The organism is Pseudomonas sp. zfem001, assembly GCF_032621725.1.
Taxonomy (GTDB): Bacteria; Pseudomonadota; Gammaproteobacteria; order Pseudomonadales; family Pseudomonadaceae; genus Aquipseudomonas; species Aquipseudomonas sediminis.
The window spans coordinates 54,474-111,763 of the sequence record NZ_JAVYJI010000005.1 but is presented as its reverse complement, the minus strand read 5'-3'; the positions used below and the strand labels follow the sequence as shown (position 1 = coordinate 111,763).

At 64.1% G+C, this 57,290-nt stretch carries 53 protein-coding genes, 1 pseudogene and 2 riboswitches (2 of these 56 cut by a window edge); of the genes and pseudogenes, 24 read left to right on the top strand and 30 right to left on the bottom strand.

What is annotated here, in order from left to right; all coding sequences use genetic code 11:
- The 5 genes from RTH74_RS16895 to RTH74_RS16875 form a co-directional block, all read left to right on the top strand.
- On the top strand, positions 1–1,727 hold the 3' portion of the coding sequence (locus RTH74_RS16895; protein WP_316915408.1) for a hybrid sensor histidine kinase/response regulator. It extends 538 nt beyond the left edge of the window; the window shows 1,727 of its 2,265 coding nt (coding positions 539–2,265); its start codon lies off the left edge, out of view; its stop codon occupies positions 1,725–1,727.
- A complete protein-coding gene (locus tag RTH74_RS16890; protein WP_316915407.1) occupies positions 1,724–2,728 on the top strand; it encodes a chemotaxis response regulator protein-glutamate methylesterase in 1,005 nt (334 codons plus the stop codon). Before RTH74_RS16895 ends, RTH74_RS16890 begins: the two co-directional genes overlap by 4 nt.
- Before the next feature lie 61 nt (positions 2,729–2,789).
- The gene (locus tag RTH74_RS16885; RefSeq protein WP_316915406.1) at positions 2,790–3,812 is read left to right on the top strand and encodes a PleD family two-component system response regulator; all 1,023 of its coding nucleotides are present in this window, start codon (positions 2,790–2,792) and stop codon (positions 3,810–3,812) included.
- A 209-nt stretch (positions 3,813–4,021) separates the two neighbouring features.
- Positions 4,022–4,462, top strand: coding sequence for a type II 3-dehydroquinate dehydratase (aroQ, locus tag RTH74_RS16880; protein WP_179543930.1), 441 nt, complete (start codon positions 4,022–4,024; stop codon positions 4,460–4,462).
- A 4-nt stretch (positions 4,463–4,466) separates the two neighbouring features.
- Positions 4,467–5,321 (top strand): shikimate dehydrogenase, encoded by an 855-nt coding sequence (locus RTH74_RS16875; RefSeq protein WP_316915405.1) that lies wholly within the window; start codon positions 4,467–4,469, stop codon positions 5,319–5,321.
- Positions 5,322–5,382: 61 nt separating this feature from the next.
- Here RTH74_RS16875 and RTH74_RS16870 read toward each other — a convergent pair whose 3' ends face one another.
- The 6 genes from RTH74_RS16870 to RTH74_RS16845 form a co-directional block, all read right to left on the bottom strand.
- Entirely contained in the window at positions 5,383–6,054 is a 672-nt protein-coding gene (locus RTH74_RS16870; RefSeq protein WP_099526330.1) for a TetR/AcrR family transcriptional regulator, read from the bottom strand.
- Positions 6,055–6,152: 98 nt separating this feature from the next.
- Positions 6,153–8,060 (bottom strand): 3-dehydroshikimate dehydratase QuiC, encoded by a 1,908-nt coding sequence (gene quiC / locus RTH74_RS16865; protein WP_316915404.1) that lies wholly within the window; start codon positions 8,058–8,060, stop codon positions 6,153–6,155.
- 188 nt (positions 8,061–8,248) lie between these two features.
- Positions 8,249–9,136, bottom strand: coding sequence for a DMT family transporter (locus RTH74_RS16860; protein WP_316915403.1), 888 nt, complete (start codon positions 9,134–9,136; stop codon positions 8,249–8,251).
- Between the two features lie 127 nt (positions 9,137–9,263).
- Positions 9,264–10,079 (bottom strand): sugar phosphate isomerase/epimerase, encoded by an 816-nt coding sequence (locus RTH74_RS16855; RefSeq protein ID WP_316915402.1) that lies wholly within the window; start codon positions 10,077–10,079, stop codon positions 9,264–9,266.
- Positions 10,080–10,235: 156 nt separating this feature from the next.
- Positions 10,236–11,285, bottom strand: coding sequence for a Gfo/Idh/MocA family oxidoreductase (locus tag RTH74_RS16850; protein ID WP_316915401.1), 1,050 nt, complete (start codon positions 11,283–11,285; stop codon positions 10,236–10,238).
- Between the two features lie 280 nt (positions 11,286–11,565).
- Entirely contained in the window at positions 11,566–12,342 is a 777-nt protein-coding gene (locus tag RTH74_RS16845; protein WP_316915400.1) for an IclR family transcriptional regulator, read from the bottom strand.
- Between the two features lie 554 nt (positions 12,343–12,896).
- Here RTH74_RS16845 and RTH74_RS16840 point away from each other — a divergent pair.
- From RTH74_RS16840 to RTH74_RS16830, 3 genes are all read left to right on the top strand, one after another.
- Entirely contained in the window at positions 12,897–13,367 is a 471-nt protein-coding gene (locus RTH74_RS16840) for a tripartite tricarboxylate transporter TctB family protein (protein WP_316915399.1), read from the top strand.
- A 13-nt stretch (positions 13,368–13,380) separates the two neighbouring features.
- Positions 13,381–14,895, top strand: coding sequence for a tripartite tricarboxylate transporter permease (locus tag RTH74_RS16835; RefSeq protein ID WP_074856959.1), 1,515 nt, complete (start codon positions 13,381–13,383; stop codon positions 14,893–14,895).
- Positions 14,896–14,962: 67 nt separating this feature from the next.
- The gene (locus RTH74_RS16830; RefSeq protein WP_013717226.1) at positions 14,963–15,964 is read left to right on the top strand and encodes a tripartite tricarboxylate transporter substrate binding protein; all 1,002 of its coding nucleotides are present in this window, start codon (positions 14,963–14,965) and stop codon (positions 15,962–15,964) included.
- A gap of 53 nt (positions 15,965–16,017) precedes the next feature.
- Here RTH74_RS16830 and RTH74_RS16825 read toward each other — a convergent pair whose 3' ends face one another.
- Positions 16,018–16,863, bottom strand: coding sequence for a helix-turn-helix domain-containing protein (locus RTH74_RS16825; protein ID WP_316915398.1), 846 nt, complete (start codon positions 16,861–16,863; stop codon positions 16,018–16,020).
- 131 nt (positions 16,864–16,994) lie between these two features.
- On the opposite strand from RTH74_RS16825, the gene pobA reads away from it, so the two are divergent.
- The 8 genes and pseudogenes from pobA to RTH74_RS16790 all read left to right on the top strand — a co-directional run bounded on the left by pobA (position 16,995) and on the right by RTH74_RS16790 (position 26,725).
- Positions 16,995–18,185, top strand: a complete 1,191-nt coding sequence (gene pobA, locus RTH74_RS16820; RefSeq protein ID WP_296229855.1) for a 4-hydroxybenzoate 3-monooxygenase — start codon at positions 16,995–16,997, stop codon at positions 18,183–18,185.
- 206 nt (positions 18,186–18,391) lie between these two features.
- On the top strand, positions 18,392–19,444 hold the full coding sequence (locus RTH74_RS16815) for a TRAP transporter substrate-binding protein (RefSeq protein WP_099526321.1): 1,053 nt from the start codon (positions 18,392–18,394) through the stop codon (positions 19,442–19,444).
- A 58-nt stretch (positions 19,445–19,502) separates the two neighbouring features.
- On the top strand, positions 19,503–20,033 hold the full coding sequence (locus RTH74_RS16810; RefSeq protein ID WP_296229857.1) for a TRAP transporter small permease: 531 nt from the start codon (positions 19,503–19,505) through the stop codon (positions 20,031–20,033).
- Positions 20,030–21,352: a TRAP transporter large permease gene (locus RTH74_RS16805; protein WP_316915397.1), complete on the top strand. Its 1,323-nt coding sequence runs from the start codon at positions 20,030–20,032 to the stop codon at positions 21,350–21,352. The genes RTH74_RS16810 and RTH74_RS16805 overlap by 4 nt, the downstream gene beginning before the upstream one ends.
- 129 nt (positions 21,353–21,481) lie before the next feature.
- Positions 21,482–22,756: an OprD family porin gene (locus tag RTH74_RS16800; RefSeq protein ID WP_104729325.1), complete on the top strand. Its 1,275-nt coding sequence runs from the start codon at positions 21,482–21,484 to the stop codon at positions 22,754–22,756.
- A gap of 107 nt (positions 22,757–22,863) precedes the next feature.
- Positions 22,864–23,943 (top strand): annotated as a pseudogene (locus tag RTH74_RS24265) (methyl-accepting chemotaxis protein); the annotation flags it as partial.
- Positions 23,935–24,798: a methyl-accepting chemotaxis protein gene (locus RTH74_RS24260; protein ID WP_372857331.1), complete on the top strand. Its 864-nt coding sequence runs from the start codon at positions 23,935–23,937 to the stop codon at positions 24,796–24,798. The pseudogene RTH74_RS24265 and the gene RTH74_RS24260, both read left to right, overlap by 9 nt.
- Before the next feature lie 232 nt (positions 24,799–25,030).
- Complete coding sequence (locus tag RTH74_RS16790; protein WP_316915395.1) at positions 25,031–26,725, top strand: FAD-dependent oxidoreductase; 1,695 nt, start codon at positions 25,031–25,033, stop codon at positions 26,723–26,725.
- A gap of 81 nt (positions 26,726–26,806) precedes the next feature.
- Here the strand turns inward: RTH74_RS16790 and pcaC are convergent, their stop codons facing one another.
- From pcaC to pcaQ, 12 genes are all read right to left on the bottom strand, one after another.
- Positions 26,807–27,202 (bottom strand): 4-carboxymuconolactone decarboxylase, encoded by a 396-nt coding sequence (gene pcaC, locus RTH74_RS16785; protein WP_316915394.1) that lies wholly within the window; start codon positions 27,200–27,202, stop codon positions 26,807–26,809.
- A 27-nt stretch (positions 27,203–27,229) separates the two neighbouring features.
- Positions 27,230–28,018: a 3-oxoadipate enol-lactonase gene (gene pcaD, locus RTH74_RS16780; protein ID WP_316915393.1), complete on the bottom strand. Its 789-nt coding sequence runs from the start codon at positions 28,016–28,018 to the stop codon at positions 27,230–27,232.
- 9 nt (positions 28,019–28,027) lie between these two features.
- On the bottom strand, positions 28,028–29,380 hold the full coding sequence (locus RTH74_RS16775) for a 3-carboxy-cis,cis-muconate cycloisomerase (protein ID WP_420713169.1): 1,353 nt from the start codon (positions 29,378–29,380) through the stop codon (positions 28,028–28,030).
- 137 nt (positions 29,381–29,517) lie between these two features.
- The gene (gene pcaF, locus RTH74_RS16770) at positions 29,518–30,723 is read right to left on the bottom strand and encodes a 3-oxoadipyl-CoA thiolase (RefSeq protein ID WP_316915392.1); all 1,206 of its coding nucleotides are present in this window, start codon (positions 30,721–30,723) and stop codon (positions 29,518–29,520) included.
- A complete protein-coding gene (locus tag RTH74_RS16765) occupies positions 30,720–31,502 on the bottom strand; it encodes a CoA-transferase subunit beta (RefSeq protein WP_316915391.1) in 783 nt (260 codons plus the stop codon). Before RTH74_RS16765 ends, pcaF begins: the two co-directional genes overlap by 4 nt.
- Positions 31,502–32,353, bottom strand: coding sequence for a CoA transferase subunit A (locus tag RTH74_RS16760; RefSeq protein ID WP_316915390.1), 852 nt, complete (start codon positions 32,351–32,353; stop codon positions 31,502–31,504). Before RTH74_RS16760 ends, RTH74_RS16765 begins: the two co-directional genes overlap by 1 nt.
- 131 nt (positions 32,354–32,484) lie before the next feature.
- A complete protein-coding gene (locus RTH74_RS16755; protein WP_099526311.1) occupies positions 32,485–33,330 on the bottom strand; it encodes an IclR family transcriptional regulator in 846 nt (281 codons plus the stop codon).
- 238 nt (positions 33,331–33,568) lie between these two features.
- Positions 33,569–34,516, bottom strand: coding sequence for an AEC family transporter (locus RTH74_RS16750; protein WP_099526310.1), 948 nt, complete (start codon positions 34,514–34,516; stop codon positions 33,569–33,571).
- Complete coding sequence (gene zapE, locus RTH74_RS16745; protein WP_316915599.1) at positions 34,510–35,553, bottom strand: cell division protein ZapE; 1,044 nt, start codon at positions 35,551–35,553, stop codon at positions 34,510–34,512. Before zapE ends, RTH74_RS16750 begins: the two co-directional genes overlap by 7 nt.
- A 4-nt stretch (positions 35,554–35,557) precedes the next feature.
- On the bottom strand, positions 35,558–36,166 hold the full coding sequence (pcaG, locus tag RTH74_RS16740; protein ID WP_316915389.1) for a protocatechuate 3,4-dioxygenase subunit alpha: 609 nt from the start codon (positions 36,164–36,166) through the stop codon (positions 35,558–35,560).
- Positions 36,167–36,178: 12 nt separating this feature from the next.
- Complete coding sequence (gene pcaH, locus RTH74_RS16735) at positions 36,179–36,898, bottom strand: protocatechuate 3,4-dioxygenase subunit beta (protein WP_106733434.1); 720 nt, start codon at positions 36,896–36,898, stop codon at positions 36,179–36,181.
- A 127-nt stretch (positions 36,899–37,025) separates the two neighbouring features.
- The gene (pcaQ, locus tag RTH74_RS16730) at positions 37,026–37,958 is read right to left on the bottom strand and encodes a pca operon transcription factor PcaQ (RefSeq protein ID WP_316915388.1); all 933 of its coding nucleotides are present in this window, start codon (positions 37,956–37,958) and stop codon (positions 37,026–37,028) included.
- 144 nt (positions 37,959–38,102) lie between these two features.
- Here pcaQ and RTH74_RS16725 point away from each other — a divergent pair, with 144 nt between their 5' ends.
- From RTH74_RS16725 to RTH74_RS16690, 8 genes are all read left to right on the top strand, one after another.
- Positions 38,103–38,876 carry a sulfite exporter TauE/SafE family protein gene (locus RTH74_RS16725; RefSeq protein ID WP_316915387.1) on the top strand — a complete coding sequence of 258 codons (774 nt, stop codon included), beginning with the start codon at positions 38,103–38,105 and terminating at the stop codon, positions 38,874–38,876.
- 162 nt (positions 38,877–39,038) lie between these two features.
- Entirely contained in the window at positions 39,039–39,281 is a 243-nt protein-coding gene (locus tag RTH74_RS16720; RefSeq protein ID WP_003463176.1) for an exodeoxyribonuclease VII small subunit, read from the top strand.
- Positions 39,278–40,165 (top strand): (2E,6E)-farnesyl diphosphate synthase, encoded by an 888-nt coding sequence (gene ispA / locus RTH74_RS16715; protein WP_064494999.1) that lies wholly within the window; start codon positions 39,278–39,280, stop codon positions 40,163–40,165. Before RTH74_RS16720 ends, ispA begins: the two co-directional genes overlap by 4 nt.
- A gap of 7 nt (positions 40,166–40,172) precedes the next feature.
- The gene (locus tag RTH74_RS16710) at positions 40,173–40,481 is read left to right on the top strand and encodes a DUF2388 domain-containing protein (protein WP_316915386.1); all 309 of its coding nucleotides are present in this window, start codon (positions 40,173–40,175) and stop codon (positions 40,479–40,481) included.
- Positions 40,482–40,672: 191 nt separating this feature from the next.
- Positions 40,673–43,945, top strand: a complete 3,273-nt coding sequence (locus RTH74_RS16705; protein WP_316915385.1) for a carboxyl transferase domain-containing protein — start codon at positions 40,673–40,675, stop codon at positions 43,943–43,945.
- 10 nt (positions 43,946–43,955) lie between these two features.
- On the top strand, positions 43,956–44,906 hold the full coding sequence (locus RTH74_RS16700; protein WP_316915384.1) for an alpha/beta hydrolase: 951 nt from the start codon (positions 43,956–43,958) through the stop codon (positions 44,904–44,906).
- Positions 44,907–44,988: 82 nt separating this feature from the next.
- The gene (gene dxs / locus RTH74_RS16695; protein ID WP_316915383.1) at positions 44,989–46,884 is read left to right on the top strand and encodes a 1-deoxy-D-xylulose-5-phosphate synthase; all 1,896 of its coding nucleotides are present in this window, start codon (positions 44,989–44,991) and stop codon (positions 46,882–46,884) included.
- Positions 46,885–46,956: 72 nt separating this feature from the next.
- A riboswitch (cobalamin riboswitch) is annotated at positions 46,957–47,163 on the top strand.
- A gap of 86 nt (positions 47,164–47,249) precedes the next feature.
- Positions 47,250–49,136: a TonB-dependent receptor domain-containing protein gene (locus RTH74_RS16690; RefSeq protein ID WP_316915382.1), complete on the top strand. Its 1,887-nt coding sequence runs from the start codon at positions 47,250–47,252 to the stop codon at positions 49,134–49,136.
- A 57-nt stretch (positions 49,137–49,193) separates the two neighbouring features.
- Here RTH74_RS16690 and RTH74_RS16685 read toward each other — a convergent pair whose 3' ends face one another.
- The 11 genes from RTH74_RS16685 to RTH74_RS16635 form a co-directional block, all read right to left on the bottom strand.
- Positions 49,194–49,988, bottom strand: coding sequence for a cobalamin-binding protein (locus RTH74_RS16685; protein WP_316915381.1), 795 nt, complete (start codon positions 49,986–49,988; stop codon positions 49,194–49,196).
- Complete coding sequence (locus RTH74_RS16680) at positions 49,988–50,401, bottom strand: MFS transporter (protein WP_316915380.1); 414 nt, start codon at positions 50,399–50,401, stop codon at positions 49,988–49,990. Before RTH74_RS16680 ends, RTH74_RS16685 begins: the two co-directional genes overlap by 1 nt.
- On the bottom strand, positions 50,398–51,018 hold the full coding sequence (gene ribA / locus RTH74_RS16675; protein WP_316915379.1) for a GTP cyclohydrolase II: 621 nt from the start codon (positions 51,016–51,018) through the stop codon (positions 50,398–50,400). The genes RTH74_RS16680 and ribA overlap by 4 nt, the downstream gene beginning before the upstream one ends.
- A 111-nt stretch (positions 51,019–51,129) precedes the next feature.
- Entirely contained in the window at positions 51,130–51,774 is a 645-nt protein-coding gene (locus tag RTH74_RS16670; RefSeq protein ID WP_099526296.1) for a TIGR02281 family clan AA aspartic protease, read from the bottom strand.
- An 18-nt stretch (positions 51,775–51,792) separates the two neighbouring features.
- Positions 51,793–52,527 carry an ABC transporter substrate-binding protein gene (locus RTH74_RS16665; protein WP_316915378.1) on the bottom strand — a complete coding sequence of 245 codons (735 nt, stop codon included), beginning with the start codon at positions 52,525–52,527 and terminating at the stop codon, positions 51,793–51,795.
- Positions 52,528–52,536: 9 nt separating this feature from the next.
- A complete protein-coding gene (locus RTH74_RS16660) occupies positions 52,537–53,064 on the bottom strand; it encodes a phosphatidylglycerophosphatase A (protein ID WP_064495007.1) in 528 nt (175 codons plus the stop codon).
- Positions 53,065–53,079: 15 nt separating this feature from the next.
- On the bottom strand, positions 53,080–54,033 hold the full coding sequence (gene thiL, locus RTH74_RS16655; RefSeq protein ID WP_316915598.1) for a thiamine-phosphate kinase: 954 nt from the start codon (positions 54,031–54,033) through the stop codon (positions 53,080–53,082).
- 150 nt (positions 54,034–54,183) lie between these two features.
- Positions 54,184–54,663 carry a transcription antitermination factor NusB gene (gene nusB, locus RTH74_RS16650; RefSeq protein ID WP_003463208.1) on the bottom strand — a complete coding sequence of 160 codons (480 nt, stop codon included), beginning with the start codon at positions 54,661–54,663 and terminating at the stop codon, positions 54,184–54,186.
- Entirely contained in the window at positions 54,660–55,136 is a 477-nt protein-coding gene (gene ribE, locus RTH74_RS16645) for a 6,7-dimethyl-8-ribityllumazine synthase (protein WP_064495009.1), read from the bottom strand. The genes nusB and ribE overlap by 4 nt, the downstream gene beginning before the upstream one ends.
- Positions 55,137–55,352: 216 nt before the next feature.
- Positions 55,353–56,432, bottom strand: a complete 1,080-nt coding sequence (gene ribBA, locus RTH74_RS16640) for a bifunctional 3,4-dihydroxy-2-butanone-4-phosphate synthase/GTP cyclohydrolase II (protein ID WP_064495010.1) — start codon at positions 56,430–56,432, stop codon at positions 55,353–55,355.
- Between the two features lie 12 nt (positions 56,433–56,444).
- Positions 56,445–57,107, bottom strand: a complete 663-nt coding sequence (locus RTH74_RS16635; RefSeq protein WP_017675583.1) for a riboflavin synthase — start codon at positions 57,105–57,107, stop codon at positions 56,445–56,447.
- Positions 57,108–57,233: 126 nt separating this feature from the next.
- Positions 57,234–57,290, bottom strand: a riboswitch (FMN riboswitch); it runs 98 nt beyond the window's last position.

The following is a 57,290-nucleotide window of genomic DNA, read 5'->3' as shown; positions in this document are numbered from 1 at the left end:
TGTCGGCCGAACGCTTCGATCACCTGATCGACCTCTCCGGTAAATCGCTGGTGGAATTCCAGCGCACCAAGCCGCTGAACGATTCGCTGCATCGCCTCAAGCGCCAGCAGGAGTCGGCACGACGTACCCTGGAGAGCCTGCGCGAGCACCTGCTCGGCACGGACCTGGACGCCTCCGCCCAGGCGCTGTTCGCCGAGAGCCGCAACCTGCTGATCGAATGCCAACAACAGCTGCAAGCCCATCAGGAACTGTTCGACGACTTCGTCTGGTACGGCGGGCAACGCACGCAGCAACTCTACGACCTGGCCCTGGCTTCGCGCATGCGCCCCTTCGCCGACGTGCTCACCGGGCAGACACGCATGCTGCGTGACCTGGGCCGCTCGCTGGGGAAGCAGGTGCGCCTGGAAATCGAGGGAGAAAACACCCAGGTCGACCGCGACGTACTGGAGCGCCTGGAAGCCCCCCTGACGCACCTGCTGCGCAACGCTGTCGATCACGGCATCGAGCCGCCGGCGCTACGCGCTCGCAAGGGCAAGCCGGAAGAAGGTGTGGTGCAACTACGCGCGCGTCATCACGCCGGCATGCTGGTGCTGGAGGTCAGCGACGACGGCGCCGGCATCGACCTCGAGCGCGTTGCCCAGGCGGTGGTCAAACGCCGTTTCGCCACCGCCGAGCAGGTCGAGCAGATGACCGAGGAAGAGCTGCTGGCCTTCCTCTTCCTGCCCGGTTTCAGCATGAGCCAGCAGGTCACCGAAGTCTCCGGTCGCGGTGTCGGCCTCGACGTGGTGCAACACGAGATTCGCCGCATGCGCGGCAACGTGCGGCTGCTGCAGAACCCTGATCAGGGCTGTCTGTTCCACCTCGAACTGCCATTGACGCTCTCGGTGGTGCGCGCCCTGGTAGTGACCATCGGCGGCGAGGCCTATGCCTTCCCACTGGCGCAGATCGAACGCATGCTGCGCCTGCCACGCAGCGCCATCGTCCAGCTCGAGGGGCGCCAGCACTTCTGGCTGGAGGACGAGCACGTCGGCCTGATCTCCGCCGCACAGCTGCTGCAATGCAATGAGAAACAGGGCGATGATGACAGCATCCCCATCGTGCTGATTCGCGACCGCGAGCAATACCACGGTCTGGCGGTCGAAGCCTTCCTCGGCGAGTTCACCCTGGTGCTGATGCCCCTCGATGGACGCCTGGGCAAGGTGCGCGACGTCGCGGCCGGCGCACTGCTGCACGACGGCACCCCGGTGCTGATCCTCGACGTCGACGACCTGCTCAACTCGGTGAGTAAATTGCTTGGCACCGGTCACCTGGAGCGTGTCGACCATGCCAGCCATGCGCGCCAGGCTGTCAGCAAGCGCGTGCTGGTGGTAGATGACTCACTCACCGTGCGCGAACTGGAGCGCAAACTGCTGCTCAGCCGCGGTTATCAGGTATCGGTCGCCGTCGACGGCATGGATGGCTGGAACGCCCTGCGTGCCGAGACCTTCGACCTGCTGATCACCGATATCGACATGCCGCGCATGGACGGTATCGAGCTGGTCACCCTGGTGCGCCAGGACCCACGCCTGCGCTCGCTGCCGGTGATGGTGGTGTCGTACAAGGATCGCGAGGAAGATCGCCGCCGCGGCCTGGAGGCCGGCGCCGATTATTACCTGGCCAAGGCCAGCTTCCATGACGAAGCACTACTGGACGCCGTACAAACCCTGATCGGTGAGGCCCGCGAATGAGGATCGCCATTGCCAACGACATGCCCCTGGCGGTAGAAGCCCTACGCCGTGCGCTGGCGGCAGAACCCGAGTACCAATTGATCTGGGTCGCCAGCAACGGCGAGGAAGCGGTCAGCCGCTGCCGCGACGACCTGCCCGACCTGCTGCTGATGGACATGCTCATGCCCGGCATGGACGGCGTGGAGGCAACCCGGCGGATCATGCACGACACACCCTGCGCCATTCTCATCGTCACCTCGGATGTCGAGCGCAACATGTCGCGGGTGTTCGACGCCATGGGCGCCGGTGCGCTGGATGTGGTTGCCGCGCCGTCGCTTGGCCCACAACAGGTGCTCGATGCCGCGACCGTGCGGCGCAAGATCCACAACATCGCCTGGATGATCGGCCACAAGACCTCACGTTCGGTCAAACCGACGCCCGTGCGCAACGCCGACAACCGCGGCAAGCGCCTGGTAGCCATCGGTGCATCGGCGGGGGGTCCGGCTTCTCTGGTGGAGCTGCTGCGGCAGATCCCGGCGGATTTTCCGGCCAGCATCGTGCTGGTGCAGCATGTCGATGAAGTCTTCGCGGCCGGCATGGCCCAGTGGCTTGGCAGCGAGTCACACATACCCGTGCGCCTGGCTCAGGAGGGAGAGGTGTTGCAACCGGCGACCGTGCTACTGGCCGGCACCAACAACCACCTGTACCTGGCGCCGGAGGGGCGCCTGGTCTATCGACGTGAACCTGCCGATCAGGTCTACCGGCCCTCTATCGATGTATTCTTCGAAAGTGTGGCCACCTACTGGCGAGGTGAGGCTATCGGCGTGCTGCTGACGGGCATGGGCCGCGATGGTGCCAGGGGCCTGAAGCTGATGCGTGAACGCGGCTTTCATACCATCGCCCAGGACCAGGCCAGCAGCGCCGTCTACGGCATGCCCAAGGCCGCCGTGGCACTGGGTGCCGCAGCAGAAGTGCTAGCCCTGGACAGAATTCCCACGCGCCTGATCGAGCGCCTGGGCTAAAAACGCCAACCGCGGCCAAAGCAGCCGCGTAACCTACGAAAACAAAGGCGGAGACGCGCTTATGCAACGGCCTCAAGGTAACTCCAACCATCATCACGGTTTGCCCGACTATTCGATGATGGTGCTGCTTGTCGACGACCAGGCCATGATCGGCGAAGCCGTGCGACGCGCCCTGAGTGAAGAGAGCGATATCGACTTCCACTTCTGCTCCGACCCGCACCAGGCGCTGAGCGTGGCTCAGCAGATCAAGCCGACGGTGATCCTGCAGGACCTGATCATGCCCGGTGTCGACGGCCTCGAGCTACTCGCCCAATACCGCGCGGCGCCCGGCCTGCGCGATGTGCCGATCATCGTGCTGTCGACCAAGAAAGACCCCAAGGTCAAGAGCGCCGCCTTCACCGCCGGTGCCAACGATTATCTGGTCAAGCTGCCGGATGTGATCGAACTGCTCGCGCGCATTCGCTACCACTCGCGTTCCTACCTGACCATGCTGCAGCGCGACGAAGCCTACCGTGCCCTGCGCGAAAGCCAGCAGCAGTTGCTCGACACCAATCTGGTGCTGCAGCGCCTGATCAAGTCCGACGGCCTCACCGGCCTGGCCAACCGCCGTTACTTCGACGAATACCTGGAGATCGAGTGGAGCCGCGCCCTGCGCGATCAGAGCGAACTGTCGCTGCTGATGATCGACGTCGACTACTTCAAGGCCTACAACGACCAGCACGGCCACGTCGCTGGCGATGAAGTATTGCGCCGCGTTGGTGAGTCGCTGCGCGGCAGCTGCACACGCGCCACCGACCTGGCGGCTCGCTACGGTGGCGAGGAATTCGCGGTGATCATGCCCGGCACTGCAGCCGGCGGTGCGCGCCTGCAGGCAGAAAAGATCCGCCGCGCAGTGGAAGCGATGAATATCCCTCACGATATACCCAAGCCCGGCTCGCCAATCAGCGTGAGCATCGGGATTGGCACCGTCAGGCCCTCCCCCGAGCGTGACCCACTGAGCCTGGTGATCAAAGCCGATGAAGGCCTGTACCTGGCCAAGCACAGCGGCCGCAATCAGGTGGCGCAGGCAGGCGAAAACCACTGAGCTCGCTCGACGGGCGGTAATCGCCCACTTTCCTGGCCCTCTTCGGCTCTGCCGAGATTCCTCGTAACCCGCGCATCTACTGATGCCTGCCGCCCCATCCAGGGGCAGCAGGCATTTTTTGCGTGCCCGTTTGGCCGTCACTGAATTGACTGAATTAACCAGTTAGTACATTTTTCTCGTAGTCACGTCACAACAACAAGAGACACCCCATGACGCCCTGCATTCTTGTACTCAATGGCCCCAATCTGAACCTGCTTGGAACCCGCGAACCGGCCACCTATGGCCATGAAACCCTCGCTGACATTTCCCAGCTTTGCGCCGATACCGCCGCCGAACACGGTTTGAAGATCGAGTTTCGCCAGACCAACCACGAGGGCGAGCTGCTCGACTGGATTCATGCCGCACGTGGGCGCTGCGCCGGCATTCTGATCAATCCGGCAGCCTGGACCCATACCTCGGTGGCGATTCGCGATGCGCTGGTGGCCAGCGAACTGCCGGTGATCGAAGTGCACCTGTCCAACGTGCACAAGCGCGAGCCGTTCCGCCATCACTCGTTCGTCTCGCCGATCGCCGTCGGTGTCATCTGTGGGCTCGGCAGCCAGGGTTATCGGCTCGGCCTGCAGTACTTCGCTCAATCGCTCAAGGGGTAAGGTCATGTCTAGCGTCAACAGCGGCATTCTCGCCGGTCTCATCGGCAAAGGTATTCAGGCCTCCCGCACGCCAGCCATGCACGAGCGCGAAGGCGATGCACAGGGGTTGCGCTACCTCTATCGTTTGATCGACCTCGACCAATTGGGCCTCGACCTCGATGCGCTGCCTAGCCTGCTCGATGCGGCGCAGCACATGGGCTTTACCGGCCTCAACATCACCTTCCCGGCCAAGCAGGCGATCATCCCACTGCTCGACGAGCTATCGAGCGAGGCGCGTGGCATTGGCGCGGTGAACACCGTGGTGCTCAAGGACGGCAAGCGTGTCGGCCACAACACCGACTGTCTGGGCTTCGCCGAAGGCTTGCGCCGTGGCCTGCCCAACGTGGCCCGCCGTCGCGTAGTACAGATGGGCGCGGGCGGCGCAGGTGCAGCCGTGGCTCATGCCCTGCTCGCCGAAGGCGTCGAACGCCTGTGCATTTTCGAGGTGGAGCCAGGCCGCGCCCAGGCTCTGGCGGACAACCTCAACGCTCACTTTGGCAGCGAGCGCGCCATCGCAGGTAACGACCTGGCAGGCGAAGTCGCGGCTGCCGATGGCCTGGTCAATACCACGCCTGTGGGCATGGCCAAGCTACCAGGCACACCGCTGCCGGTGGAGCTGCTGCACGCCGAGTTGTGGGTCGCCGAGATCATCTACTTCCCGCTGGAAACCGAACTGCTGCGCCACGCCCGCGCCCTGGGCTGCCGCACGCTGGATGGCGGCACCATGGCGGTGTTCCAGGCGGTCAAGGCGTTCGAACTGTTCAGCGGCCGCCCGGCCGATGCCGAACGCATGCAGGCACACTTCGCCAGTTTCAGCTGAGCCCCATGCAAAGAGGCCCTGGTCGCGCACAGCGCGGCCAGGGCCTCTTTTTTGTTCCGTCCTAGCCCTGGATGTAGCGCAGCACCGCCTCGCAGATCATTGCCTTGTGGCGTTGCTTGACCTGTTCGTCAGGCAGATCGATCTGGAAGATCTCGCCAAAGGTATGCCGGTTCGATACACGGTAAAAACAGAACGAGCTCATCAGCAGGTGTACGTCCAACACATCGATGCCTGGGCGGAACACGCCCTCTTCCTCGCCGCGGCGCAGGGTCTTGCCGAGGGTATCGAGCACCACGTTGCTCATTTGGCGAATGACCGGCGACTGCTTGACGTATTCGCCGTAGTGGATGTTCTCGATGCTGACGATGCGCACGAAGTCGACGTTGCGGTCATGGTGATCGAAGGTGAATTCCACCAGCCGACGAATCGCCAGGACCGGTGGCAGGGACGCCAGGTCGAGGCGGCTCTCGGTACCGCGGATGTCGCCGTAGAGTTTGACCAGCACCTCGAGGTAGAGCTGCTCCTTGCTGCCGAAGTAGTAGTAGATCATCCGCTTGGAAGTGGCGGTGCGCTCGGCGATGGCATCCACCCGCGCCCCGGATAGCCCCTGCTGGACGAACTCCGTGATGGCAGCCTGGAGGATGCTCTCACGGGTTTTCTCAGGGTTGTTCTTACGTACCTTGCGCACCACCTCGGTCGGTGGCGGGGTCAGGTTGGCAACGGCTTCTGTCATACGGCAATGGTCTTTTTTATAGGTATTGGTGTACGGATTATGGCAGGCCGCACAGACGCTGGGCAGCGGCGCCCCTAAGGGTCACCGTCAGACCAGAATCAAAGCCTCGGTTTCTTCACCGCACCGCTGCGCGTCTTGGCCATGGCCGCCAGGCGTACCGCGACGTTGGCCGCGCCATAACCTACATAACCGCCCTTGCGCTGAATGATCTCGAAGAAGAAGCGCTCCTCGAACGGCTCGGTGTAGACATGAAACAGCTCGCCGCCCTGAGCATCACGATCATAGAGCACGTTGTAGTAAGCCAGCTCGCTCAGGAATTCGTCATCGAAATCGAAGCGCGCGGCCAGGTCGTCATAGTAGTTCAGCGGGATTTCCAGCAGCGGCACACCCGCTTCCTTGGCCCGCGCCACCTCAGCGAAGATGTCCTCGCAGGAGAACGCGATGTGGTGCACACCGGAGCCCTGGTAGCTGGACAGCGCATGGGCAATGGCCGTGTTGCGGTTCTCCGAGATGTTCAGCGGCAGGCGAATCGAGCTGCAGCGACTGCGAATCGCGCGGCTTTTCACCAGGCCGTAGGGGTCGGGCAGGACCACTTCGTCGTCCGCCTCGAAGTCCAGCAGGCTCTTGTAGAACAGCACCCAGCTGTCCAGCGAATCGGCCGGCAATGCCAGGGCCATGTGGTCGATACGTTGCAGGCTGCCCGTGGCCATGGCGGCCGGGTTCAGGCTGAAGTCGGTGTCATAGATGGTCTGGCCTTCACCAGCCTGCTCCACCAGATAAATCAGGCTGCCATCCGGAGCGCGTACGGCCGGCACCTCGCGCTCGTTCGGGCCGACTAGGCCACGATAGGGCTGGCCGCGATAATCGCAGGCACGCTGCAGCGCATCGGTACCATCTTTGACCCGCAATGCCGTGGCGCACAATGAAGGGCCATGGGACGCGAAGAAGTTGTGCGCGAAAGAATAAGGCTCGGCGTTGAGCACGATGTTGATATCGCCCTGACGCAGCAGGCTGACATCCTTGGAGCGGTGCTGACCAGCGTGAGCGAAGCCCAGACGCTCCAGCCAACCGGCCAGGCGTGCACCCACCGCCTCATCGACGGCGAACTCGAGGAACTCGATGCCAGCGTAGGGATGGGCCGCCGGCGGAGTGAACAGTACGCCCGGCTCGATCTGATGCCCCTCTTTCTCGAGACGCTTGTGGGTCTTTTCCTCGAGGTAGAGCAATGAGCGCAGGCCATCGGCCGCGTTCTGCCGCGGCGGTGCGGCGCGGAAGCCATCGTTGAAGATCTCCAAGGACAGCGGGCCGCGATAACCAGTGCGCAGGATCGGCGCGAGAAAGCCCGCCAGATCGAACTCACCCTGGCCCGGGAAGCAGCGGAAATGGCGGCTCCATTCCAACACGTCCATCGCCAGGATCGGCGCGTCAGCCATTTGCACGAAGAAGATCTTGTCCCCGGGAATCTCGGCGATGGCGCTCGGATCGCCCTTGAGCGACAGGGTATGGAAGCTGTCGAGGATCATTCCGACGGCCGAGTGGTCGGCCTGGCGCACCAGGTTCCACACTTGCTGATAGGTGTTTACGTGACGCCCCCAGGCCAGCGCTTCATAGCCGATACGCAGGCCGCGTGCACCGGCGCGCTCGCCCAGCAGACGCAGGTCATCGACAAGGATTTCTTCGTCGCCAAGCGAATCGGCGGCGACGTTACTGCACACCAGCACCAGGTCGGTGCCCAGTTCCTGCATCAGATCGAACTTGCGCTCGGCACGATCGATGTTGCGCTGCAGACGATCACGGCGGCAGCCTTCGAAGTCGCGAAATGGCTGGAACAGGGTAATGGCGATGCCAAGGTCGGCGCAGCGCTTGCGAATCTCGGTAGGGCTGCCGTCGTAATAGAGGAGGTCGTTCTCGAAGATTTCCACACCGTCGAAACCGGCCGCGGCGATGGCTTCGAGTTTCTCTGGCAGGGTACCGCTGAGGGAAACGGTGGCAATTGAACGCTGCATAGACGGCTCCGGGCTAAGGCGGCGCCGTGGCGGGCAAAGTGAGGGAGGCAAGACGCGCTCATGAGCCCTCACTCGGCCGGTTGGTCGGCGCTCATGGATTGTTCGTAGCCTGGATTATTGGCAGGGGCAGGAATATCGGCAATTCAAAATGAACGAACTGGTTAGTTTTCCGTTCGATTATCGAACAACTATGTTTTTTGACGCCCTCGCCCATTCTGCCAGGCCGCCGCCAGACCACTGAGGCAGATGATGAGAATACCGACCAACGCGGTGCTGTCCGGCTGATGCTGGAACACCAACAAACCCAGCAGCCCGGCGAAGATGATCTGCCCATAGCCGAACGGCGCCAGCATCGCCGGCGCCGCGTAACGGAAGGAATGCGTCAGCAGCAAGTGTGCGGCCATGCCACAGCCCCCCAACGCCAGCATCATCAGCCCATGCGTGACGCTGGGTATATGCCAGAAGAACGGCACCAGCATGCTCATCACCAGGGTGTTGACCAGCCCGGCGAAGAAGTTGCTGGTGGTGGCGCTGTCCACGGTACTCAGGCGCCGAGTCAGTATCTGATAGAGACTGAAGCACAGTGCCGCGCTCAGCGGTAACAACACCGCCGGGGTGAACAGATCGCCACCGGGATGGACGATGATCATCACGCCGACAAAGCCAACGATCACCGCGACCCACTGCCCGCGGCTGACCTTCTCGCCCAGCAGCGGCACCGACAGGGCAGTCACCAGCAAAGGCGCGAGGAAGATCACCGACGTTGCTTCAGCCAACGGCATGAACATCAGGCCCGTGGTGAACAGCAGGCTGACGCTAAGCAGGCTGAGCGCCCGCAATACCTGCAAACCCGGACGCTTGGTGCGCAGAACGCGCAAGCCTGACTGTGGCAGGAAGATGCCGGCCATCAATAGGGTATGCACGACGTAGCGCGCCCAGACGATCAGGACGATCGGATAGAAGCCGGACAGGTACTTGGAAATCGCATCGTGACTGGCGAACAGAAAGGTCGCCAGCACCATCAGCGCAATGCCCTTGAGTGGATGATTGACGCCGGATAGCGGTTTGGAGCTCATGGGGTACTCGGGATGCGGCAAGCCGCGCAACCATAGATAGGTAGCTAACTATACAGACCGCCCTATCCTGCCGCCTATGACCCGCGTGACAGTATTCGACCCGCGGGTGACGGACGGCATCAAGGCGCTACAAGCGCTCCAGCAGGCGCAGGGTCTTGTGCATGGCCATTTGCGCCCGTTCCAGGGCGCTGACGCCCTGTTCGAGCAGCTGACGCGTGGGTATTTCCAGGCTCAGGGCAATACTCGGCGGCAGCGCACGCAGCAGACCGAGCAAGTCGCTGTCGCCATCACCGGGGAAACGCCGTTCGTTGCGCGCCTGGCGCAAGATCTCGTCCATGTCGTCCGGGCGCGGGCCGTTGACGTCGCACAGTTGCGCGTAACGCATGCGTGCGGCCGGTACCTGCGCCAGGTCCGCCAGGCTCGAGCCCGAGCGGTCGAAGTGAAAGGCATCGACCAGAATGCAGCCGTTGGGCCGGTTGGCCGCATCGACGATACGCTTGGCCTGGGTCAGGTCACGCGCGTTGGTCCAGGGCATGAACTCCAAATGCGGGAACAAACCAAATGGCGCGGCCAGGTCACAGACGGCGGCGAAATTGTCGGTCAGACGCGCTTCGTCCGGGTCGTTGCCAGCGATCAGCACCTCTGTAGCGCCAAACTCGGCGCCCACGTCGAAGATGGCCTCGAAGTCGCTGACTCGGGTATCTGGCTTCAGACGCAGAATCTCGATATCCGCAACCTTGATCCCGGTATCGCGCAGGCGCTTGAGCGTCTGCGCGCGTAATCCGGCGTCAGCCATCAACGGGAAGTGATGCTCCTCGGCCGTGGCCGGCACCAGGCGCAGGCCTACATGGCTGTAGCCAGTGCGCGCGGCGATATCGACCATTTCCGGCGGTGAAACTTCGAGGACGGTGAGGGCAGCCAGGGACAGAATACGTTCGCTCATGATGACTCTCGTGTTTAGAGGGTGTTTACAAAGCAGCGAGCGAAGGTCAAGCAAGGCGAAAGCAGTCGAAAAAGCGGAGTGTACGAGTAGTACATGAGCATTTTGAGACTGTTTTCAACGCAGCATGACCGAGCGCAGCAATTTGTAGGCGCCCTCTCAGATGATTTCAGGGTTACAGGCCTGTCCGCTCTCCGCCGCCTGGCGGATGGCCTCGACCAGCGCCAAGGTACGACCGGCATCGGCGGCGCTGATAAGCGGCTGAGCCTGGCCTCGGGCAACTGCGATGAAATGCAGCAACTGACGGCGCAAGGCTTCGCCGGCATCGAAGCCTTCCTGCACCTGCAACAACGGCTGATGCCAGCCGGCACCATCTTCGGCGTAGTGCCAGCGCTTGAGCTGCGGAATGCTCAGGGCGCCCCGCGTACCGGCGAGCAGGTAGCAGGGCTGGTCGGCCTGGCGCGGGTAGACCGGGTTCTCGCCGGAATCCAGCTCCCAGCTCCAGGGCGCGGCAACGGCGTCGGAGCCAGTCAGGCTGCCCAGCGCGCCGCCTTCGAACTGCAGCAGCACCGCCGCGCTGTCCTCGTTGGTGAAGCCGCGCACGCCATTGCTGGTGATGGCTTGCACCTGGCGCACTTCACCACACAGATGGCGCAGCAGGTCGAGGTCATGAATCAGATTGGTCAGCAGCATCCCGGCCGCGGCTTCACGGCGCCAGGCTATGTCGTAGTAGCTGTCGGGCTTTTGCACCTGCCACAACGCGGTCACCGTGGTCAGTCGACCGAGACTGCCCTGCTCGATCAGCTCGCGGGCGCGGGCGATCAATGGATTGTGTCGACGATGATGGCCAACCAGTACCGGCACACCGGAACGCTCGCTGGCAGCGACCAGCTCACGCACCTCGTCCAGATGCACGCCCACCGGTTTCTCCAGGAGGACCGGTACGCCAGCGGCGATGCAATCGAGCGCCGTGCTGACGTGAAGTGCGTTGGGGTTGGCGACGATCACCGCCTCGGGCCGCGCCTGCTCCAGCATCTGCAAGTGATCGGCGAAATACGGCACGCCGCATTCAGCCGCGAAGTCAGCCACTTGCGGGCCTGGGTCGGCGATGGCGCACAGCTGCGCCTCGGCCAGAGCCTGCAGGTGCTGGTGATGCTGACGGCCCATGACACCGGCGCCGATCAGGGCAATACGCAAAGGGGAAGTCACGCGGCGATCCTCTTGTTGTCGTTCTCACGCAGGTGCACCCCATGCATCAGGCGCAGACCTTTTTAATATTTAGAACTCAGTTCCAAAATTTACGCAAGACGAAAATACAGAGGAGCTTTGCGCGGTACGGAAACGTCGTAGGGTGTGCCGTGCGCACCGAAACCGGCAAAGGAATCGGATTCGACAGGCCGTAGCAGCGGCTTCAGCAGCCAATCACCGTGCTTCGCGGCTGAAGCCGCTCCTACAATGACGCGGCCGTGGGCGTGTCGCTTCTAGCCGATCAGGCGAACAACTCGGAGGCAGGGCTGGCAGCGGACAACTCTTCGGCAGCAGCCAGCAGATCTGTCGCCAACTCGTGCATGCGCGCAAGCGGCAAGCGTGCGCTGGGGCCGGCGATGCTGAGCACACCGATCACCCGACCATCACGCGGGTCACGCACCACGGCAGCCAGCGCTGCGGTGCCGATCGACGAACTTTCCATGACCCAGGCATAGCCCTGCTGACGCGCCAGGGTCAGGCGCTGCAGCAACTCCTGTTCGTTGCGTGGCGCGTTGGGGCCGACGTCGGCAAGGTCGGCGATACCCTGCCGCGCCACCAACGCCAACGCTTCTGCATCGTTCATGCTGGCCAGCCAGGCGTGCCCGGATGCGGTGTAGAACAGCGGCGCGTCACGCCCCATGTCAGGGTCGTAGCGCAGGCCGGAACGGGCGCCCTGGCTCTTGGCAATCCAGGTCTGGCGCTCGCCCTCGATCACGCCAAGACGGACCAGCTCGCCGCTGGTTTCGGCCAGGCCATCGAGAATCGGCTGCACCACATCAGCGCCGCTGTTGGTTAGATAGCGAAAGCCCAGCGCCACCAGTTTGGTGGAAAGCCGATAGCGACTGGTGAGCGCATCCTGGCGTACGTAACCCAGGCGAATCAGCTCGGCGAGCATGCGATGCGTGGCGCTCTTGGGAATATCCAGCTCATCGGCCAGCGCCTGCATCTGCACGCCACGGGCGTCGCGAGTGAGGCTTTCGAGAAGGCTGAGCGCGCGTTCGATCTGACTGCCGGCCATGAGAGAGTCCTGGAAAATTTGCGCCGATTCTAAGAGACAAGCGCCCGCCGATGCGAGCCAGACGCACGCCTGCCTCTGGATGCAGGGACGCGGACGCGCGATACTGCCGACGCGACGCGTAATGTACTAACTGGTTCGTTCTTGTTCGGTTATCGAACAGAACCCCGTTTAGCGAATTGAAATGGCCAGCCTGGTCGGCTCACTATTCCTACCACGCCTGAAAACGAAGCGATCTTCTGCCTGGTGCATCACGCTTCGAATGTTTCAGCAGCCAATAAATATAAGAAGGTCAATTGTCATGTCACAGCCTATGCACCTGCGTGCCCCGGCCTCCCATGCCACAGCCAGGGCCACTCCTTGCCCGGCCACCAGCTCGTTGCTCGACGACTGGTCATCCCTATCGACGCTAGCCATGCCCGTCCTCGCACCTGCCTGTCATGACATGCACAGGAGCTTCCGGCCGCGCCTGATCAGCTCGCTGCTTGCCAGACTGCTGCCAGCGCGCAAAGCCTGACTCAGCCCCTTACCCTCCCCCATTCTGTCGGAGCGATAGCATGAACAAGACAGACAAGATGCTGGTCGGCGAGCGTACGTTCTGCGCCCTGCTGCTGGTGTTCAGCCTGGTGATCTTCTACCTGGCCTACCAGATTTCCGGCTTCTCCTCGGCCAACTCTCCAGGCGCCTTTCCTATCGGCGTGGCGCTGGTGATGATCCTGTCGGCGGTAAAGATTGCCTTCGAACTGGTTGGCAAGGCACGCCCCGACTGCAGTGGCTGGCTCGATGCCTTCCAACAGTTTCGTCGCCAGCATTTCCCCAAAGCTGTGCTGATCTTTGGCCTGCTGGCCGTGACGTACCTGGCGGCTATTCAGTGGGTCAGTTTCTACGTCAGCACCTTCCTTTTTCTGGTGCTGTCGATCGTCTACCTGCGCAATGGCCGCGTTCTCAACGCCATCCTGATCGCAGCTGTGTTGCTGGTGCTGATCTATCTGCTGTTCAGCCTGGCCTTCAGCGTTTACCTGCCATAACGAGGCACCCGAGATGAGCGATACCTTTTCCTACCTGCTGATGGCCTGGAGTGATCCGCAGCTGCTGATGCTGACTGCGCTGGGCACCTTTGCCGGCATTTATATCGGCGCCATCCCAGGCCTGTCGGTGACCATGGCAGTGTCCATCCTGGTGTCCTTCACCTTCTCCTGGGACGTCAACGACGCCCTGGCGCTGATCGTCGGCATCTTCATTGGCGGCGTTTACGGTGGCTCGCGCAGCGCCATCCTGCTGAACATCCCCGGCGCGCCCTCCTCAGTGGCCACGGCCTTCGACGGCTACCCACTGGCACAACAGGGCGAAGCCGGCCGCGCCATTGGCCTGAGCACCGTAATGTCGGTGGTCGGCGGCATCGTCGGCACCATCATGCTTGCCAGTGCCGCACCGCTGATCGGCGATCTGGCTCTGCGGTTCGCTCCGCGCGACTACTTTCTGGTGGCGACCATCGGCCTGCTGCTGGTCGGCAGCCTATCCGAAGGCTCACTGGCCAAGGGCATCTTCGCTGCAGCACTGGGTGCGATCATCGGTCTGGTAGGCATGGACCCGGTCACCGCCGAAGGGCGCTTCACCCTCGGCCAGGTCGAACTGATGGGCGGCATCCACTACGTGGTGCTGATGATCGGCCTGTTCGGCGTCGCCGAGGCCTTCTATCAATTGCATAACCTGGATAGCCCCGTGATTCGGCAGAAGGTCGACAAGATCCTGCCGTCCTTCGCCATGGTCCTGAAATTCCTGCCGCTGTCGATCCGCACCTCGATCATCGGCGTGGTGGTCGGCGTGTTGCCGGGCGTGGGTGGCGACATCGCTGCGCTGATGGCCTACGACCATGCCAAGCGCACCGTGAAAAATCCGTCCAAACCATTCGGCAAGGGTGCCTACGAAGGCCTGGTAGCCCCGGAAACCGCCAACAGTGCAGCGGTCGGTGGCGCCTACGTGCCGATGCTGACCCTGGGCATGCCGGGCGACGCGGTCACCGCGGTGATCATCGGCGCCCTGGTGGTGCATGGCCTTAACCCCGGCCCGATGCTGATGGTAGAGAACCCGCACATTTTCTACTTCACCGTCGGCAACCTGCTGCTGGCCAACGTGTTTCTGATGATCTTCGGCCTGATGGGCATCAAGCTGTTCGCCAAGTTCGTCGAGATGCCCAAGGCCGTGCTGATTCCGCTGATCCTGGTGCTCTGCGTAGTCGGTACCTACTCGATCAACAGCAGCATGACCGAGGTGTACTGGATGCTCGGCTTCGGTGTGCTCGGTTATCTGCTGAAGATCTTCGGCTTCCAGATGGGCCCGATCATCCTCGGCGCCATCCTCGGCCCGCTGATGGACACCTCGTACCGCCAGGCCATGTCCTCGGCCGGCGATCACCCAGGCGAACTGCTGCAGGGTCTGGTCACCAGCCCGCTGTCGCTGATCCTGACCAGCGCGGTAGTGCTGATCCTGCTGGGCAACACCCCGCTACTGAAGAAACTCAAGAGCAAGTTCAGCCCGGCTTCGACCCGCGGCTGATACCCGATTCACCAGGCGTGCCCCGGCCTACAGGGGCTCACAACAACAACCGATGGAGAGTCTCCACATGTTCAAATCGTTACTGACTGGCGCCGCTCTCGGACTCAGCGCCCTCACCATGGCTCTGCCAGCCCACGCCGAATACCCCGAGCGCAGCATCCAGGCGGTCATTCCCTGGGGTGCAGGCGGCGCCACCGACAACGTCATGCGCAGCCTGACTCCGTACGTGGAGAAAGAGCTGGGCGGCAAGTTCATCCTCAACAACCGTCCGGGTGGCACCGCCGTCATCGGCAGCACTCACGTCATGCAGCAACGTCCGAACGGCTACACCATCCTGCTCGGCGCCGAGAACCCGCAGCTCTATAAAGTGCTGAAACTCGCCGACTTCGATTACGCCGACTTCTACCCGGTCAATATCATCGGCCAGAACGTGGTGGTGATCGCCGCCAACGCCGACGCGCCATTCAACAACATGGCCGAGCTGATGGCTGCCGCCAAGGCCAACCCGGACACCCTGCGCATGGGCTCCACCGGTGCCGGCGGCCTGCCGAGCACCGTCAGCGCGATGATCAACGCAGTGGACGAGCTGAAAGTGCGTGAAGTGACCTTCGGTGGCGACGGCCCCGGTATCACTGCACTGATGGGCAAGCACATCGACTTCATGCCGCTGAGCCTGGCCGCCGCGCGCGAGCTGGTACGCAGCGGCAAGCTCAAGGCCCTGGCCGTGTTCGCCACCGAGGAAACCCCGGAACTGCCGGGCGTGGAGCCGATCACCAAGTCCCTGCCGGCCATCGCCGAATACCTGCCTTGGGGTCCGTTCTGGGGCGCCTTCGTGCACAAGGACACTCCGGATGACGTCAAGCAGAAGCTGGTCGATGCTTACGCCAAGGCCGTGGCCAACCCCGAGTTCCAGGGCTTCCTGAAGAACTTCGGTGCACAGAGCCTGAACCTCAGCGGCGCAGAAGCCGAAGAGTTCCTCAAGCGCTGGCAGTCGGTCACCACATGGTCGATGTACAAAGCCAAGGCCATCGAGATTTCCCCGGACTCGGTTGGCATCGCCAAGCCCTGATTCCCGCCTACGGGTGCCTTAGGCGCCCGCCTTCCTTTCGCCTGCATCGCTACTCAGCGATGCAGGCGAAATACCTTCGGCGCCAGCCCGGTGCCTCTTTTGAAAAAGCGCGAAAAATAGCCCGGTTCGGAAAAGCCCAGACTGTCCGAGACCTGGCTTACGGTCATGGTGGTGTACACCAGACAACGCTTGGCCTCGAGCAGCAGACGCTGATTGATCAGCTGCAGCGCGGACTGTCCGGCCAATCGCCGGCATAAGGCATTCAGATGCGCAGTGCTGATGCCCAGACGCGACGCGTAATGCTCGATGGGCAGATGCTCGCGAAAGTGCGTTTCGAGCAATTGCACGAAAGCCTGCACATGCTCACGCCCTCGCCCATGCGCCGGTTCCTGCGCCTCGCTTCGTGCCAGCTGGCGTCGCGCGACAGCAACCAGCAGGACGCTGATCAGCGACTGCAGCATCAGTTCTCGCGCAGGTTGCAGGCGGCCGTACTCCTGACTGATCGACTCGAACAGCGCATCCAGATAACGCCGTTGCTCGTCCACCTCAAAGCACACCGGCGCCTGCAACCACTGCAGACCCAACGGCTGCGCCAGGCTCAGTACGTAGCCTTGAACATCGCAGGAAAAGCGAAAACCGTGGACGCACAGCGCCGGTACGACCTGCAACGAAGCGCGGTCTACCTGGCGTACTTGCCCTTCGATTTCCAGCTCCGCTTCACCCGCCTGCACATAGAGCAACTGCAGCAGATCGCCATGGCGATGCGGTTTGATCTCCCAGCCGTGCAGTTGGCTGCGCTCGGGAATCGATTCGCAGTGAATGAGGTCAGGTGTCGGCCATGCAGCCGTCTCACCGTACAGTTTGAATACCGGTACCGGGGAAGCTTTCGAAGCGGTCATGGCGGCGCTTAAATCATCGAAAAGTCCAAGAATATTTTCCGATATTGCCTTCTAACCCAAGGTGCATCCACAAAAAATACAGACCTGAGCCTGTCATCGGCGTAAAGCCGATGACCTACTGGAGAACAATAATGAACACTCAGGTCGCCATCATCGGCGCAGGCCCTTCCGGCCTGCTTCTCGGCCAACTGCTGCACAACGCCGGCATCGACAACATCATTCTCGAACGCCAGAGCCCGGACTATGTACTCGGCCGTATCCGCGCTGGCGTACTCGAGCAGGGCATGGTCGATCTATTGCGCGAAGCCGACGTTGCCGCACGCATGGATCGCGAAGGCCTGCCGCACGACGGCTTCCAGCTGGCCTTCGATGGTCGCTGCGAACGCATCGATCTCAAAGCCCTGACCGGTGGCAAAGGCGTGATGGTCTACGGCCAGACCGAAGTCACCCGCGACCTTATGGAGGCTCGCCAAGCCAGTGGCGCAATCACCCTGTACAACACCAGCCAGGTGCAACTGCACGAACTCAAGGGCGAACGCCCTTACCTGACCTTTGAGCACGAAGGCCGCTCTCAGCGCCTGGAGTGCGATTACATCGCAGGCTGCGACGGCTTCCATGGCGTATCGCGGCAATCCATACCAGCTGGTGTGCTCAAGGAATTCGAGCGGGTGTACCCGTTCGGCTGGCTGGGCATTCTGGCCGACACGCCCCCGGTGCATGAAGAGCTGATCTACGCCAACCATGAGCGCGGCTTCGCCCTGTGCAGCATGCGTTCACCGACACGCACTCGCTATTACGTGCAGGTCGCCGCCGAAGAGAAGGTCGAGGACTGGTCCGACGAGCGCTTCTGGGACGAACTCAAGCGTCGCCTGCCAGACCAGATTGCCAGTCAGCTGATCACCGGTCCTTCTATCGAGAAGAGCATCGCGCCACTGCGCAGCTTCGTCGTCGAACCGATGCAGTATGGCCGCTTGTTTCTGCTCGGCGATGCCGCGCACATCGTGCCGCCAACCGGTGCCAAGGGGCTCAATCTTGCGGCGAGCGACGTCAGCACCCTCTATCGCATTTTGCTCAAGGTCTACCGAGAAGGCCGCACCGATTTGCTCGAACGCTACTCGGCGATCTGCCTGAGGCGTATCTGGAAAGCCGAGCGTTTCTCCTGGTGGATGACCTCGATGCTGCACCGTTTCCCCGATACCGATGCCTTCAGCCGCCGCATGCAGGAGACCGAACTGGACTACTTCGTCAGTTCCGAAGCCGGCCGCAGAACCATCGCCGAGAACTACGTCGGCCTGCCCTACGAGCCCATCGAACAGGAGTGATGAGCGATATTCGCCCGAGGCCTTCCAAGGAGGCTCTGGGCACACGCAATTCGTTCGTTTATCGCACACTAAGTCGTTAATCGAATTGAATAGCCCCTCGCTAACTCGCACCATGCGAACAGCGAATCCTAGCGGCAGCAGTATTGCAGCCGAGTTTGGCTGTACCTGAGTCGCCTACTAACAATGAATAAGAAAGGACATTTGCGATGCACAAGCTTTCCAAGGCTTTGCTGACGCTGCTTGCCACCAGCGTCATGACCTGGGCCAACGCCGACGAGGCCGAGGTCACCCTCAAGGTTCACCACTTTCTGCCGGCTCACTCGGTGACCCAAGCCGATTTTCTCAAGCCCTGGGCCGAGAAGATCACGGCCGAATCCAATGGTCGGATCCAGTTTCAGTTCTACCCGTCCATGCAATTGGGCGGCACTCCGCCGCAATTGATCGACCAGGCGCGTGACGGCGTCGCCGACATCGTCTGGACCCTGCCTGGCTACACCAGTGGCCGCTTCCCGCTGGCATCGGCATTCGAAATGCCGTTCATGAGCCGCTCCTCCGAAGCCAGCAGCCAGGCCATGTGGGATTTCCTCGAAGCTCACGGGCAGAAGGAGTTCGCCGACGTGCATCTGCTCGCGACTCACCTGACCGATGGTGCACTGCTGCACACGGCGAAAAAGCCGGTGCGCAGCCTGGCCGACTTCCGTGGTCTGAAACTGCGCTCGGCCAACCGTATTTCCACCAAGCTGATCTCCATGCTCGGCGCCACCCCGGTGGCCATGCCGGTACCGCAGGTTCCAGAAGCACTGTCCAAGGGGGTGGTCGACGGCGCCGTGCTGCCTTGGGACGTGGTCCCGGCGCTCAAACTGCAGGAACTGGTCAAGTACCACACCGAAATGGCCCCGGGTCAGCCGGCATTGATGCACACCGCCCTGGTACTGGCGATGAACCCGGCCAAGTACGCCAGCCTGCCCGATGATTTGCGCAAGATCATCGACGACAACAGCGGCCGCGAAATTTCGCGTCAGGCCGGCCATATCTGGGACACCAACGTGATCGAGACCGGGCACAAGCTGGCCGAGGCGCGTGGCAACGAGATCTACGTGCTGCCTGCAGAAGAGCAGGCCAAGTGGATGGCCATCGGCCGCAAGCTGGACAACGACTGGATCAAGGAAGTCGAGAGCAAAGGCAACGAGAACGGCGCCGCACTGTTGCAAGAAGTGCGTGACCTGATCGAGAGCTACAACGCCAAGCTGCCGAACTGATCGCCAACCCTCGTTGTGCTGGCCGGCATCTCACATGCCGGCCTTGCGGAGTCGTCTCATGATCGAAAACCCTGCCTTGCCTGGGCAGCCCCAGCGCACGCGCCCACTCGGCCAGTTGCTCGACACACTGGCACGCTGGTTGGCCCTGGCTGGTGGCCTGGTGCTAGTCGCCATAACTCTGCTGTCGGCCTACAGCATCACCATGCGCAGCCTGTTCGACGCACCACTGCTCGGCGATGTCGAACTGGTGCAGATGGGCTGTGGCATAGCCGTGGTGAGCTTCCTGCCGCTGTGTCAGCTGCGTCGTAACAATGTCATCGTCGATGCCTTCACCTTGCGCGCCTCGGCTACCACCCGTCGTTATCTCGACACGCTCGGCTGTCTGCTGATGGCCGCCTGCGCGGCACTGCTGGCCTGGCGCTCGGTAATCGGTACGCTGGACACTTATCGCAACGGTGAAGAGTCGATCATCATGGGCATCCCGATGTGGTGGTCGATGACCCCCTTCGCCCCGTCTTTCGCCCTGCTGGCCGTCGTTTCCCTGTACACCGCCTGGCTCGACCAGCGCGGTGAGGGAGGCCAGCAATGAGCAGCGTCGCATTGGGCGGACTCTTCCTCGCCTTCCTCCTGGTTCTGCTGGCCATCCGCATTCCGATCGCCATCGCCATGCTGCTGACCGGTATCGCCGGTTACGTCTCGATCAGTGGCTGGGACCCGCTGCTCAATTACCTGAAGACATTGGCCTACGCGCGTTACACCGTGTACGACCTGTCGGTGATCCCGCTGTTTCTGCTGATGGGGCAGTTCGCCTCGCGTGGCGGCCTGGCTACCGGCCTGTTCCGTGCCGCAGCCGCCATGGTCGGGCACTGGCGCGGTGGTCTGGCGATCTCCGCTATCGGCTCCTGCGCTGCCTTCGGTGCGGTCTGTGGCTCATCGGTGGCGACTGCGGCGACCATGGGTCAGGTGGCCCTGCCAGAGCTGCGGCGCTACAAGTATTCCAACTCGCTGGCAGTCGGTTGCCTGGCGGCCGGCGGCACCCTGGGCATTCTCATCCCGCCCTCGGTGGTGCTGGTGATCTACGCCATCCTCGCCCAGCAGAACATCTCCACGCTGTTCATGGCCGCCTTTGTACCAGGCATTCTCGCCGTCATCGGCTACATGATCGCCATCGCCATCTATGTGCGCCTCTTCCCGGACTCCGGGCCAGCGCAGGAGCGTTCGAGCTGGAAACAGCGGCTGCAGGCGCAGCGGGGTGTCTGGCCGGTACTGCTGATTTTCCTGATCGTACTCGGTGGCATCTACGGCGGTTGGTTCACCCCTACCGAGGCAGCAGCCATCGGCACCGTGGGCACCGGTTTCTTCGCATTCACGCTGGGCAAGATGCGCCTGGCCGAACTCAAGGAAGTGCTACTGGGTACCGGCATCACCACCGCGATGATCTTCATGATCCTGCTGGGCGCCGATGTGATGAACGCTTTCCTGGCCATCTCGCAGTTGCCCAACTTCATCGCCGAAGCGATCAGCGGTGCAGGTCTGCCGCCCTTCCTGGTGCTAGCCGGGATACTCATCCTGTACCTGATCCTCGGCTGCGTGATGGACACCATGTCGATGATCCTGCTGACCATCCCGATTTTCTTCCCGGTGATCATGGGGCTGGACTTCTATGGTCTGGACCAGACCGAGAAGGCCATCTGGTTCGGCATTCTGGCCCTGATGGTGGTGGAGATCGGCATGGTTACCCCGCCTCTGGGCATGAACGTGTACGTGATTGCCGGCATGGCGCGTGACATCCCCATGCGTGACGCCTTCAGGGGCATCGTGCCGTTCCTGATTTCAGACATCGTGCGCGTGGTCATCCTCGTGCTCTTCCCATCGATCACCCTGTGCCTCGTGCGCTGGCTGAGCTGACAGAGGATCCGTAATGCACTCAGGCGAACGTCGCTGAACCCCGAATAACTGCCACCACTCTTCCCGATGTAGAAGCGTATCCGCCGCTGCGGAGGGGAGCTTTCAACCTTGAAAAAGGAAACGATAACAATGAAAAAAGCTCTGTACCTCGCTCCAAGTGCAATTGCCGTTGCCATCATGGCCTCCAGCCTCTCGGTCGGAGTCCAGGCCGCCGGCTTCGTCGAAGACGCCAAGGTCACCCTCGGCCTGCGCAATTACTACTTCAACCGCAACTACCTGAACGGCACCGATCCGATGATCGGCCCGGCAACTAATCGCGAGCGTCAGGGCCAGGCCGAAGGCTGGACTCAGAGCTTCATTCTCGATGCCCGTTCCGGCTTCACCGAAGGCACCGTCGGTTTCGGCCTGGATGTGCTCGGTCTTTACAGCATCAAGCTGGACGGCAACCGCGGCGCTGCCAACACCCAACTGATGCCTATTCACGACGACGGCCAGGCTGCTGACCAGTTCGGACGTACCGCCGTAGCGGCGAAAGCCAAGATTTCCAAGACCGAACTGAAGGTCGGGGAGTGGTTCGCCGTACTGCCGATCCTGCGTGCAGACGACGGTCGCTCGCTGCCACAAACCTTCCAGGGCGCACAGCTGACGTCCAACGAGATCGACGGTCTGACTGTGTACGGCGGCCAGTTCTGGAAGAACAGCCAGCGTAACGATGCCAGTCGCGAAGACATGTCGTTCAACGGCGTAGCAGGCGATGACTTCAACTTCGGTGGTGGTGAGTACCGCTTCAACGGCAACAACACCATGGTTGGCGTCTGGCACGCACGCCTGGAAGACGTCTACAAGCAGAGCTACGTGCAACTGACCCACAGCCAACCGGTCGGCGACTGGGTGCTGGGCGCCAACCTGGGCTATGTCACCGGTAAGGAAGAAGGCGCGGCCAAGGCCGGCAAGCTGGACAACAAGGTCTACCAAGGCGCGCTGACCGCCAAGACTGGCAACAACAGCTTCATGGTGGCCTACCAGCGCCTGAGCGGCGATACCAAGTTCATGCGTATCGACGGCGCCAGCGGCGGCACGCTGGTCAACGACGGCTTCACCAACAGCTATGACAACCCGGAAGAACGCTCCTGGCAGATCCGCCACGACTACAACTTCGCCGGCCTCGGCATTCCGGGCTTGACCCTAATGAACCGCTATGTCAGCGGCTCCAATGCGCGCCTCGGTGGCCGTGACGATGCAGAGGAATGGGGCCGTGAATCCGAGCTGGCCTACACCATCCAGGAAGGCAACCTCAAGAATCTGAGCATCCGCTGGCGCAACTCTGACGTACGCCGTGATGGCACTGCTCAGGACATCCACGAGAACCGCCTGATCATCAACTACCCGCTTTCGCTCCTGTAAGCATCACGCTGCATCTCTGCACAAGTGACTCCTAGTGTTACGGCACGTTCAGCCCGTCCTCGTGACGGGCTTTTTTTTGATGTGCACCTGTTCGAGGAAGTACCACCATGCGCTGGATTATCGAACGCAGTGCCGACCTCAAGGTCGGCCACAAACTCCTGCTGGGTTTCTCGCTGGTCGTGCTGCTGACCCTGGCAGTGGCTCTGGGTGGCTGGCGCACCGCCAGCGAGATTCTCGGGCATGCCGGGCAATCGCTGCAGGTCGCGGACCTCAAGCAACAGATCCTGCAGCTGCGTCTGCTGGAAAAGGACTACCTGCTGGCGCCGCTGGCTGGCCATGAGGTGGCGATCACCGAGCAGCACGCACGTATCGCTGCGGACCTGACGGACATCGCCAGCGATACCGAGCAATTCCAACAACTGCAACGAGGCAACGACGCCTACCTGCAGCAATTCACCCAATTGCGTGCCACCCAGTCTCAAGCCGGCACGGCGCAGACCGGGATGGCGATACGCGCCGATGAGGCGCTGATCCAGTTCGAGATGGTCACTCAGGACCAGTTCAACCTGATCCGCGACCAACTGCTCGACGGCGAAAGCGGCGCACAGAACGGTCTCGACCAGGCCGAGGCGGCAGCCCGCCTGAGCCATATGCTGTTGCTACTGCGCCTGGCTGAGGGGCAGTTCATCCGCAGCGCTGACAACGCCGATGCCGACCTCTGGCAGGCACGTTTCGTGACCATGACCGAGGCGGCGCAGCAACTGCGCACGCAACTGGCAGCCCTGCAGCAGGCCTCCCTGGACGAAGCGCTAAGGGCGCTCGACAGCTACCGCGAATCCTTCGAGCACTACCGCCAAAGTCGCGAGGCAGAGCAGCAGCGCCGCAGCCAACTGACCGACCTGGCACAGGGCATGCTGCAGCAAGGCAGCGATCTGCAGCAGCACCAGCAACGCGTCATGCATGAAGGCAATCGCACGTCGCTGCAGGCTCTTGCCCTGCTTACCGCTGCCGCGTTGCTGCTGGCGCTGCTCGCCAGCTGGTTGATTCGCCGCCTGATCGTCGGGCCGTTGCAGCACTGCCTGCTGCTAGCGCAACAGGTTGCAGCAGGCGACCTCAGTGGTGTTCGCAGCGCCATCCGGCGTGACGAGGTCGGCCAGCTTCTCGGGGCGCTGCAGAGCATGCGCGACCACCTGCGCGAATTGATCGAACAGATCGGCGGCAGCGCAACGCAGATTGCCGCGGCGGCAGAACAGCTATCGGCCGTCAGCGAACAGACCCGTGCGGGTGTGCGCGAGCAGAGTGAGGAGTCCGGCCAGACCGCCAGCGCCATGCAGCAAATGGTCGCCAGTGTGCAGCAAGTGGCGGGTGACGCCGAGCACGCCTCGCAAGCCGCGCAACAGGCCGAAGCGCAAACCCGCGACGGTGATCGCCAGGTGCGCCAGGTCGTCGAGCAGATCGAGCGCCTGGCCGCTGAAGTGGCGCACACCGGGCAGACCGTCGGCCAGGTGCAAGGCGAGAGCCAACGCATCGGCAGCGTGCTGGATGTGATCAAGTCCATCGCCGAGCAGACCAACCTGCTCGCGCTCAACGCCGCCATCGAAGCGGCGCGCGCCGGTGAACAAGGCCGCGGCTTCGCCGTGGTCGCCGATGAAGTACGCGCCCTGGCGCGCCGCACCCAGGACTCGACTAGCGAGATCGAAGCGCTGATTGCCAGCCTGCAGCATCGCGTGCAACAGGCCGTCGCTCAGACGCAGGCCAGCCAGAGCCTCAGCCAGGATGCAGTGAGCAGCGTCGAGCGGGCCGGTCAGAGCCTCACGCAGATCAATCAGGCCGTTGCGCTGATCGAGCAGATGAACCAGCAGATCGCCAGTGCCGCCGAGCAGCAGAGTGCGGTGGCGATGGAAATCAACCGTAGCCTGGACAACGTGCGCAGCATCGGCGAACAAAGCGCCAACGCGACCGAACAAACTGCACTGTCCAGCGCCGAGCTGGCCAGGCTGGGTGGCGAGTTGCAGCTGCGCATCGGTCGCTTTCGTACCTGAGGGCTGGAGCTGAGCAGTAGGGTGGACAACGCGCAGCTTGTCCACCATCGCGGCTCATGAGCACGACGCAATCACTGCCCTTTCGCGGATTGCATCCGCGCTACACCGGCAATAATTGATCGCTAACCGCACGACTTCCCGGGTGAATCATCCGACAGTGCTTGGCGCCTCGAGAGTCGCCACATAAAATCCGGAACCAAGTTCCAATAAATAACAAATTCGGAGATCTGCCATGTCCAATGCCCCACTCGACTGCGACCTGCTGGTGGTCGGCTCTGGCGCGGCCGGGCTGGCTGCTGCGGTCAGCGCCGCGCACCTGGGCAAACGGGTGGTCCTGGTGGAGAAGGACGCGGTGCTGGGCGGCGCAACCGCCTGGTCCGGCGGCTGGCTGTGGGCGCCGCGCAACCCGCTGGCCCAGCGCGCCGGCATCGTCGAAGACATCGAACAACCGCGTACCTACCTGCGCAACGAGCTGGGCGAGCATTATCGCCCCGAGCTGGTGGACGCCTTTCTGCAGAACTGCCCGGACATGGTGGCCTTCTTCGAGCAGCACACCGCACTGCAGTTCGTCGATGGCAACGGCATCCCCGATATGCACGGCGACACGCCCGGCGCTGCTACCGGCGGTCATCAGGTCATCGCCGCGCCCTACGATGGCCGCGAGGTGCTCGACCTGTTGCCGCGCCTGCGCAAGACCATGCGCGAGACGTCATTCATGGGCATGCCGATCATGGCCGGCGCCGATCTGGCCGCCTTCCTCAACATGACCCGCTCGCCCAAGGCGCTGCTGCACGTGATCCGGCGCTTCACCAGCCACCTCTACCATCTGGCTCGCTATGGTCGCGCCATGCACCTGGTAAACGGCGTGGCACTGATCGCCCGCCTGGCGCGCTCGGCGCAGGATCTCGGTGTACAGATGCTGGAGTCCACACCCGCGCAACGCCTGATCGTCGAGAACGGCAGCGTATGCGGCGCCGTGGTGCTGCATGCCGGCGAGGAAAAGACTATCCGGGCCAAGGCCGTCGTGCTGGCGGCTGGCGGCTTCCCCAACGATCCGGCACGGCGCAAGGCGATGTTCCCGCGTGATGCCAGCGGCCACGATAACCTCGCCCTGCCGCCAGCCAGTTGTGCCGGCGACGGCCTGCGTCTGGGCGAAAGCGTTGGCGGCTGCGTAGCCGACGACCTGCGCTCGCCAGTGGCCTGGGCACCAGTGTCCAAGGTGCCCTACCCCGACGGCAGCGTCGGCCACTTCCCGCACATCATCGACCGCGGCAAGCCCGGCATCATCGGCGTGCTGCAAAACGGCCAGCGCTTCGTCAACGAGGCCGGCGGCTACTACGACTACGTCGACGCCATGCTCAAGGCCATCCCCGAGGATCAGGAAGCCTGCTCCTGGCTGATCTGCGACCACCGCTTCCAGCGCCGTTACGGCCTCGGCTTCGCACGCCCGGCACCGCTGCCGGTGTCGCCGCATATCCGCAACGGCTACCTCAAGCGCGGCGACACCCTTGAAGAACTGGCTGTCGCCTGCGGCATCGATCCGCTTGGCCTGGTCGCCACCGTCAACGCATTCAACCGCCACGCGCGCCTGGGCGAAGACCCGCAATTCGGCCGTGGCAGCACGCCCTTCAACCGTCGCAGCGGCGATGCCCAGCACGCCGGCCCCAATCCCTGCGTGGCGCCCATCGAGCACGGCCCGTTCTATGCGGTGAAGGTGCAACCGGGCTGCTTCGGCACCTTCGCCGGTCTACGCACCGATGGTCAGGCGCGAGTGCTGGACGCTGGTGGCCAGCCGATACCTGGGCTGTATGCAGCGGGCACGGACATGGCCAGCCCCCTGGGCGGGCACTACCCCTCGGGCGGCATCAACATTGGGCCGGCGCTGACCTTCGGCTATATCGCCGGGCGCCACGCGGCCACGATCTGACATCCTGCGGCCACGGATGGCAGGCATAAAAAAGCGCCGCCCGAATGCGTGGTTCGGGCAGCGCTGCATTGCTCGTAGGAATCAGTCTTCCAGCGATTCCACACCCAGCTCGTCCCACACGGCTTCGGCCAGGTGGAAGGTGGCGTTGGCCGCCGGAATGCCGCAATAGATGGCGCTCTGCATGATCACTTCCTTGATCTCTTCGCGGCTCACCCCGTTGTTCTTCGCCGCGCGCAGGTGCAGCGTCAGCTCGCCCTCGCGGTTCATGCCGATGAGCATGGCGATGGTGATCAGACTGCGGGTGTGACGTGGCAGGCCCGGGCGCGTCCAGATATCGCCCCAGGCATGGCGGGTGATCATCTCCTGGAACTCACTGTTGAACGGCGTGAGTTTCTCCAGGCTGCGGTCGACATGGGCATCGCCCAGTACCGCGCGGCGCACCTGCATGCCGGCGTCGTAGCGTTGTTTCTCATCCATCGATCAATCCTCGAAGAAGGCGTGTGCTCAGGCAGTCAGGAAGACCAGCACGCGCTGGCTGAAGTCATCGCCGGCCTGCACGTTGGACAGGTGCGCGGCGTGGAACGCCACCAGTTCGGCGCCTGCGATGCGTTCCTGCATGAAGCGGCCATGCTCGACCGTGGTGACCGGGTCGCCGCTGCCGCAGACGATCAGCGTCGGCGCCTTGATGCTGCCGAGCTGCTCGCGGTAGTCGGCATCACGCACCGCCGCACAGTTGGCTGCGTAGCCTTCGGGCGAAGTCTGCGCCAGCATGCCGACGATGGGCTCGACCTTGTCCCGATTGGCCTCGGCGAAGTCGGCGGTGAACCAGCGCGAGATCGACGCATCACGCAGATCACGCATGGCCTGCGCGCCACCGGCCAGCACGGTTTCGATGCGCGGGTTCCACACCTCCGGCGTACCGATCTTGGCGGCGGTGTTGCACAGCACCAGGCGCTCGATGCGCTCGGGCGCGTTGATGCCCAGCCACTGGCCGATCAGGCCACCCATGGACAGGCCGCAGAAATGCGCCTTGGCAATGCCCAGCGCATCGAGCAGGGCCAGCACGTCGCGGCCGTTCTGTTCGATGCTGTACGGGCCCTCGCTCACCAGCGAGGCGCCGTGACCACGGGTGTCGTAGCGCAGCACCTGGAAGTGCTGGGTGAAGGCCGGGATCTGGGCGTCCCACATGTGCAGGTCGGTACCCAGCGAGTTGGACAGCACCAGCACCGGCGCACCGGCCGGGCCATCGAGCAGGTAGTTCAAATCGCCATCGGCGAGACGTACGGCAGGCATGGACAACTCCTAAGAGGAAAATTGCGTGTGTTCGGCAACGGCCCGCTCGACCCAGCGGCGGGCCTGGCCCAGGTAATGCGCCGCATCGAGCAGAGAATCCAGCTCGGCAGCAGAGAGTTGTGCGCTGACCTCGGCGTTGTCGCCAAGTACAGCGCGTAGATGAACGCCCTCGCGCACCGCCTGTTTGCAGCACTGTTCGATCAGGTGATGAGCAGCGTCGCGGCCGATCTTCTGCGCCAGGGCGATGCTCACCGCCTCGGCCAGCACCAGGCCCTGGGTCAGCTCCAGATTGGCGCGCATACGCGCGGCATCCACCTCCAGCCCCGGCACCACCAGCAGCGCCTGCTGCAGGGCGCCGGAGACCAGGCAGCACAGCTCCGGCAGGGTGTCCCACTCGGCATGCCACAGACCGAGGCTGCGCTCGTGCTCCTGCGGCATCGCGCTGAACATGGTCGCCACCAGGCCCGGCGCTCGCGTCGCGGCACCGATCAACACCGCGGCGCTGACCGGATTACGCTTGTGCGGCATGGTGGACGAACCGCCCTTGCCCGGCGCCGACGGCTCGAAGACTTCGCCGGCTTCGGTCTGCATCAGCAAGCTGAGGTCACGACCGAGCTTGCCCAGGCTGCCGGCGATCATCCCCAACAGGCTGGCGAATTCCACCAAACGATCACGCTGGGTATGCCAGGGCTGCTCGGGCAGGGTCAGTTCCAGCTCCTGCGCCAGCGCTCCGCTGACCGACCAGCCGGCATCACCGAGCGCCGCTAGGCTGCCGGAAGCACCGCCGAACTGCAGGCTCAGCAAGCGCGGTTTGAGCTCGCTCAGGCGCTGACGATGGCGGGTCACGGCGCCGAGCACACCGGCCAGCTTCATGCCGAGGGTGACCGGCGTGGCCTGCTGCAGCCAGGTACGCCCGGCCAGCGGGGTGTCGATATGACGCTCGGCCTGCGCCGCCAGGGCATCGGCCAGCTTCGCCAGATCGCTTTCCAGCAGGCCAATGGCCGCGCGCAGTTGCAGCACCAGGCCGCTATCCATGGCGTCCTGGCTGGTAGCGCCAAGATGAACGTAACGCTCGGCCTCGGGGTCAGTGGCGGCGATGCGTTTGCCCAGTGCCTTGACCAGCGGGATGGCGGAATTACCCGCCGTAGCGATGGCCTGGGCCAGCGCCGGATAGTCGTAGAGTTCGGCCTTGCAAGCCGCCGCGATGGGCGCCACGGCCTCGGAGGGGATCAGCCCCACGCGCGCCTCGGCCCGTGCCAGGGCGGCCTCGAAGTCGAGCATGCCCTGCACCCGCCCGGCGTCGCAGAAGATCGCGCGCATGGCCGGCGCGGTGAAATAGGCATCGAAAAGTTGGTTGCTCACGCGCGCAACGCTCCTGGGAAAAATGTACAGCTAGTGTGGCATCAACCGGCGGCGCCGCGCACGGCACCGTGGGAGGGCCTCAGCCGCGACGGATCAAAGGCGTCGCCGCTGAAGCGCCTCCCACAAAGTTCAGAGCGTCACACCCGCTCGATGGCCAGCGCCAGGCCTTGGCCGACGCCTACGCACATGGTCGCCAGGCCAAGTTTGCCGCCGGTCTTCTCCAGGTGATGAACCGCAGTCAGCACCAGGCGGTTACCGCTCATGCCCAGCGGGTGGCCGAGGGCGATGGCGCCGCCGTTCGGGTTGACCTTGGCGCTGTCGTCCGGCAGACCGAGGTCGCGGGTGACGGCCAGCCCCTGGGCTGCGAAGGCTTCGTTCAGCTCGATCACGTCGAACTGCTCGATGCTCAGGTTCAGCCGTGCCAGCAGCTTGCGCACCGCCGGCACTGGGCCGACGCCCATGATGCGTGGCGCCACGCCGCCGCTGGCCATGCCCAGCACCTTGGCGCGCGGCTTGAGGCCGTACTTCTGCACCGCTTCGGCCGAGGCCAGGATCATCGCCGAGGCGCCGTCGTTGAGGCCCGAGGCGTTGCCGGCGGTGACGGTCTTGCCTTCGCCATTGACCGGCTTGAGCTTGGCCAGACCTTCGGCGGTGGTGTCGGCACGCGGGTGCTCGTCACGGTCGACGACGATCTCGCCCTTCTTGGTCTTGATCACCACCGGGACGATTTCCTCGGCGTAGTAGCCGCTCTCCTGGGCCGCCGCCGCACGCTGCTGGCTGCGCAGGCCGAAGGCATCCTGGTCGGCGCGGCTGACGCCGTAGTCCTCGGCGACGTTGTCACCGGTGACCGGCATCGGGTCGACGCCGTACTGCGCTTTCATCAGCGAATTTACGAAGCGCCAGCCCAGGGTGGTGTCTTCCAGCTTCTGGCCACGGCCAAAGGCGCTGTCGGCCTTGCCCATCACGTAAGGCGCGCGGGTCATGGACTCGACGCCAGCCGCGATGGCCAGCTCCATCTCGCCCGAGGCGATGGCGCGGAAGGCAGCGCCCACCGCCTCCATACCCGAGGCGCACAGGCGGTTGAGGGTCACGCCCGGCACCGTTTCCGGCAAACCGGCGAGCAACAGCGCCATACGGGCGACGTTGCGGTTGTCTTCGCCGGACTGGTTGGCGCAGCCCATGAACACTTCATCGACGGCAGACCAGTCGACCTGCGGGTTACGCTCGATGAGTGCCTTGAGCGGAATCGCCGCCAGGTCGTCGGCACGCACCGCCGACAACGCTCCATTGAGGCGGCCAATCGGCGTGCGCACGGCGTCGCAGATGAATACGTCGCGGCTCATTCCTCACCTCCAGCCTGACCATGAGCGGCGGCGGTGCGCGCTTCCAGGTCACGCAGGGCGGCCAGTTCCTCAGCTTTCGGCGCCTCGGTGGTGGTCAGGTTGTCGGCGAAGCGAATCTGCCAGCCGGTGTTCTCGATCACCTGCTCGCGGGTCACGCCCGGGTGCAGCGAAGTGACGATGAATTCGTTGGTGCCGGCTTCCGGCTCCATGATGCACAGGTCGGTGATGATCGCCACCGGGCCGTCACCTGGCAGGCCCAGGCGCTTGCGATGATCGCCACCCTCGCCATGGCCAACCGAGGTGATGAAGGCCAGCTTGTCGACAAAGGTGCGATGGCCCTGCTTGAGGATGATCAGCACCTTCTTCGCCGAACCGGCGATTTCCGGCGCGCCACCGGCGCCCGGCAAGCGCACTTTCGGCGCGTGGTAATCGCCGATCACGGTGGTGTTGATGTTGCCGAACTTGTCGACCTGGGCGGCGCCGAGGAAGCCAACGTCGATGCGCCCGCCCTGCAGCCAGTAGCGGAAAATCTCGCCGGTCGGCACCACGGTGTCGGCGGTTTCCGCCAGCTCGCCGTCACCGATGGACAGCGGCAGCACGCTCGGCTTGGCGCCAATCGGGCCGGATTCATAGATCAGCACCACTTCCGGGGCATGGGTCAGGCGCGCCAGGTTGGCGGCCTTGGACGGCAGGCCGATGCCGACGAAGCAAACACTGCCATTGCCGAGGCGGCGAGCGGCAGCCACGGTCATCATTTCATTGGTGTTGAACGCGCTCATCACTTGGCCTCCCCATTCACTTTCGCCTGGTACTGCGCAAAATCCTCGGTGCCACGGATGAACTCGTCGATCCAGGCGGTGAAGGTGTCGCGGTCACGGGCAATCGGGTCCCAGGCCTGGTAGAAGCGGTTGTCGCGCTCGTAATAGCCATGGGCGTAGGACGGATGGGCACCGCCAGGTACCACGCAGACCGCGCTGATGGCCCAGGTCGGCAGCACACAGGCATTCATCGGTGCCTGCAGGTCGTCGACGATTTCTTCGACGGTAACGATGCAACGCTTGGCGGCCAGGGCGGCTTCCTTCTGCACGCCGAGGATGCCCTGGATCAGCACGTTGCCCTTGCGGTCGGCCTTCTGCGCGTGAATCACGGTGACGTCCGGGCGCACGCTGGGGATCGCCGCCAGCTTCTCGCCGCTGAACGGGCAATCGATGAACTTGATCTCCGGATTGACCTTGACCAGATCAGAACCCTGGTAGCCACGCAGCACGGCGAACGGCAGGTTGGAGGCGCCGGCCACGTAGGCGTTGGCCATGGCGGCGTGGCTGTGCTCGCTGATTTCCAGCTTGTGTGGCCAGTGCTTCTCGACCGCGTCGCGCAGGCGGTGCAGCGAGCCGACACCGGGGTTGCCGCCCCAGGAGAAGGTCAGCTTGCGCGCGCAACCGGCGCCGATCAGCAGGTCGTAGACCAGGTCCGGGGTCATGCGTACCAGGTGCAGGTCTTTCTTGCCCTGGCGGATGATCTCATGAGCAGCGGCAGTGGGAATCAGGTGGGTGAAGCCTTCGAGGGCGACGCAATCGCCGTCCTGGACATGGCGCGAAATGGCGTCGCGCAGCGTGATGATGTCGGCCATCGTATTGTTCTCGTCAGGTTGCAGGCGCCACCGAAGCGAGCGCGGTGGATACCTGCCACATTAAAAACTGACCTTGACGAGAACAATCCGATAATCGCCATATCGGGCGATTATCGAACACCTTCGAACGTTTACACCGCGCGGAACAACTGCCCGCTCAACTCTCGGCTGGCCGACAGCATCAGCGGCAGGTAGCGTTTTTCCAGCTCGGCGGCCGGAACGCGAGCAGCGTGGGTGCTGATGTTCATCGCTGCCAGCACGTGGCCGGCGGAGTCGTACACCGGCACCGCCAGCGAACGCAGGCCCTGCTCCAGCTCCTGATCGACGATGCACCAGCCCTGGTGCCGCACGCGCTGCAGGCACTCCCACAGCGCGTCGGGGGTGTGCAGGGTACGGCTGGTCTTGGGCTGCATCTCGGCGTGGGCCAGGTAGTCCTGCAACTGATCGTCATCCAGCGCGGCGAGCAGGATGCGGCCCATCGACGTGCAGTAGGCCGGCAGGCGGCTGCCGACGCTCAGGTCCACCGAGATCAGCCGTTGCGGGATGGCCGAGCGCGCGATGTAGAGCACCTGCTCGCCTTCCAACGTGGCCAGGTTGCAGGCCTCGTGCAGTTGTTCGCTGAGGCGGTCGAGAAACGGCTGCGCGGATACCGCCAACGGCGTCGAGGACAGGTAGGCGTGGCCCAGGGTGAGGACCTTGGGTAGCAGCGAATAGGTGCGCCCGTCGGTGGTGACGTAGCCCAGCTTCATCAGGCTGTAGAGACAGCGGCGCACGGCAGCACGAGGAATCTCGGTGCGGTGGCTGATCTGCGCGATGGTCAGATGGCGTTTGCGCTCCTGGAAGGCGTTGATCACCGCCAGGCCACGGGCCAGGGAAGTCATAAAGTTGGGGTCGCCAGCGAACTCCTCGATACGCTTGGCCGGCGATACGTAGGGCGGCGGAGCAAGACTGGTAAGCGGCGGACGGGTTTCGCTCATGATGACTCCGAAACGGCGATGAACAGCACCTGGCGATTATCGAACCGTCGTGCGGTAATCGCAAATACGCTGAGCGATACAGCGAACGACACTTCTGTAGCCCGGATACAATCCGCGGCCATCGTGTCAGTCATTCCCGGATTTCATCCGGGCTACGAGGCTCAATACCCTTGCCGCCGCCCAGCCCCGGCCATCACGGTCAGGTACCCCTCAGGGTGCGGGCGGGGCTAGCCACTGCTTACGCGAGCAGCCCGCGGAATTCGATGAAGCCGATCAGCGCACTGATGGTGAAGAACGCCAGCACGGTCGCCCCGACCAGCGCCGCCGCACAACGCTCCTCGAGGCCGAAGCGCTGCCCCATGATCGGGTAGATGCTCAGCATCGGCGCACTGGCGAACAGCACCCCGGCCACCAGCATGTGCGGCTCGATGCCCGGCATCAGCATCAGTGCGGTGAACACCGCCAGCGGGTGCAACAGCAGTTTGGCCAGGCTGATTTGCGCCACCTCGCGCCACACGCCATTGGCCTTCATGCCGTACAGGGTGCCGCCGATCACGAACAGCGCCACCGGCGCCGAGGCACTGGCCAGCATGTCGATGGGCCGGCTCAGCAGGGTCGGCAGGTCGATCCCCAGCAACGAGACCGCCAGGCCCAGACTGATACCGACGATGATCGGGTGCTTCAGCAGGCGCTTGAGGGTTTCACCCAGCACCGCCCACTTCGACTGCGCCTGCTGCTGTCCGCTCTCGGCAAGCATCAGCGCCAGGGGGATCATCAGCAGGTTCTCCACCAGCATGCCCAGGGCCAGCGCCACGGCGGCCTGCTCGCCCAGCACCGTGAGCGCGATCGGGTAACCGACGAAACCGCTGTTGGACACCGACACGCCCAGGGCCATGATCGCGCTGCGCGACACGCCCTGCCGGCGCAACCAGAAGGCCACGGCAAAACCGATGGCGAAGATCGTCAGCGAGCCCAGGGCATAGGCGCCCATGTACGGCACGTTGAGCACCTCGCTCAGCGGCCGCTTGGCCAGGGCGTTGAACACCAGGGCAGGCAAGGCGAAGGTGATGACGAAGGTGCCCATGCCGCGCAGTTGTTCGCGGTTGACCAGACCACCCCGTACCGACACGAAACCCAGACCGATCAGGATGAAAATCGGTGCGGTGATGCTGAGTACGGCTAACACGCGACGCAGTTCTCCACAGAGCTGGACAGTTGCTGCAAACGGCTGCGGGTGCGGCTGAAATCGCTGGCGCCGATATCGGCGCACACCTGCTCCAGGCTCGACTCGCTGGCGAGCAGCAGGACCACCCCACTGTCGTAGGCAACGTCGATGAAGTTGATCACCCGCTGCTGCACATCCAGTGACAGCCGATGCAGCGGTGGAACGTTACTGACGGCGACGCAAGCGAGATGTTCGCACAACCACAGGTAATCCGCGGTCGATGACGGCACCTCGAACAGCGCCGAAAAATCCAGCCAGATCCCCTGCCCGCTTCGCCCCCGCAGGGCGAACGAGCGGCGGTTCAGTTGCAGCTCGCCGCCCTCGCCCGCCACGATCTGCAAGGCGCGGCACAACAGGCTGTCGGCCCGTTCGGCAGGCGCCTGGATGAAGCGCCCCCAATCGTGCCGGGTGTGCTGGCGATAGTCTTCGCCGGCATCCAGTTCGAGTACCTGGCAATGGCGCTGCAGCAACGCGATGAACGGTCTGAAGCGTACATGATGGAGCGGGTTCGGGCACAGCCCGGCCGGTGCGAAATTGGACGTGAACACCAACGCCACTCCTTCACGCAGCAGGCATTCGAGCAGGCGCCCGAGGAGAATGGCGTCGCCGATGTCGTGCACATGGAACTCATCGAAGCACAGCAGGCGCGCTTCCCCGGCCAGGTCGGTGGCGATCCGGGCCAGCGGCTCGGGCTGGCCGCTGTAGGCGTTCAGGCGCTGTTGCAGCTCCTGGAGAAAACCGTGCACGTGCACTCGGCGCTTGTTCGCCACGGGCGCGGCGGCGAACAGGCAATCCATGACGAAGCTCTTGCCGCGTCCGACACCGCCCCGCAGGTAGAAACCCGCAGCCGGACGCCGCCAGCGCCGCTTGGGCGCCAGCTGCGCGCCCAGCCAGTCGGCAAGTTGGGCGATGGCCCGCTGCTGGGCGGGGTCGGCGCGAAAGCCCCGGGCCGCCAGCTCGCGGTCGAAGTGACGGCGCACCGCCTCGGCGGGCGCCACCGGGTCAGAAGTCAAAGAACACTGTCTCGCCGTCCCCCTGGATACGGATATCGAAACGGTAGGCGGTCTTGCCCTCCACTTCGCAACGTTTGGCGATCAGCGTCTCACGGCGCTGCGGCTGCTCGATCAGGTTGAGCACCGGGTCCTTGGCGTTGGCTTCGGCCTCATCCTCGAAATACAGGCGAGTATTGAGGTGGATGTTGATGCCCCGAGCGAACAGCGCGACGTTGATATGCGGCGCCATCGGCACCCCGGCGGCGTTTTTCACCACACCCGGCTTGACCGTGTAAGCGAACCATTCGCTGCCAGCATCGAAGGTGGCGGCAGTGCGGCCAAAGCCATTGAAGGCCTTGCTCTGGTCGTAATCCTCGTCGTACTGGCCCTGGTGGTCGGCTTGCCACAGCTCGAGGAAGGCATCGCGCACCAGGTGGCCGTTGCCGTCGTAGACGTGGCCGACCAGCACGATGTGCTCGCCCGGCGCCTCGGGCCTGGCCATCTGATTCCAGATTTCCTGCTCGCGCGTCGGGTTGCCGGCGGCGGCCAGGGCCAGGCCGATATGCACGTAGGGGCCGGCGGTTTGCGAAGGGGTTTCCGGCAGCAGCTCAACACTCATGGTCATCCCTCCTTACTTGTTCTCGAAATGGGTTTTTCGCTGGCCACGCAGCACGATGTCGAAGCGGTAGGCCAGGCAATCCATCGGATTGGCCGTGCTCATATCCAGCTTGGCGATCAACGTCTGCACCGCGTCCGGGTTGGCGATCGCCTTGACGATCGGGCACAGCGGAATCAACGGGTCACCCTCGAAATACAGCTGGGTGATCAGGCGCGTGGAGATCGATGGGCCATTGAGCGAAAAGTGGATATGCGCCGGGCGCCAGTCGTTGGGATTGTTGCGCCACGGATAGGGGCCGGGCTTGATGGTGCGGAAGATGTAACGGCCTTCGCTGTCGGTCAACGCGCGGCCGACACCGCCGAAGTTGGGGTCGAGCGGCGCCAGGTAGCGGTCGTTCTTGTGCCGGTAGCGGCCGCCTGCGTTGGCCTGCCACATTTCCACAAGGGTATGCGGGATCGGCTTGCCGTACTGATCCATCACCCGGCCGGAGACGATGATGCGCTCACCGATGGGCAACCCACCGTTGTTGAAGTTGAGCAGCAGGTCGTTGTCGTGCTCGGCGAACTTCAGGTGCGAGAAGTCCGGACCGGTGGTTTCGGAAATCGATTGCGGGATGCTCACCAGCGCCTGGCGCGGTGAACGGGCGATGGAAGTCTTGTAATCGGGGGTGAAGGCTTTCGGATGCCAGTTGCGGTCGCGAATGGCAAAGCGGCGGTTGTCCTCGGCAGGCATGGTGCACTCCTGTTATGGCTATTGTGGAGTTTTCCCAGGGTGCACGTTCCCCGGGGAGTTGGCGCAGTCTCGGCCAAACCTGCCTAGATGAACATTGAAAAGACGCCGTCAAAACATAACCAAATGGTTATGGAAAAGCGCCCTCGCGGTAGGCCTGTGCCACCTCGCGCAGCACATCGCAGAAGCGCTCTCCCGCCAATGACAGACCCAGCGCACTGTTACGACAGATGCCCACCGAGCCACCAGGCTCACGCACCGGCAGTTGCAACTCGACCAGCTCGCCGCGTCGCACGTCCAGGCATACGGCGTCCTGCGGTGCCACCCACAGCGCATCGCTGCACAGCACGTAGCGCCGACTCAAGGCCGGCGAGAGGGTTTCCAGACGCTGCCGCGAAGGCGTCACTCCGCATTGCACGAACAGGCTGTCGGCATGCTTGCGGATGGTGGTGCCGGTCGTCGGCAATACCAGTGGGTAATCACCCAACCGCCCCAGCGCCTCCTCACCGGCAGCCAGCAACGGATGATCTGGGCGCACCACCAGAGTCATCGACTCACTGTACAGGTGCTCGAAAGTCAGGCCCTGGATGTCCGGGCTGTCGGTCATGCGGCCGATCACCAGATCCAGCTCGCCGACGCGTAACTGACTCAAGAGATAGGCACCAGGCCCGGTGGCGACGCTGACCACCAGCGCCGCATGACGCTGGTGCAGGCGCCCGACCACCTCGGGAATCAGCAGGCTCTCGACGGTAGACAGCACGCCCACGCGCACCTGCCCGGCCTCGTGCTCACCTTCGCGCAGGCTGTTCACGCCATCACGCAGCGCCTGCACGCAGGGGCCGGCGTAACGCATGAAGGCCATCCCGGCAGCGGTCAGACTCACCCCGCTCTTGCCCCGCTCGAACAGACTGGCCTCGAGGATTTCCTCCAGCTCCTTGAGCGTCTTGGAAATCGCCGGCTGGCTGACCGCCAGGGCATCGGCCGCCTTGGCGAAACTGCGCTGGCGAGCGATCTCGAGAAAGCACAGCAGATGACGGAATTTGATACGGGTGTCGATGTTCATCGCGGGTACCGAATACAGGTGCTGCGATGATGCCGCAAAGCATAGGCCTGGCACAGACGACAATTGGCAGGTTCGTCACTTTAGTCGCACTTGGCTGACCGAAGGGTCAGCTCTATGCTGCACCTTTTTTGTGCGAGCCTGCCGATGTCTCTGTTTGATCTACTGCTGCTGGCCCTCGCCGGTTTCGCCGCTGGGGGCATGAACGCCCTGGCTGGTGGCGGCACCTTCTTTTCCTTCCCAGCCCTGCTCGCCGCCGGCCTGCCACCGGTAACGGCCAATGCCACCAACGCCGTGGCCCTGTGGCCGGCCAGCCTGGCTGGTGCGTGGGCAGCGCGCGCCTCGCTGCGGCCGCTGGGTCGTTATCTGCTTCCACTGCTATTGGCCGGCCTGGCCGGCGGCCTGCTCGGCGGTCTGTTGCTGCTGGCCGGAGGCGACGATGTGTTCCGCGTGTTGATCCCGTGGCTGTTGTTGGCCGCTACTGCACTGTTTGCTGCCAGCCCATGGCTGGGACGCTGGCTGGCCGAGCGGCGCAAGAACAAGGCATCCGCACACCCACCGCATACGCCACTGTCGCTGGGCGCGCATATCAGCGTGTCGATCTATGGTGGCTACTTCGGCGCCGGCATGGGCATTTTGCAGCTCGCCGCGTTCTCCATCGAAGGCCACCCGCTGGCACGCGCCAACGCCCTGAAGAATCTGATCTCGGCAGTCATCTACAGCATCGCCACGCTGACCTTCGTCATCGCCGGCCGGGTCAGCTGGTATGAGCTGGCCATCCTGCTTACCGGCGCCACCATCGGCGGTTATGCCGGCGGCGCACTGGGCGAGAAACTACCACCTGCGTTGCTGCGCAGCTTCGTCATTCTGGTCGGCAGCACGATGACGCTGTACTACTTCTGGAGCACCTATCTAGGATAGGCCGTAGGGTGCGCCGTGCGCACCATCGCGGTCTTGTTGGTGCACACAGCGCACCCTACGCGGAGCCCAACCCCGAAGCACGTTCCCGGGCCCGCTGATTTGCCCGAGTGGCGCGGCTCTGCTAGTGTCGCGCCCGTTCCAGAATCAGCGAGAACCCGCACCATGGCCCGCAAGAAAGCCGCTCCCGACTTCGAACACTCCCTTGCCGAGTTGCAGACTCTGGTCGAGCGCCTGGAGAGCGGCGAGCTGTCGCTGGAAGACTCCCTGACCGCCTTCGAGCAGGGCATCGGCCTGACTCGTGAGTGCCAGGCCGCGCTGGCTCAGGCTGAGCAGAAGGTGCAGATCCTGCTGGAGCGTGATGGCGAGTTGCAGCCCGCCCCCTTCGATACGGACGAGCCTGCATGATCGCGGCGTACCAGAAGCGCTGCCAGACCCGCGTCGATACCGCTCTGGAACAGCTGTTCCAAGCACCGCGCACAGAACTCGAACGGCTCTACCAGGCCATGCGCTACAGCGTCATGAATGGCGGCAAGCGCGTACGTCCGCTACTGGTCTACGCCGCCTGCGAAACTCTCGAAGGTGATCTCGAACGTGCCGATGGCGCGGCCTGCGCGGTGGAGCTGATTCACGCCTATTCGCTGGTGCATGACGACCTGCCGGCGATGGACGACGACGACCTGCGCCGTGGCCAGCCGACCACGCACAAGGCCTTCGATGAAGCCAGTGCAATCCTTGCCGGCGACGCCCTGCAAAGCCTGGCATTCGGCGTACTCGCCGACCGCCGACGCAACCCGCAGGATGCCGAGACGCGCCTGCAGATGATCGAACTGCTGAGCCAGGCTGCAGGCCCGGCCGGTATGGTCGGCGGCCAGGCCATCGACCTTGGCTCGGTGGGCCTGCAACTCGACCAGCAGGCGCTGGAAGTCATGCACCGGCACAAGACCGGCGCCTTGATCGAGGCCAGCGTGGCGCTCGGTGCCCTGGCCAGCGGCAGCACTGACGAACTGGCACTCAAGGCCCTGCTGCAATACGCCCGCGCCATCGGCCTGGCCTTTCAGGTGCAGGACGACATCCTCGACGTGGAAAGCGATACCGCCACCCTGGGCAAGACCCAGGGCAAGGACGAAGCCCACGACAAGCCCACCTACCCCGCCCTGCTCGGCCTCGACGCTGCCAAGGACTACGCTTTGGAACTGCGCGACCAGGCCCTGCACGTGCTGCGCCCGTTCGGCAACAGCGCCGAACCGCTGCGCGAGCTGGCCCGCTACATCGTCGAGCGGCGCAGCTGAGCGACGCATGAAGCGAGCCGTTGCTCTGCTCGTCCTGCTCAGCGCCAGCCAGGCCTGGGGCATGGACGGGCAAGGCAACTCCAGCGACCACTTCACCGTGGGAAGCAGCCTCGGTACCGCCGGCATCAGCGCCTCCACCAGCAACTCGCTGCGCGCCTACCAGAGCGCCCGTGACGATGCCCTGGTCTATGTCGCCTCAGCGGGCGATATTCGCGGCGCACGGCTGGAAGGGGCGTTCCATCAGTACCGCCATGACCATCCAGGTGCAGATAGCAGCGACATGCAGGTCGCACAGGCCATCGCCTCGTTGCGCTGAATCGGCTGGGGCACCTCTAAAAACCTAGGCGATGCAGCTAGGCCGCTCTTGTGGGAGCGGCTTCAGCCGCGATGGCCGCCCCACTCCATCATTGTCATCTATGACCGCATGATCGCCGCATAAGGCTTGCTTTACCCGCGCGTCCAGCCACCTAAGATGGGCTCGATAATGACAAGACGCCTGGAGCCGCCATGCCCTTCCCCGCCCTGCTGATCGCCAACCGTGGCGAGATCGCCATTCGCATTGCCCAGGCCTGCGCCGACCTCGGCATCCGCAGCGTTGCGGTTTACGCCGAAGACGACAGCGCCTGTCTGCACACGCGCAAGGCCGACCTGGCCATGGCGCTGGTCGGTCGCGGTGTCGCGGCGTATCTGGATATGGATCAGCTCATTGCCATCGCCCATGAACAGGGCTGCACGGCCGTCCACCCCGGCTACGGTTTTCTCGCCGAGAACGCCGAGTTCGCTCGCCGTTGCCAGGCCGCTGGGCTGACCTTCGTCGGCCCCACGCCCGAGACACTGCAACTGTTCGGCGACAAGGCCGCCGCCCGTGACCTCGCCGAACGCTGCAACGTGCCGCTGGTGCCCGGCATCAACCAGGCGGTAACGCTGGATCAGGCTGCCGCCTTTCTCGCCGAACACGGCAGCGTGATGCTCAAGGCCCTGGCTGGTGGCGGCGGGCGCGGCATGCGCGCGGTGGACAAGCCGGCGCGACTGGCCGAGGCCTTCGCCCGCTGCACCTCCGAAGCCCAGGGCGCCTTCGGCAGTGACGCGCTGTACGTGGAAAAGCGCGTGCGCCGCGCCCGACATATCGAAGTGCAGGTGCTCGGTGACGGTAGCGGCACGGTCAGCCACCTGTGGGAGCGCGACTGCAGCCTGCAACGCCGCCACCAGAAGCTGGTGGAGATCGCCCCCAGCCCTGGCCTGGATATGGCCACCCGTGACGCGATCATAGCCAGCGCCCTGCGCCTGTCCGCCGAGGTGCGCTACCAGGGTATCGGCACCTTCGAATTCCTCCTCGACCTCGACCAGCCGGGAAGCTTCTACTTCATGGAAGCCAACCCGCGCGTGCAGGTGGAGCACACCGTCACCGAGCAGGTCACCGGCGTCGACCTGCTGCACACGCAACTGCACCTGGCCGCCGGCAAAAGCCTGGCCGAGCTGAACCTGCTCACACCGCCCGCGACCAACGGCTATGCCGTGCAGGTGCGCCTGAATCTGGAAAGCCTGCTCGCCGACGGTACGGCGCGCCCGGCCAGCGGCGTGCTCGCGGCCTACCAACCACCCTCCGGCACTGGCCTACGTGTAGATGGCTGCGGTTATGCCGGCTACGCCGTCAGCCCGGCCTACGATTCACTGATCGCCAAGCTGATCGCCAGCGCCAGCGACTACCCCAGCGCCCTGCGCCGCGCCTATCGGGGGCTGTGCGAGTTTCGCCTCGACGGTGTGGCGAGCAATCTGCACCTGCTGCAGAACCTGCTGCAGCGCAACGAGGTGATCGCCAACCAGGTCGATACCACCTACGTCGAACGGCATCTGAGCGAATTGCTGGCAGCGCGCGAGCAAGCCCACCCGCATCGTTACTTCGCCACTGATGTCGAGCTGCCCAACGCAAAGGCCACCATTGATGCACCACCCGGCACCTTGGCCCTGAATGCTCCCAGCGCCGGCGTGCTGGTCAGCCTGGAGGTAGCCGAGGGCGATGCCGTAGCCACCGGCCAGCGCATCGCCGTGCTGGAAGCGATGAATATGGAGTTCGAGGTCAAGGCCGAGCGCAGCGGCATCGTTCGTGCTCTGGCCGTGGCCCCCGGTGACGCCATCGGTGAGGGCCAGGCACTGGCATTTCTGGAACCGGCCGAGGTGGATGGCCTCGACGCCCACGGCGAGCAGGCAGTCGACCTGGCGTATATCCGCGCCGATCTGGCCGAAGTGCTCGAGCGCCATGCTCGGCTGGCCGATGCGCGCCGCCCCGAAGCCGTGGCGAAAAGGCGCAAGACCGGCCAGCGCACGGTGCGGGAAAACCTCGCGGACTTGCTCGATGCAGACAGTTTTATCGAATACGGCGCCATGGCCCTGGCCGCCCAGCGCCGCCGGCGTTCGCCCGAAGAACTGCTGGAACTGAGCCCGGCCGATGGCTTGGTCGCCGGTATCGGCACGGTGAACGCCGCGAGCTTCGGCGCCGAGGCCGCGCGCTGCATGGCCATCGCCTACGACTACACGGTATTCGCCGGCACCCAGGGCGTGATGAACCACAAGAAGACCGACCGCATGCTGGCCCTGGCCGAGCAATGGCGCCTGCCGGTGGTGCTGTTCGCCGAGGGCGGCGGCGGTCGACCGGGGGATACCGATTTCGTCGGCGTGGCCGGGTTGGACTGCCACACCTTCGTCGCCATGGCCAAACTCTCCGGTCTGGTGCCGACGGTGGGTGTGGTCTCTGGCCGCTGCTTCGCCGGCAACGCCGCGCTGCTCGGTTGCTGTGACGTGATCATCGCCACTCGTAACGCCAGCATCGGTATGGCCGGCCCGGCGATGATCGAAGGCGGCGGCCTCGGCAGCTTCACCCCCGAGCAGGTCGGCCCGACCAGCGTGCAAGGCCCCAACGGGGTGATCGATGTGCTGGTGGAAGACGAAGCCGCAGCAGTCGCCGTGGCCAAGCAGTACCTGGGCTATTTCCAGGGCCCGCTGAGCGACTGGCAGTGCAGCGACACCCGAGAGCTGCGCCATGTGATCCCGGAAAATCGCCTACGCGTGTACGACATCCGCCAGGTGATCGAGCTGCTGGCCGATCACGGCAGCGTGCTGGAGCTGCGCAGGCAGTTCGCCCCCGGCCTGATCACCGCGTTGATCCGCATCGAGGGCAAACCGTTCGGGCTGATCGCCAACAACCCCGCGCACCTGGGTGGCGCCATCGATGCCGTGGCCGGCGACAAGGCCGCGCGCTTCCTGCAACTGTGCGAGGCGCATGACCTGCCCATCGTCTCGCTGTGCGACACCCCCGGTTTCATGGTCGGCCCGGACGCGGAGAAGCAGGCCACGGTGCGCCACGTCTCGCGCCTGTTCGTCACCGCCGCCAGCCTCACAGTGCCGTTCTTCACCCTGGTGCTGCGCAAGGGCTACGGCCTCGGCGCCCAGGCCATGGCGGCCGGCAGCTTCCACTCGCCGCTGTTCACCGCTGCCTGGCCCAGTGGCGAGTTCGGTGCCATGGGCCTGGAAGGTGCAGTGCGCCTGGGCTTCACCAAGGAACTGGCAGCCCAGCCGGACGACGCCGCGCGCCAGGCGCTGTTCGACAAGCTGGTGGCCAAGGCCTACGACAACGGCAAGGCGCTGAACATGGCCAGCTATCTTGAGATCGACGCCGTGATCGACCCGGCCGACAGCCGCGCCTGGCTGCTGCGCGGGCTCAATGCGGCGCCGCGTCCGCCCCGGCGCGACGGCAAGAAACGTCCCTTCATCGACACCTGGTAAGGACATCGCCATGCATATCGACCATAGCCTGCTCGCCGTCAACGGCATCGAACTCAGCCTGTACAGCGCCGGCCCCGAGCACGGCAAGCCGGTGTGGCTGCTGCATGGCTTTCCCGAGTGCTGGTACGCCTGGCATCCGCAGATCGAGGCGCTGGCCAGCGCCAGCTACCGGGTTTTCGCCCCGGAGATGCGTGGCTATGGCGCCAGCAGCGCGCCGGCCGATCCGGCGGCCTATGACCTGCTCACCCTGTGCGGCGATATCCAGGCGGCGATGGATATGCTCGGTCAGCACAAGGTGGCGGTGGTCGGCCACGACTGGGGCGCACCGGTGGCCTGGCACCTGGCGTTGCTGGAGCCCGAGCGGGTCAAGGTGCTCGGCGCGCTGTCGGTGCCCTTCGGCGGCCGGCCCAAACGCCCGGCCATCGAGATGATGCGCGAGGCCTACGCCGGGCGTTTCCACTACATCCTCTACTTCCAGCAGCCGGGCGTGGCCGAGGCCGAACTGGACGACGACATCGGCCGCAGCCTGCGTCTGCTGCTTGGCGGCCTCGGCGATGCCCTGCTGGCGACGGACAAACCGGCCGATGCGAGGCTGTTCGACGGCATGCCGGATGACCTGTCACTGCCGGCCTGGTGCAGCGAAGCGATGTTCGCCCACTACCTGCGCACATTCGAGCGCCACGGCTTTCGCGGCGCGCTGAACTGGTACCGCAACTTCGAGCGCAACTGGCAGCGCACCGAGCATCTGGCCGGGCTTCAGGTGGAGCAGCCGACGCTGTTCTTGCTCGGCGAGAACGACCCCGTCGGACGCTTCGAGGCGCCAACGCTGAAACGCATGGGCGACAAGGTGCCGCACCTGGAACGCCACGACCTGGCCGGAGCAGGCCACTGGCTGCAGGCCGAATGCGGCGCACGGGTCAGCGCCCTGCTGCTGGATTTCCTCGCACGAAACTACCGGTAACGCCGATGTGGTCAGCAGATTGGGCTGTTTTCCTGGCATCAGGTAAACTGCCGCATCTTTTACACCTATAACGATTCGCCTGATGCCGACCACTTTCCACGAGATCCCCCGCGAGCGCCCGTTGACGCCGCTGCTCGACAGCGCCAACACGCCCGACGAACTGCGCCGCCTGGCCGAAGCGGACCTGGAAACCCTCGCTGACGAACTGCGCCAATACCTGCTCTACAGCGTTGGCCAGAGCGGCGGGCACTTCGGTGCCGGCCTCGGCGTGATCGAGCTGACCATCGCCCTGCATTACGTCTTCGACACCCCCGATGACCGCCTGGTGTGGGACGTCGGCCACCAGGCCTACCCGCACAAGATTCTCACCGGTCGTCGCGAGCGCATGGGCAGCCTGCGCCAGAAGGACGGCCTGGCCGCCTTCCCGCGCCGCAGCGAGAGCGAGTACGACACCTTCGGCGTCGGCCACTCCAGCACCAGCATCAGCGCGGCCCTGGGCATGGCCATCGCCGCCCGCCTGAAGGGCGAGAAGCGCAAGAGCGTGGCGGTGATCGGCGACGGCGCACTGACCGCCGGCATGGCGTTCGAGGCGCTCAACCACGCCACCGACGTCGGCGCCAACATGCTGGTGATCCTCAACGACAACGACATGTCGATCTCCAAGAATGTCGGCGGTCTGTCCAACTACCTGGCCAAGATCATCTCCAGCCGCACCTACGCCAGCATGCGCGAGGGCAGCAAGAAGATCCTCTCGCGCCTGCCTGGCGCCTGGGAAATCGCGCGCAAGGTAGAGGAACACGCCAAAGGCATGCTGGTGCCAGGCACCCTGTTCGAGGAACTGGGCTGGAACTACGTCGGCCCCATCGACGGCCATGACCTGCCCACGCTGCTCGCCACCCTGCGCAATATGCGCGACCTCGACGGTCCGCAGTTCCTCCATGTGGTGACCAAGAAGGGCAAGGGGTTCGCCCCGGCCGAGGTCGACCCCATTGGCTACCACGCCATCACCAAGCTCGAACCCGTCACCCCCAGCGCGGTTCCCAAAAAGCCGGCTGGCCCCAAGTATTCCAACGTGTTCGGCCAGTGGCTGTGCGATATGGCTGCGGCAGACAACCGTCTGGTCGGCATCACCCCGGCGATGAAGGAAGGCTCGGATCTGGTGGCGTTCAGCGAGCGCTTTCCTGATCGTTACTTCGACGTGGCGATTGCCGAGCAGCACGCCGTGACCCTGGCCGCCGGCATGGCCTGCGAAGGTGCCAAACCGGTGGTGGCGATCTACTCCACCTTCCTCCAGCGCGCCTATGACCAACTGATTCACGACGTGGCCGTGCAGCACCTCGATGTGCTGTTCGCGATCGACCGCGCCGGCTTGGTCGGCGAAGACGGCCCGACCCACGCCGGCAGCTTCGACCTCTCCTACCTGCGCTGCATCCCCGGCATGCTGGTGATGACCCCGAGCGACGAGAACGAGCTGCGCCGCATGCTCACCACCGGCCACCTGTTCGACGGCCCAGCGGCGGTGCGCTACCCGCGCGGCAGCGGCCCCAACGCGCCGCTCGATGCCGGCCTGGAACCACTGGAGATTGGTAAGGCGGTGGTGCGCCGCCAGGGCAAGGGCATCGCCCTGCTGGCCTTCGGCGTGCAACTGGCCGAAGCTCTGCGTGTCGGTGAAACGCTGGATGCCACGGTGGTTGACATGCGCTTCGTCAAACCGCTGGACGAAGCCCTGCTGCGCGAGCTGGCCGGCAGCCACGAACTGCTGGTGACCATCGAAGAAAACAGCATCATGGGCGGCGCCGGTAGCGCCGTCAGCGAATTCTTCGCCGCCGAGAACATCCAGCTGCCGATGCTGCACCTGGGCCTGCCCGACTACTACGTCGAGCACGCCAAGCCCAGCCAGATGCTCACTGAATGTGGCCTCGACGAAGCGGGGATCGAACGCGCGGTACGTGAGCGTCTGAGTTTGCTACAGGCCTGAGCATGAAGCCCGCTCATCGCTATATGAGCGGTGCTTGCTTGTGATTCACATGTGCGCGCACTAAGGTGCGCGCCATTCATGTTCCGCCAGGGTGCGCTGCGCAAGCAGTGTTAAACGGGAAGTCGGTGCGCTCGTCACGAGCAATGCCGACGCTGCCCCCGCAACGGTAATCGACTGCACGCGCTGAGCGTGCGCCACGTCCAACAGCCACTGGGCCCTGCCTGGGAAGGCGGACGCGGGTCGAGAGCCCGGAGACCGGCCAAGGCGGTGCGACTGGTGTTGCGGAGGGCAGCACAGTCAAGCGCTGCCCTGCCTGCGCTTGCACCTGCCCTCCTCGACCGTCTGCCGACCGTTGAGGAAAGAGAATGAAACTGTCCCGTCTGGCTCTGGCCATCGCCGTCATGCCCGGTCTCTCGCTGGCCGCCGAGCCCTACCTGGCCGAGCCGCTGGTCGTCACCTCCGGGCGCCTGGCCGAACCGCAAGCTCAGGCCACCGCTGCCACCACGGTGTTCGAGCGGGACGACATTGAACGTCTGCAGGTCAGTAGCGTACCCGACCTGCTCAGCCGCGTGCCTGGTGTGTCTATCGTGCAGAACGGCGGTCGCGGCAGCCTCACCAGTCTGTTCCTACGTGGCGCCAACGCCAATCAGACCCTAGTGTTGGTAGATGGTGTACGTCTGAATGCTGCTGCCAGCGGTCTGGCCCGTCTGGAGTTTCTCAGCCCCGATCAAATCGAGCGTATCGAGGTCGTGCGCGGCGCCCGCTCGGCGCTTTACGGCTCCGACGCCATTGGCGGGGTGGTCCAGATCTTCACTCGGCGCGGCGAGGATGGCCTGCAGCCGCGCCTACGCCTAGCCGCCGGCAGCCAACAGACCTTCGAGCGTAGCCTAGGCATGTCCGGCGGTGACCAGCGCACCCGCTTCGATCTCGGCGCAAGCCTGGTCGAACGCGCCGGCTTCGACCGCTCTCAAGATGGCCGTGGCTACGACAACGATCACGATGGCCTGCGCCGTAAGGCCTTCAACCTAAACCTCGATCATCGCTTCAACGACCGTCTCAAGGGAGGCTTGAGCCTGCTCGAGCAACGTGGCGAGAGCGAGTACGACGACCTGTTCAGTTTCGATCCGGGCAACCCCAGCGAACGCTTCAGCGTCTCCAGCATTGCCGGCCATCTCGAAGCGCAACTCGCCAAAGACTGGAGCAGCCGCCTGGAGCTCGGTCATAGCGAGGACAAGAGCGAAAACCGCGACCCGCTGAATGCCGACAACAACTACGCCTACAACACTTACCGCGACAGTGCCGGCTGGCTTAACACTCTGCGGTTTGGTGACGCTCACCAGGTGCTACTTGGCCTCGACTGGTACGAGGACCGCTTGGGTAGCGACAGTGACTTCAGCCAAAGCAAACGCTGGAACCGGGCAGCCTTCGCCCAGCACCGCTATCGCGGCAACGGTTTCGCCACCGAACTGGGCTTGCGCCACGACGACAACCAGCAGTTCGGCAGTGAGAACACCTGGAATGCTGCGCTGAGTCTGGACCTGGCCGAACGCCTGGAGCTAGTGCTGAGCTATGGCGAGGGCTTCCATGCACCGACCTTCAACGACCTCTACTTCCCGACCAGTTCGTTCTACGGTGGTAACCCGGATCTTGCCCCGGAGCGCTCGAAAACCTACGAAGCTCAACTGCGCGGTGATCACATGGATACGCGTTGGAGCCTGTCGGCCTACCGGACCGAGGTTGAGGACCTGATCACAGTAGTCAGCGACCCGGTTACCTTCTTCAGCACGCCAATGAACGTCAACAAGGCGCGCCTGCAGGGCCTGGAGTTGAGTGTCGAACGCGAGCTGCTGGGCTGGCATGTGGCCCTCGGCGCCAGTCTACTCGACCCGCGTGACCGCAGTAGTGGCCATATCCTGCCGCGCCGCGCCAAGCGCAGCCTGAGCCTGGACCTGGATCGTCAGTTCGGCGCGTTCGCCGCCGGCATGACCTGGCAGGCATTCTCCGGCCGCTACGATGATGCCGCCAACAACCGCGAGATCGCCGGCTACGGCCTGCTGGGCGTACGCGCGAGCTGGCAGATGGACGAGGAACTGCTTTGGCAGGTCAAGGTCGACAACCTGCTAGACAAGGACTATTCCCAGGCCCTTTACAGCCGACCGGATGATCCGTTCTTCAGCAGCGTGAGCTATTACGGCTACCGCGAAGAAGGCCGCAGTGCCATGCTCTCGCTGACCTGGACACCGCAACTCTGAGCTTGGTGCGCACGGCGCACCCTACGACCGCTGTAGGGTGCACACCACCTGAGGGGGCTACCGCGCCCCCGCCATCCGCTCACACAACTGTTTGATGGCACCCAGCATCTGCCGGCTGGGCCGCTCCAGGCCCTTGTCCGGCACCGCCCAGACCTGTTTCAGGCGCACGGCATGTAACTGCGGCCAGGCTTGCCAGGCGCTCAGCTCGGCATTGCTGCCGCCGAGTATCACGTCCGGGTCACGCGCCAGCACCGCCTCCACACTGACCTGTGGCGCCGGCTGCGGTAGATCGGCGAATAGGTTGCGCGCGCCGCACACCTGCAAGGCGTCACCGATCAATTGCTCGCCACCGATGGTGTAAAGCGGTTGGTGCCAGACCTGATAGAACACTGTCAGGGGCTGCTCCCGCTGGTAGCGCTGGCGCAGCGCGTCCAGTTCGGCGCGAAACTCGTCTGCCAGCCGCTCGCCCTGCTCGGCCCGGCCCACTCGCTCGCCAATATGCACGAAGGCCTCGCCGAGTTGGTCAAGGCGCTGCGGCTCGACGATCAGCAGGTCGATACCGAAACGCTGCAACTGCGCTTGCTGCGCCGGCGGCACGCTGCCAGGTGCGATCAGGATCAGATCCGGCGCCAGTTGCAGCAGTCGCTCAAATTCCAGCTGACCATAACGACCAACAGTGGGCAGGTGCGCCAGCGCGGCGGGACGCTCATCGCCTTCGAGCACGCCGACCAGCAAGTCGGCAGCATCCAGGTCGAGCATGATTTCACTGAGCGAGGGTGCCAGGCTGATTACCCGCTCGGCAGCTGACAGCGGCAACGCCAGCAGGCAAAGCGCGAGCAGCAGCGTGCGCATCAACCCAACTGGCGGGGAATGCGGTAAAGGCTGTGCAGCACGATGGACGACAGCGCCAGCAGAACCAGCGGGATCGCCTCGAGGCCAGCAAGGACTGCCAACGCGGCGATCCACGCAGGCAGCGCCGCGCCAAGCAAGGCGCGCAAACGAATACGATCCAGCTCCAGCCAGGCAGTGGGTTCCTCGTCACTATCGATGGCTTTCTGGGTGGCGATAAGAGCGTGTTTGTAGGCAGAGAACAGCGGCAGGCTGACGAACATCGAGGCCAGGCCGGCAATGAACATCGGCATGCTCATGACCGTGTGACCACCACCGCCGAACAGCAGGTTGAACATGAACAAGGGCGCCAGCGCCACGCCCAGTTGACGCCACCAGGCCAGCGCAAGACGCCGCTTTACCTGGCCTCGGGTCACAGGCGCTCCTCGGTCTCACCCTGATGCTGGTTGCCCAGCATATGACCGAGCTTGCCGGCCTTGGTGGCGAGATAGCGCTTGTTGTAGGGGTTGTGTGCAATCTGCAGTGGCACACGGTGGTCTACGGCGATACCCATTTCACCCAGCGCCTTGACCTTGCGCGGGTTATTGGTCATCAGCTTGAGGCTGTGAATGCCCAGGTGCTCGAGCATCGGCAGGCAGATGGCGTAGTCACGCTGGTCAGCGCCGAAACCCAGGCGCTCGTTGGCTTCCACGGTATCGGCGCCACCGTCCTGCAGCTCATAGGCGCGGATCTTGTTCAGCAGACCAATGCCCCGGCCCTCCTGACGCAGATACAGCAATACGCCGCGACCTTCGTTGGCGATGGCCTGCAGCGCAGCCTGCAGTTGGGCACCACAGTCACAACGCAGGCTGAACAGCGCGTCGCCGGTCAGGCATTCGGAGTGCAGACGCCCTAGCACCGGTGCACCGTCGGCGACATTGCCGAAGGTCAGGGCGACATGTTCCTTGCCGGTGACCTCATCGAGGAAACCGTGCATGGCGAACACACCGAAGGGCGTGGGCAATTGGGAGGCGGCGACGAACACGACGGACACCGGATACTCCTAGCAATGAGTACGAAACAGGGCCGGCATTGTATCAGCAGCCCCCGCTGGCGGGTCAGTCAGAATTGCCGATCATCAGTATCGAAACGGTCAATGGCAACCTCAAAGCTTGGATTCGAGCACGAGCATGCCTTGTTCTTCGCGCCAGCCCACACGCCCCATGAAGCTCATGCCGAGCAAGGCTTCGGCGGGCGCGCCACCTTCCAGCACCACGGCCTCGACACCAAGCACCTCGATATCGCCGACCTTGACCCGATCCAGGCGGACCCGCCAGCCCCGCGCCGTGCCACTGGCCGTGCTGACCGTGAGCGGTTGCCCACTGACGCGAAAGTCGATGCCTAGGCGGCGCGCCTGGGCTTCGTTGAGAGCAACTGACGTGGCACCAGTATCCACCAGGAATGGCACGCTTTGGCCGTTGACCGAACCGGTGATCCAGTAGTGACCACCTGGCCCCTTGGCGATACTCAGGCGTTTTCTTACCGGCTCGGCAAAACCGGCACTGTATTCCCGACTCAGTGGATAGGCGCGCTCGACACCCTCGACACGCAGCACCGCACCCTGCTTGTCGACGCTGACCACCTCTACCCCGCCCGGACCAGTCTGGCCGACCCGCACCAGCTTGCGCTGGCCATCGACATTGACCACCGCCGCCCCGGGAAACAGCCCAACCACCTGCACCTGAGTCGCCGCCCAGGAAGAACTTGCACCTAGCAGCGCCAGCGCGGCGAGACAGTAACGAAGCTGCATGTGTGAAAGTCTCCCGGCTTAGTCGAAGGGATAGGGCTGGCGCCAGTGGGCGAAGATCGGTCGCAACTCACCGCTGGCAATCAGTTGTGCCATGCGCCGATCGAAGAGTTCGGCCAGAGCATGCCCGCGTGGCGTATCGGCAAAGCCGAGATAGAGCGGTAGTTGCGTGAGATCCGTCGCGCGATACTGCTGCGGCTTACCAGTCAGGCTCAGCACATAGTCGACCTCGGGGCGCGCATCGATATAGAAATCTGCGTGGCCCAGGTCGAGCATACCGAGGATACCGCTACGCCGTTGCACTTCCCGGTAGTCGTGCACATTCGGCAGATATTCCTCGTAACCGTAGCCCCGCACCCACACCAGCCGGTACTTGCCCAGGCTGTCGAGGGTCGGCACGGGTTTGTCCTTGAGGCTGAGCGCGACGATCTGATCTCGATCATAGTGATGTGTGGGGTAAAACACCTGCCCCTTGACCTCGTCACGATAGGACCCAACCCAGGCATCAGCCTCGTCACGCTGTACCAACCCGATCGAGCGGGTGTAAGGCACGCTATGGATGCTCAAACGCACTCCCGCCGGTTCGAACACCTTGCGCATGACGTCCCAGCCCAGGCCGGTACCGTCGGCTTCGGTATAGGCCTCCCAGATTTCACTGGCCAGACGTATTTCACCTGGCAGCTCGCTCTGAGCCTGAGCGCCGCCCAGAGCACACAGCATCAGCAGCGCGCCCAGCCAGACTTGCCTCATGCGCATGCCCACTCCTTAGAAACCCAGCCCTGCTCCATAGTTGGCCCAAGCCCAGACCAGCCCCTGCATGGCCAGCCAGGCAAAGACCCCGGCGATGATGTCATCGAGCATGATGCCGACACCGCCGTGTACGTGGCGATCGATCCAGCGAATCGGCCAGGGCTTGACGATGTCGAACAGACGAAACATGAGAAAGCCTAGCAGCAACCAGACCCAACCCTCGGGCACCAGCCAGAGGGTGATCCACATGCCCACCATTTCGTCCCAGACGATGCCTTCATGGTCGTGCACGCGCAGGTCGTCGGCGACCTTGCCGCACAGCCAGAAGCCGAACAGCATGGTGACCCCGAGCAGCAGCCAGTAGCCCCAGTCCGGCAGCATCTGCCACAGCGGCACGAACGGCAGCGCCACCAGCGAGCCCCAGGTACCCGGCGCCTTGGGCAGCGTGCCGGAACCGAAGCCGAAGGCGATGAAGTGCCACGGATTGCGCCACACCGAGGGCGGTACGTATTCGGCGGGAACCTGGTTGGGGTGATCGGTCACACGCACTCCGTCCTGTCAGAAATGTTGATAGCCGCCGCGCGGCGGTTCCATTGGCTGGCCGTTGGCGTCCAGCAGCTGCACCCCGGTGCCGCTCAGTACACGGCCGATAATCCGGACTTCAGGCCAGTCACGCTGAATGTCGGCGAACAGCACTGGCGGTAGGGTAAAGGCCAGGCGGTAGTCATCGCCACCACCGAGCGCGCAGACCCGCGCCTGCTCTTCACCGGCAAAGGCGCGCAGCGCTGCAGACAGCGGCACACGCGCCAGCTCAATGTGCAGAGCGACCTGCGAGGCGTTGGCGATATGCCCGCAGTCAGCGAGCAGGCCGTCGGAAATATCCAGTGCTGCCGTGGCTCGGCCGCGCAGTGCCTGCCCCAGGGCCAGTTGCGGTTGCGGCGACCAGTAACGAGCCAGCAAAGGCTCGGCGACGTCAGGCGTTGCATCACGCTGAGCCAATACCAGCGGCAAGGCGCCAGCGGCGTCACCCAGCTCGCCGCCGACGCACAGCAGATCACCCACCTGCGCACCGCTGCGCAACAGTGCCTGCCCGGCCGGCACACGGCCGAACACGGTCAGCGTCAGGCTTAGCGGGCCACGCGTGGTGTCGCCACCGACCAACGCCAGCGAGCAGTTCTCGGCCATCTGCTGCAGGCCACACGCGAACTCGGCCAGCCAGGTTTCACTGGCGCTCGGCAAGGTCAGCGCGAGGGTAAAGGCCAGCGGCGTAGCGCCCATGGCAGCCAGGTCACTGGCGGAGACGGCCAGCGCACGCTGACCGAGAAGAAAGGCATCGCAGGCGTTGGGAAAGTGCACCCCGGCAACCAGCGTATCGGTGGACACCGCCAACTGCTCGCCCGCTGGCAACGCCAGCAGGGCGCAGTCGTCGCCGATACCGCGAACCACGCCGTCACCACCCTGAGCGCAACGGGCGGCGGCGAAGTAGCGACGGATCAGCTCGAACTCATTCACGGGCAAGCAACGATCTGCTGCGCGTCGGCCCTGCTGCGTTAAAAGCAGACTCGGAATGCTCATGTGCTACAGCACACTGCGCTTCCTCGCCTGCTTTTGCCTTGCATGGCTCTAGCTCGCAAGATCGTGAATCAAGCATCCCCATAGGCCTCAACGTTTGTTGGCGTTGACTTCGGCCGCACGCAGCTTGGGCGCGAGCTTGTCGAGGATGCCGTTGACGAACTTGTGCCCGTCAGTGGCACCGAACACCTTGGCCAGCTCGATACCTTCGTTGATCACTACCTTGTAGGGCACATCGACGCGGTTCTTCAGCTCGTAGGTGGACAGGCGCAGGATGGCCAGCTCGACCGGATCGATCTCTTCCAGCGGGCGATCAAGCAGCGGCGTGAAGGCCTCGTCCAGCTCGGTCTTCTGTCGCGGCACGCCGTGCAGAATTTCGTGGAAGTAAGCGCCATCGACCTTGCTGAAATCGTTGTCGACACGAAACTGCGCTTCGATCTCGTTCAGCGGCTGCCCGGCAATGTGCCAGGAATACAGCGCCTGCATGGCCAGGGTACGGGCCTCACGGCGTGCGAGAATCTTGCCGCTGGGCCCCTTCTTGGCCGGCTGGCCGTTACCGGAGTTGCTCACTTGGCCTCCAACTGCGCCAGCAGGCTGACCATTTCCAGGGCAGACAGCGCAGCTTCGGCACCCTTGTTACCTGCCTTGGTGCCGGAACGTTCGATGGCTTGTTCGATGGAGTCGACGGTCAGCACGCCGAAGGCGACCGGTACGCCATATTCCATGGAGACCTGGGCCAGGCCCTTGGTGCACTCGCCGGCGACGTATTCGAAGTGCGGGGTGCCGCCACGGATGACCGCGCCGAGGGCGATGATCGCCGCGTATTCACCACGCTGAGCGACCTTCTGGGTAACCAGCGGAATCTCGAATGCACCCGGCGCACGGATGATGGTGATCTCGCTCTCGCTCACGCCGTGGCGTACCAAGGCGTCGACGGCGCCACTGACCAGGCTCTCGACGACGAAGCTGTTGAAACGGCCTACCACCAGGGCGTATTTGCCCTTCGGGGCGATGAAGGTACCTTCGATGGTCTTCAGGGTCATGACAGGTCTCACATGGGTTAAAGAGCCGGAGCGGCAGTGCGCTCCGAAAATAAAATTCGTGCTCCCTAGGGAGCTGGCTTTGCTCCCCTCTCCCGCTTGCGGGAGAGGGGCAGGGGGAGAGGGTTAGGCGTTGGCCTTAACACCCTCTCCCGCCCTCCGGGCACCCTCTCCCATAAATGGCAGAGGGTCATCAGATGCGGCTCTTCGAGCCGCCTGTTAATCGGCCGGCAGGTATTCTACAACTTCGAGATCGAAGCCGGATATCGCGTTGAACTTCATCGGCGAGCTCATCAGACGCATCTTGCGCACGCCAAGATCACGCAGAATCTGCGAGCCCGCGCCTACGGTGCTGTAGGTCGCTGGGTTGGCTGGCTGCTGGCGGCTGATCAGTGCCAGCAGCTCCGGCCCAGTCAGCGGATTGCCGAGCAGCAGCACCACGCCGCTACCGGCCTTGGCCACTTCCGCCATGGCAGCGCGCATGCTCCAGCGGCCCGGCTGGTTGACCATGAACAGGTCGCGCAGCGGGTCCATGTTGTGCACGCGCACCAGGGTCGGCTCTTCGGCGCAGATGGCGCCCAGGGTCAGCGCCATGTGTGCGGTGTCCTCGACGCCGTCACGGTAGGTCACCAGATTGAACTGACCCAACTCGGTGTCCAGCGGCTGCTCGCTGATGCGCTCGACGGTACGCTCGTGGATCAGGCGGTAGTGGATCAGATCGGCGATGGTGCCGATCTTCAGGCCGTGCAGCTCGGCGAAGGCCTCCAGCTCCGGACGACGGGCCATGGTGCCATCGTCGTTCATGATCTCGCAGATCACCCCGCTCGGCTCGAAACCGCCCATGCGCGCCAGGTCGCAGGCCGCTTCGGTGTGGCCGGCACGGGCCAGCACGCCGCCGGGCTGGGCCATCAGCGGGAAGATGTGGCCAGGGCTGACGATATCCTCGGCCACCGCATTGCGCGCTACTGCAGCCTGCACGGTGCGTGCACGGTCGGCGGCGGAAATGCCGGTGGTCACACCTTCAGCCGCCTCGATGGAGACGGTGAACTTGGTGCCGAAACCGGAACCGTTGCGCGGCGCCATCAGCGGCAGCTTGAGCAGCTCACAGCGCTCACGGGTCATGGGCATGCAGATCAGGCCACGGGCGAAGCGGGCCATGAAGTTGATGTGCTCGGCGGTGACGCACTCGGAGGCGATGATGATGTCGCCTTCGTTCTCACGGTCCTCGTCATCCATGAGGATGACCATCTTGCCGGCGCGGATGTCTTCGATCAGTTCTTCAGCGGTGTTGAGCGCCATCGGGGCGTCTCCTCAATTCTTCAGGTAGCCGTGTTCGGCGAGAAAGCTTTCGGTCAGGCCCGAGGCCTTGGGCTCGGCGGCCTTGTCGCCGAGCAGCAGGCGCTCCAGGTAACGCGCCAGCAGGTCGACTTCGAGATTGACCTTACGCCCGGCCTGGTAGTCGACCATGATGGTCTCGGCCAGGGTGTGCGGCACGATGGTCAGTTCGAACTCGGCGCCATCGACCGCGTTGACGGTCAGGCTGGTGCCGTCGACGGTGATCGAGCCCTTGTGCGCGATGTACTTGGCCAGCTCGCGCGGGGCGCGCACCTTGAACTGCACGGCGCGGGCGTTATCGGCACGCGAGACGATCTCGCCGACGCCGTCGACGTGGCCGCTGACCAGGTGCCCGCCGAGGCGGCTGGTGGGCGTCAGGGCCTTTTCCAGGTTCACCGCGCTGCCGGGCTTGAGGTCGACGAAGGCGGTGCGCGCCAGCGTCTCGCGGCTGACGTCGGCCCAGAAGCCGTCGCCGGGGAGTTCCACTGCGGTCAGGCACACGCCGTTGACGGCGATGCTGTCGCCGAGCTTGACGTCACCCAGATCGAGCTTGCCGGTGGCCACGTAGACGCGCACGTCGCCGCCCTTGGGCGTCATGGCGCGGATACTGCCGATGGCTTCGATTATGCCGGTGAACATAAGCCCTCCGGTTTCACGTTGAAGGTATTGCTGAACAGCATGGACGAACTCCTGTTTTGGTCAAAAACAGGGCAATGCCGATCGATAGGGATTTCGCGGACACGCACGAGGCGCCCGTGGAGGGAATCCCGCTCTCTCTTTATCCGGACTATACCGTCGGCCCCGGAATCACACCGGGTCTGC

Bases quoted from the DNA above. Each gene is read 5' to 3' on its own strand.
- RTH74_RS16720 (WP_003463176.1), top strand. From the start codon at position 39,039: ATGGCCCGCAAGAAAGCCGCTCCCGACTTCGAACACTCCCTTGCCGAG.
- RTH74_RS16815 (WP_099526321.1), top strand. From the start codon at position 18,392: ATGCACAAGCTTTCCAAGGCTTTGCTGACGCTGCTTGCCACCAGCGTC.
- RTH74_RS16710 (WP_316915386.1), top strand. From the start codon at position 40,173: ATGAAGCGAGCCGTTGCTCTGCTCGTCCTGCTCAGCGCCAGCCAGGCC.
- RTH74_RS16875 (WP_316915405.1), top strand. From the start codon at position 4,467: ATGTCTAGCGTCAACAGCGGCATTCTCGCCGGTCTCATCGGCAAAGGT.
- RTH74_RS16685 (WP_316915381.1), bottom strand. From the start codon at position 49,988: ATGCGCACGCTGCTGCTCGCGCTTTGCCTGCTGGCGTTGCCGCTGTCA.
- quiC (WP_316915404.1), bottom strand. From the start codon at position 8,060: ATGCAGCGTTCAATTGCCACCGTTTCCCTCAGCGGTACCCTGCCAGAG.
- RTH74_RS16835 (WP_074856959.1), top strand. From the start codon at position 13,381: ATGAGCGATACCTTTTCCTACCTGCTGATGGCCTGGAGTGATCCGCAG.
- pcaQ (WP_316915388.1), bottom strand. From the start codon at position 37,958: ATGAACATCGACACCCGTATCAAATTCCGTCATCTGCTGTGCTTTCTC.
- ribE (WP_064495009.1), bottom strand. From the start codon at position 55,136: ATGACCCTGAAGACCATCGAAGGTACCTTCATCGCCCCGAAGGGCAAA.
- pcaC (WP_316915394.1), bottom strand. From the start codon at position 27,202: ATGGATGAGAAACAACGCTACGACGCCGGCATGCAGGTGCGCCGCGCG.
- RTH74_RS16810 (WP_296229857.1), top strand. From the start codon at position 19,503: ATGATCGAAAACCCTGCCTTGCCTGGGCAGCCCCAGCGCACGCGCCCA.
- pcaD (WP_316915393.1), bottom strand. From the start codon at position 28,018: ATGCCTGCCGTACGTCTCGCCGATGGCGATTTGAACTACCTGCTCGAT.
- RTH74_RS16705 (WP_316915385.1), top strand. From the start codon at position 40,673: ATGCCCTTCCCCGCCCTGCTGATCGCCAACCGTGGCGAGATCGCCATT.
- RTH74_RS16825 (WP_316915398.1), bottom strand. From the start codon at position 16,863: ATGACCGCTTCGAAAGCTTCCCCGGTACCGGTATTCAAACTGTACGGT.
- RTH74_RS16830 (WP_013717226.1), top strand. From the start codon at position 14,963: ATGTTCAAATCGTTACTGACTGGCGCCGCTCTCGGACTCAGCGCCCTC.
- RTH74_RS16845 (WP_316915400.1), bottom strand. From the start codon at position 12,342: ATGGCCGGCAGTCAGATCGAACGCGCGCTCAGCCTTCTCGAAAGCCTC.
- RTH74_RS16840 (WP_316915399.1), top strand. From the start codon at position 12,897: ATGAACAAGACAGACAAGATGCTGGTCGGCGAGCGTACGTTCTGCGCC.
- RTH74_RS16800 (WP_104729325.1), top strand. From the start codon at position 21,482: ATGAAAAAAGCTCTGTACCTCGCTCCAAGTGCAATTGCCGTTGCCATC.
- RTH74_RS24260 (WP_372857331.1), top strand. From the start codon at position 23,935: ATGCGCGACCACCTGCGCGAATTGATCGAACAGATCGGCGGCAGCGCA.
- pcaG (WP_316915389.1), bottom strand. From the start codon at position 36,166: ATGAGTGTTGAGCTGCTGCCGGAAACCCCTTCGCAAACCGCCGGCCCC.
- RTH74_RS16860 (WP_316915403.1), bottom strand. From the start codon at position 9,136: ATGAGCTCCAAACCGCTATCCGGCGTCAATCATCCACTCAAGGGCATT.
- RTH74_RS16635 (WP_017675583.1), bottom strand. From the start codon at position 57,107: ATGTTCACCGGCATAATCGAAGCCATCGGCAGTATCCGCGCCATGACG.
- RTH74_RS16755 (WP_099526311.1), bottom strand. From the start codon at position 33,330: ATGAGCGAAACCCGTCCGCCGCTTACCAGTCTTGCTCCGCCGCCCTAC.
- dxs (WP_316915383.1), top strand. From the start codon at position 44,989: ATGCCGACCACTTTCCACGAGATCCCCCGCGAGCGCCCGTTGACGCCG.
- RTH74_RS16805 (WP_316915397.1), top strand. From the start codon at position 20,030: ATGAGCAGCGTCGCATTGGGCGGACTCTTCCTCGCCTTCCTCCTGGTT.
- pcaF (WP_316915392.1), bottom strand. From the start codon at position 30,723: ATGAGCCGCGACGTATTCATCTGCGACGCCGTGCGCACGCCGATTGGC.
- RTH74_RS16690 (WP_316915382.1), top strand. From the start codon at position 47,250: ATGAAACTGTCCCGTCTGGCTCTGGCCATCGCCGTCATGCCCGGTCTC.
- RTH74_RS16725 (WP_316915387.1), top strand. From the start codon at position 38,103: ATGTCTCTGTTTGATCTACTGCTGCTGGCCCTCGCCGGTTTCGCCGCT.
- pcaH (WP_106733434.1), bottom strand. From the start codon at position 36,898: ATGCCTGCCGAGGACAACCGCCGCTTTGCCATTCGCGACCGCAACTGG.
- RTH74_RS16670 (WP_099526296.1), bottom strand. From the start codon at position 51,774: ATGCAGCTTCGTTACTGTCTCGCCGCGCTGGCGCTGCTAGGTGCAAGT.
- RTH74_RS16890 (WP_316915407.1), top strand. From the start codon at position 1,724: ATGAGGATCGCCATTGCCAACGACATGCCCCTGGCGGTAGAAGCCCTA.
- RTH74_RS16760 (WP_316915390.1), bottom strand. From the start codon at position 32,353: ATGGCCGACATCATCACGCTGCGCGACGCCATTTCGCGCCATGTCCAG.
- RTH74_RS16855 (WP_316915402.1), bottom strand. From the start codon at position 10,079: ATGAGCGAACGTATTCTGTCCCTGGCTGCCCTCACCGTCCTCGAAGTT.
- ribBA (WP_064495010.1), bottom strand. From the start codon at position 56,432: ATGGCGCTCAACACCGCTGAAGAACTGATCGAAGACATCCGCGCCGGC.
- RTH74_RS16885 (WP_316915406.1), top strand. From the start codon at position 2,790: ATGCAACGGCCTCAAGGTAACTCCAACCATCATCACGGTTTGCCCGAC.
- RTH74_RS16665 (WP_316915378.1), bottom strand. From the start codon at position 52,527: ATGCGCATGAGGCAAGTCTGGCTGGGCGCGCTGCTGATGCTGTGTGCT.
- ispA (WP_064494999.1), top strand. From the start codon at position 39,278: ATGATCGCGGCGTACCAGAAGCGCTGCCAGACCCGCGTCGATACCGCT.
- RTH74_RS16870 (WP_099526330.1), bottom strand. From the start codon at position 6,054: ATGACAGAAGCCGTTGCCAACCTGACCCCGCCACCGACCGAGGTGGTG.
- pobA (WP_296229855.1), top strand. From the start codon at position 16,995: ATGAACACTCAGGTCGCCATCATCGGCGCAGGCCCTTCCGGCCTGCTT.
- aroQ (WP_179543930.1), top strand. From the start codon at position 4,022: ATGACGCCCTGCATTCTTGTACTCAATGGCCCCAATCTGAACCTGCTT.
- RTH74_RS16790 (WP_316915395.1), top strand. From the start codon at position 25,031: ATGTCCAATGCCCCACTCGACTGCGACCTGCTGGTGGTCGGCTCTGGC.
- RTH74_RS16765 (WP_316915391.1), bottom strand. From the start codon at position 31,502: ATGAGCGCGTTCAACACCAATGAAATGATGACCGTGGCTGCCGCTCGC.
- RTH74_RS16700 (WP_316915384.1), top strand. From the start codon at position 43,956: ATGCATATCGACCATAGCCTGCTCGCCGTCAACGGCATCGAACTCAGC.